Here is a 57,671-nt window from a genome sequence, read left to right as displayed (position 1 = left end):
TGATTTAATCATCTCACAGTGTTTAGGAACGTTCTATAAAAATGGGTAAATTTCTCAATCAAATATACCTCGGCATAATTGCGTCCGGAACCAGCTTTGTCCTTTTTAGCGGCTGTTTAAACACCGCTGAAAGCAGTTAAAAAATCTGCTTCCTCAGGAGTAAGCAGATTCTTTATGAAAGCAAATTTATTAAATATAAACACACCACTATTACTCGTGGTTATTAAGCCTAAATATATCCTTTTGAAGTTAATATGTCTGTGAGCTGGTCTACGCATTCTTCGATAGAATTAAGTTCTGTGTCTAAAGTAATTTCTGGATTTTCCGGTTCTTCATAGGGTGCACTGATCCCAGTAAAGTTTAGAATTTCCGCATTTCGCGCTTTTTTATAAAGACCTTTTGGATCACGCTTTTCACATGTTTCAACAGAACACTTCACATAAACCTCTATAAATTCCCCAACTTCCACAAGCTGACGGACAACTTGACGATCTTCTCGGTAAGGTGAAATAAAAGCAGTTAGAACAATTTGTCCATTTTCCACAAAAAGCTTAGATACCTCTCCAATTCGTCTTATATTTTCCTTTCGACTAGCTTCATCAAATCCTAAATCCTTATTTAAGCCATGGCGAACATTATCACCATCTAAGACAAATGCTTGATTGCCACGTTCAAAGAGTCGGCGTGCAAATGCATTCGCCACCGAAGATTTTCCAGATGCTGATAAACCAGTGAACCATAAAATAAAGCTTTGATGCTTGTTTTGTGTACGGCGCTCCTCTTTCGTAATGGAAGCTTCATGCCAAACGATATTTGAACTCACTTTAAAACCTCCTTACGCATTCCTTTAATCAATACATCCACAACCTCTTTACGGCTAAATTTACTAGGAGGCACTTCGCCATTACGTAACATTTCACGAACCTTAGTACCCGATAAAATGACATGAGCAGAGCTATCATGTGGACAAGTTTTCGTTGTTGCCATTCCCTCACATTTGTTGCAATAGAAGCTATGCTCAAATTTTAATGGAATAATTCCTAATTCATCTTCCGTAAATTGTTCAAAGATTTTTTGTGCATCGTATGTGCCATAGTAATCACCAACACCTGCATGGTCACGCCCAATGATAAAGTGTGTACAGCCATAATTTTTTCGTACAAGTGCATGGAAAATAGCTTCCTTTGGTCCTGCATAACGCATGGCAGCTGGAAACACCCCTAATTGTACACGATTTTCAGGATAATAATTTTTCAGCAAAACTTCGTAGCTCTCCATGCGAATTGCGGCTGAAACATCGTCTGATTTCGTTTCCCCAACTAGTGGATTTAAAAATAATCCATCAATTGTTTCAAGTGCAGCCTTTTGAATATATTCATGTGCTCGATGTACAGGATTCCGTGTTTGGAAGCCAACAATTGTTTTCCACCCATTTTCTTCAAAAATTTGACGTGTTTCAAACGGATCAAATGAATAGGCTGGGAACCTTTGCTCTAGTCGTTTTACTAATGTAATTTTTCCGCCCACATAAATATTTGGACGTTCATGCAACTTTTTAACACCTGGATGCTCTAAATCCTCCGTGCCGTATATTAACAATGCCTCTTTCTGCTTATTTGGCTCATAAATATCAGCAACTTCAATAACGCCATAAACAGCATCACCATATACTAATTTTGCCTCATCACCTGGCTGCAATGTTGCCGCTACATCCTCTGCTACAGGTAATGTAATCGGAATACTCCATACCACGCCAGACGCTAAGCGTGTATGTTCAACAACTGATTCATAATCTTCCTGCGTTAAAAATCCTTCAATTGGACTGTAGCCACCAATAGCAATTAGCTCTAAATCACTTAGTGAAATGGCATCAAGTTCAATTACTTTCTTTATAGGTGTTACATCCTCCTCTAGATTAATTGCTTGCACTAATAGTCCACCATGTGGTTGTAAACTCATCAAAATATCCTCCTAATTTTATTGAATTACTTAGTTTTATATGTTTTCGGGTATTAAATTCCTTCACCCGCATCGTATATTGAGCGCTCTTCTTCACGCATTGTTCGCATTAAGCTAATGACACCAAGCGTTCCAACAATAATACTGCCAATTAATATGATGGTATAGAAATCTTTTTCTAAGAATAGCTGTACTAAAAAATAAGAAATGGCTAAAGAAAAGATTGGCGAGACAATCCAAATACGGATTATCTTTTTCACAATATGCTTATGGAAAATTTGTTTTCCGTTATTGGCCATCCCCATTCCGATAATCGAAGAGGATGTTACTTGTGTTAATGGCACGGGAAGTCCAAAAATAGAGCTTACACCGACTAGGAGTGCACCTGTACTCGAGATCAGTACCCCTTCTGCCTTCTCAAAGCGCATAATTTTTTTACCGTTTGTTTCAAGCACTCGTTTTCCAAGAAGCATTGAGCCAAGCGCCACAAATGCCCCACCAAGCAATATGCCTGTTGTTACACTCATCATCCCTGCACCTACAAGAGGTCCAACTGCATTTGCTACGTTATTCATCCCTGCTGAAAATGCTTCGAAAAATCCAGCGAACACAAGGAGAATCGTTAATATTGGATGATCTTTTAGCAGGCCCTTAACTCGTAATTTATACAGCCACTTCCCAGAGACAAATGCAATGACAAACGCTACAATTGGAACTATTACCCAAAACGATAAGATAACAAGTAATGATTTAATGTATAACACTTTATAGGCAATTCCTACACCTACAACTGCTCCCACTGTCACTTCACTCGTTGATAATGGGATACCTAAAAGATTGGCGAAAAATAGTGAGCTCGTTGCAGAAATTAAAATAATAATGACAATCTTTACTGTAATGTACTCTTGCGGCATTATGCCGGAGCTGATTGTTTTTACTACCTCTCCACCTCCAAGAACTGCCCCAGAAAAAACACCCACTGAGCAAATGAGCAGTGCTTGCCAAGCCTTTTTAATGGCACCTGCACCGTAAGCAACTCCCATTGAGGCTGCGGCTCCACTAGCACCTATGTTCATCGCAAAAAATAAACTAATCGCTATTGCTACATATTCAAGCATGGCAAAACTCCTTTACTCATGTAATCCACACTCAGTTTTACCAGACCCTTGCCATCTGCCTGAACGCAAATCATCCATTGTAAATGCCGGTTTTGTACAGTGCTCGCAGCCGACGCTTGGATAGCCCCTGTCATGCAATGGATTGTACGGTAAACTATGCTTTGAGACATAGCGCCAGACATCCTTCCATGTCCAATGAATGAGTGGACAAATTTTAATGGATTTAAATTTATCGTCACGATTAATAAAGTTCGTATTTTGTCGAGTTGGTGATTGTTCACGACGCAAGCCTGATATCCAAGCCTTTGCGCTCGCTAATGATTCATGCAACGGCACAATCTTGCGAATTTCGCAGCATTTGTTTGGATTAGACTTCCATAATTCATCACTGTATTCAGCAGCTTGTTGTTCGAGTGTAAGTGCTGGTTTTTTCATAATAATGTTCAGCTTCGGATATTTTTCTTTTACTTTATCAATCGTTTCATATGTTTCCTTAAAATGAACATCTGTATCTAAAAAGACAATCGTAGCATCGGGCTTCACCTTTGAAATAAGGTCAATCATGACAATTCCCTCAATCCCAAAGCTACATGCATAGACGATATCTTCGCCATATTCAGCATAACTCCACTGTAAAACCTCCAGTGCTGCCTTGTAAGTTTCGTCTACCTGAAAATTCAATGTTGGCTCATGCCAAGTTGCATATGTTAACATATAATCCCCCTCATAACGAAAAAGGCGTTCCAACGAAAGACATATATAGACATGTCTTCGTTAAAACGCCTCTAGTTTGACTAGCCAGCTTATGCAATGATTGTTCACTAGTATTGGCTACCTCGTTCTACAATCATTTTTCTTATTACCAAATATATACTAAAGTACACCAAGTAGTCAACTAGGCTTTTTACAAAAAATTCATTTCAATGAGCCCAAATTTTTATACTGTATTCTTGCATATGATGATAATCAAAAGAAGTACTTTTAATTCCTTGTTGACTAATAGGAAATATATGTTTAATGTATAACTAAGCTTTGAATCAAACCAATATAAAAATGCTGATCAGAGGATCTGAAGGCCATCTACTTAAGACGATTATTATTCGTTCTTGTAGATGGTCTTTTGTATTTTCTATATCAAAAAGGAGCGTAATTTTATGAAAAAAAGGAAACATCTTTTCCAATCGTTAGTACTTATATCTGCATTAGCACTAACATTAACAGGCTGTGGTAGCAGCTCTTCTGAAAAAGATACAAGTGCTCAGGATACAAAAAAATCTGTGGAGCTACTAAATGTATCCTATGATCCAACACGTGAGCTTTACGAGGAATTCAACAAAGATTTTATAAAAAAATGGAAGGATGAAACCGGTCAAGATGTAACGATAAAACAATCACATGGGGGCTCCGGTAAACAGGGTCGAGCTGTAATTGATGGTCTTGAGGCAGATGTTGTTACACTAGCACTAGCTTATGATATTGATGAGATTGCACAAGCTCGAAGCCTATTAAATAAAGATTGGCAAACAGAATTTGAAAATAACTCTACACCTTATACATCTACTATTGTCTTTTTAGTACGCAAAGGCAATCCAAAGGGTATTAAAGACTGGGATGATTTAATAAAAGACGATTTATCTGTCATTACACCAAATCCTAAAACATCTGGTGGTGCACGGTGGAATTATTTAGCTGCTTGGGCCTATGCAGGGAAATTATATAAAAATGATGAGGCAAAAACAAAAAAATTTATGAAAGCTCTCTATAGCAATGTAGAAGTACTGGATTCTGGTGCACGCGGTGCTACAACAACATTTGTTGAACGTGAAATTGGTGACGTCCTAATTGCATGGGAAAATGAAGCATATTTATCGCTCCATGAATTGGGTGACGAGTTTGATATTATTACACCTTCTTTAAGTATTTTAGCTGAACCACCTGTGTCAATCGTTGACAAAATCGTTGATAAAAAAGGTACACGCGAAGTAGCGGAGGCTTATTTAAAGCATTTATATAGTGAGCGTGGTCAAGAAATTGCTGCAAAAAATTACTATCGACCACGAGATGAAAAAATTCTAGCAAAATATCAAGAGCAATTCCCAAAACTTGAACTCGTTTCAATCGATGATTTTGGTGGTTGGGCAGAAGCGCAAGCGAAGCATTTTAAAGATGGTGGTACATTCGATGAAATTTATGTACCTCAATAAGGAGGAATGTTATGAGTAGTTTAACTGTTAATAAAAAAACACGCCGCATTATTCCAGGTTTCCACCTTTCTCTGGGCTATACGATGTTATACGTTAGCTTACTAGTCTTATTGCCGCTATCGATGATTTTTATTCATACAATGTCCTTAAGCTGGGCAGAGTTTGTTAATATTGTGACCGCTCCTCGTGCTGTCGCTTCCTATAAGGTAAGTTTCAGTACTGCACTCGCTGCTGGTTTATTAAATGTTATTTTTGGCACAATCATTGCATGGGTGCTTGTACGCTACCGCTTTCCGTTTAAACGAATCATCGATGGACTTGTCGATTTACCATTTGCTTTGCCAACTGCTGTAGCAGGAATTGCCTTAACGTCACTCTATGCGCCAAACGGTTGGATTGGTCAATTTTTTAATTTTAAAATTGCCTTTACGCCACTCGGCATTATCATTGCCCTTACATTTATCGGGCTACCATTTGTCGTTCGTACTGTGCAGCCTGTCTTACAAAATATTAGTGCTGAGGTTGAGGAAGCCTCAGCAAGCCTTGGAGCAACTCGCCTACAAACCTTTCGTAAAGTGATTTTTCCAGAGCTTGCTCCTGCCATTTTAACAGGATTTTCATTAGCCTTTGCACGTGCACTAGGAGAGTATGGCTCCGTTGTTTTTATCGCCGGTAATATGCCGATGAAGACTGAAATTACACCCTTAATAATTATGACTAAGCTCGAGCAATATGACTATGCTGGTGCAACTGCTATTGCAGTGGTCATGCTGGTCACGTCCTTCATTCTATTGTTTAGCATTAATTTAATACAATGGTTGGCAAATCGTCGTTTTGTACATTAGGAGGTATTTATGGAACAATCTACATTTATTCAGCAAGTTGCTCCTGAAAAAAATAATGCAGCGACAAAGTCTGTTGCCTTACAAGAGCCACGTTTTGTCCGATATACGCTAACATTTATTGCACTAGCTTTTTTAGCATTTTTCATTGTGCTTCCACTAGTATCGATTTTTTTCACTGCCTTTCAAAAAGGAGTAGATGTATATGTAGCAGCTATCACACATCCAGATGCATTGGCAGCTATTAAGTTAACCTTAACTGTCGTCGCAATTGCCGTACCATTAAACGCAATCTTTGGAATTATGGCTGCTTGGGCTTTAACAAAGTTCAACTTTAAAGGGAAAAATCTACTTCTTACAATTGTGGATCTTCCTTTTGCAGTATCTCCCGTTATTGCTGGTTTAGTATTTATTTTGTTATTTGGCTCACAGGGATTATTTGGTGATTGGCTATTTGAACATGACATTAAAATTGTTTTTGCGCTACCTGGTATTGTCCTCGCTACTGTCTTTGTCACGTTGCCATTTGTTGCACGGGAGCTCATTCCTCTTATGCAGACACAAGGTACTTCCGAGGAGGAGGCATCCATTTCACTTGGTGCTAATGGTTTTAAAACGTTTTGGTATGTGACATTGCCGAATATCAAATGGGGCTTATTGTACGGCCTTATACTTTGTAATGCTCGGGCAATCGGTGAATTTGGGGCCGTTTCTGTTGTATCAGGGCATATTCGTGGAATGACAAATACAATGCCCCTTCATATTGAAATTTTATACAATGAGTACCAATTTGCAGCAGCCTTCGCCGTTGCTTCACTGATGAGCGTGATCGCCATTATTACACTTATCGTTAAAGATATTGTTGCTTGGAAATCAAAATCTGCTTAAAGGGGGTATTGTCAGCATGAGTATCCAAATTAAAAATGTATCCAAAAAATTCGGTTCCTTTCAAGCTTTAGAAGATGTTTCTCTTCATATTCAATCAGGAGAACTAGTTGCCCTTCTCGGCCCATCTGGTTCTGGCAAAACTTCGTTACTACGAGTTATTGCTGGGCTTGAAACATCCGATGTTGGGGAGATTTTATTTGACGGTCAATCGATGATCGATCGCCATCCAAAGGAGCGAAATGTAGGCTTTGTGTTCCAGCATTATGCACTTTTTCGCCATATGACCGTTTTTGATAATGTCGCTTACGGTCTTAAAGTACGTCCTCGTAAAACAAGACCATCTAAATTAGAAATAAAGAACAAAGTGATGGAACTTCTAAGACTCGTAAAACTGGAAAATTTCGCCGATCGCTATCCAACACAACTTTCAGGTGGGCAACGTCAGCGAGTTGCACTTGCTAGAGCTCTCGCCGTGGAACCCAAGGTGCTCTTATTAGATGAACCTTTTGGAGCACTGGATGCTAAAGTGCGCAAGGAATTGCGTCGTTGGCTTCGAAAGCTTCACGATGATTTTCATATTACAAGTATTTTTGTCACACACGATCAGGAAGAGGCACTCGATGTTGCAGACCGAATTGTCGTGATGAACAACGGCAAGATAGAGCAAATTGGTAGCCCAGACGACGTATACACAAATCCAAAAAGCCCTTTTGTTTATGACTTTTTAGGTAATGTGAATCTCTTTAAAGGACGATTACATAATGGTAAGCTCCTGCATGGTGAATTTGCGATTGATGTACCTGACGCACAGGTATACACAGAGGATCATGCAGTAGGATATGTACGTCCCCATGATATTCAAATTGAGAAAACAAATATATCTGGTACTGTCCCCGTCAAAGTAAGCCATATTCATTTGCTCGGACCTATCGTACAGGTTGAGCTACGTCGTGAAGATATAGATGAATTTTTAGAGGCAGAACTGACTAAAGAACAATTTACTAATCTTCAACTTATGGTTGGTGACCATGTATTTGTCAAACCAAAGCAATTAAAAGTCTTTATCCCCGAAGACTTTTCCATTTAAAAAAGACGTGTAGCAAATATCTTGCTACACGTCTCTTAGTGTTTGTGTCATATTGCAACATAAGCCCTGTAGCAGAGAAAATTTGCTACAGGGCTATTATTTTATTTATGATGAAAATCTCGTCCGTCGTACACAGCTGTTACATAACCTGCACGAATAACAAAATCCCCGAAATGCTCGCCATCTAGACGTTCCTTCGCATAGTGGAGCAGTATTGGACGAAGCTCCGCTAATATCTCCTCCTCACCTATATTTTCACGATATATTTTATTGAGACGATCACCAGTAAAACTTGCTCCTAAATACATATTATATTTCCCTGGACCTTTACCGATAAACCCAATCTCAGCCATTGCTGCACGCGAGCAACCATTCGGACAGCCTGACATGCGAATAACGATTTCTGTATCGTTTAAGCCTGCTTCTTCAATAATGGTTTCTATTCTTGTAATTAGAGAAGGCAGGTAACGCTCGGCTTCTGCCATAGCTAAACCACATGTTGGTAATGATACGCAAGCAATCGAATTTCGGCGCAATGCAGAATAATGCGCTCCATCTGTAAGGTTATATTGCTCAATGATAGCAGCAATTTTTTTCTTCTTTTGCGGCGTTACATTGCTAATCATTAAATTTTGGTTTGGCGTTAAACGGAAATCACCTGTATGCACTTTCGCAATTTCACGTAATCCTGTTAAAAGCTCATAATTTTCAAAGTCCTTAATACGTCCATTTTGAATAAATAATGTATAATGCCATTGACCTTCTGCCCCTTTAATCCAACCAAACTCATCACCTGTGCGATTAAAAGTAAATGGACGGGCCTCTTGGATAGTCCAACCTAGACGACGTGTTAGTTCTTCGTTAAACCACTCAAGTCCTCTGGCATCAATTGTATATTTAAAACGTGCATTTTTACGAACCGAACGATTCCCATAATCGCGCTGAATCGTAATAATTTTCTCCGCTGTTTCCAGTAGTTTATCAGGTGTGATAAAGCCAATTACTCGAGCAAGCTGCGGGTATGTTTCATGATCGCCATGTGTCATACCCATTCCTCCACCAACGGCTAAATTAAAGCCTACTAACCTACCCTCCTCTACAATTGCAATCAGCCCTATATCTTGTGAAAATACGTCCACATCATTACTTGGCGGAATCGCAATACCAATTTTAAATTTCCGTGGCAAATATTGCGCACCATATATAGGTTCAACTTCTTCATCCTGACTATCAACTACCTTTTCACCATCTAGCCATAGTTCATGGTAAGCTCGTGTTCTAGGTAATAAATGCTCACTTAATTTGGCAGACCAATTATAGATTTCCTCATGTAATGCGGATTGATTTGGATTCACATTACACATCACATTACGGTTGACATCTCCACAAGCTGCAAGAGAATCTAATAACACCTCATTGATTTCCTGCATATATTTTTTAACATTCCATTTTAATATGCCATGCACTTGGAATGCCTGACGTGTCGTTAATTTTAAGGAGCCATTACCATACTTTCTCGCCATTTCATCCATTACTAGCCATTGTGCTGAAGTTGCTGCTCCGCCCGGTGTACGTACACGCACCATAAATTGATAGGCAGGCTCAAGCTTTTGACGCTGGCGTTCATTCCGAAGATCACGGTCGTCTTGTAAGTAACTACCATGGAATTTCATTAGACGGTTATCATCCTCTGGGATACCTGAACTTAATGGATTGTTCATCGTACGCTCTAATGTTCCGCGTAGATAATTACTATCGCTTTTAATACGCTCTACATCACTAGGCTTCCCCTGTTGTGGAGGTAAAATAATTTTCCCTGTCATTTGTTATCGCTCCTTTAATCAAATATTCCTTGGCAGAATTGTAGCTGTCGCTACAGAAAGCATTGCCGAAGGAAGTTAATAAACGTCACGTTGATAGCGTTTCTGCTGTTTTAGTTCATTAACAAAGGCTTTAGCTTCCTCTGGCGTTTTTTGTCCCTGTTGTTCAATAACGCGACGGATTGTTGCATCAACATCAGCCGCCATCGACTCTTTATCGCCACAGATGTAAATGACAGCTCCTTGCTCTAGCCATTCATAAAAAGCAACAGCATTTTCCTCAATTTTATGTTGAACATATATTTTTCTATCAGTATCACGTGAGAAAGCGACATGCAATTGACTTAGTGTGCCTGAAGAAAGCCAACGTTGCCAATCTGTTTGATAAAGAAAGTCTGTGACAAAGTGTTGATCACCAAAGATTAGCCAAGCTTTCCCTCCGATTCCTAATTCCTCACGCTCCTCTAAAAATGCACGGTACGGAGCAACACCTGTTCCAGCACCAATCATAATAATCGGTGTATCCTCATGCTCTGGTAGTCTAAAGTTCGGATTTTTTTGAATATATACCGGTAATGTGTCACCAATTTGAATACGCTCTGCTACGCTTCCGGAGCAAACGCCAAGACGTTGACGTCCCTTCGTCTCATAGCTTACTTTCCCAATTGTTAAATGTACCTCTTCACTATTTGCTTTTTGACTACTAGCAATGGAATATAGGCGTGCTGGAATTTTACGTAGTAAATCTACAAATTTCTGCGCATCCCATATAAATGGTGCAAAGTCCTCCACAACGTCAAGCAAATCTCTCCCTTTTGCATAGTCCCTCCAAGAATTAGAGTCATCTAATAGCTTTGTAAATTCCTGATGGACCGTATAGGCACCAATTTTTTGTAACAATGGCTTAGATAACACTGTAATTTCTAGTTTTTTTTGCAATACATCCTTTAATGGCTGTGTTTCTTCAAAGACGTTTACTACAGTTTGTGGATCAAACTGTAACGCTGTGATTAAAGCATCAACTAGCTTTTCATCATTTTCCGGTTGAATACCGATACTATCTCCTGGTTCAAAATAAAAATTTGCACCTTCGATGGATAATTCAATGTGACGTGTTTCTTTATTTGATCCGCGACCGTTTAAATTAATGTTTTCAAGTACTTCTGCATAAAACGGATTTTTTCGAGAATATGTAGTGTCTCCTTGCGCTGTTTTATTTTGTGTAGTCGTTATATCACCTACATCCGTCTGTTGAAGCAACTTCTGCTGAACAGCTGAGAACCATTGTGCTGCAGTGTCATCATAATCTACATCACAATCTGTGCGAGGTACGATTTGACTTGCCCCTAATTTTGCAAACTGCTCATCAAAATCCTTTCCTGTTTTACAGAAAAATTCATAGGAGCTATCTCCTAAGGCTAGCACCGAATAATGAAGTTGCTCTAACTTTGGAGCTCGCTTGCTATGCAAAAATTCGTAGAACTGTATCGCTTGATCAGGTGGATCCCCTTCCCCATGGGTACTAACAATAAGTAAAAGATTTGTCACCTTTTTTAAATTATTTGGTTTAAACGTTGCTAACGACGAAATCGTTACGTCCACATCATTGTCTTTCAAGGCTGAGGCATATTTTTCAGCTAACCCCTGGCTATTACCTGTTTGTGAACCATATAAAATCGTTACTGTTTTGGCGATTATTTTTACTATCGGTGTTACTTCCTCAACAACTGGATTACTAGTTGCTAGTGGTGCACTTAAAAAACCGTTTAACCAAATCCTCTGTTCTCCTGTTAGTTGAGGGAGCAGCTCATTTAACAGCTTTACCTGCTCCTCATTAAATGGACTGTTTACTACTTGTAGTTTCAACCTTGCCACCTCACGTATTCGTATCATTTTCTTCTATTGATAATTTATCTGACAAAACGTTTGCTGAAAAAAGATCCATTATGCCTCGGTATAATTGCCGCTGACGCTAAGCTTTCGCGCAGATAAACAATGTGTCTGGAATCGGCTTTGTGCTTAAGCCTGCAAATGTTTTTAGTGCGAAAGCGAAGCGTCAGCAACACGTTTTTGTCTGTGCGAAAGCGAAGCGTCAGCAACAACACTAGGGCCGACACGATGTCGGTCACTCAGTCGTTGCCACAGGAAGTGGCGTTCGTAGACTGAGTTCCTCTGTTCAGCGGATGTTTGGACACCTGCTGAAAGAAATTAAAAATTATCGAAGTCGTATTTTTTCTTTCTTTTCTATTTGGACCACATAGGAATTTTGCACAATCAATGTAATCGATCCGTGGTTCACAGTATTTAAAATTTGGCGGACATTATCTAATGCAAGATTTACATTTTCAGTCCTTTTATCTACCATTACAAAACACCTTCCTTAGTAAGTTTTAATAATTGATAAATACGTTCCACTAAAACTTTCCTTACATTGTCGTCATAGCCTAAACTTTCACATAAAATAACATTCTTATTCTCATAATCTTGTAATCGCCTTGTTATGCTTTGGCGCAAAATCCCGGTAAACAACAAATACGGCACTATAAATACTTGATTGCCCCTTTTCTGCTCTTGTTGTAACCAATCTTCGAACGTAGGGCCCATGCCATAAAGAAAGCACGTGTCTACAGCTTCATAAGCGTATTTATCACGTAATCTTGTTGCAATTTTGGCTAAATCACTCTTTACTGCAGGATCACTACTCCCACGACCTATAAGTAAGACACTTGCACTGTTAGACGGGCACCTTGCTTCTAAAATTCTAGTCTGTAATGTATCAATTAATAATTCATGGACCCCAAGTGGTTCACCGTATGTAAATCGCACTTGTGGATGCTCTTCTTTTGCTTTATCAATCTCACTTGGAATATCGTGCTTTGCATGCTGAGCGGCAAGCAATAAAATAGGCACGATCGCTATAGCTGTAGCGCCCTGGTTAATACAACTTGCAATCCCTTCAGCAATTGTCGGAGTTGCAAGTTCTAAAAAACTAATTTCTTGAATCGGTATTTCAATCTCTTGTTGTACGCTCTTCAGAAAGGTAACGGCTTGCTCCACTCCCGCCTTTACTCTACTTCCATGAGCGATATATAAAATGGCTTGCATAAACCCACATCCTTACACAGAAACTTCTGCTAACTGTGGCTGCGGAATGTTTTGTTCAAACCATTGAAGTGTTTCCCTCAAAGTAACAACTTTTCCTACTACAATTATGCTTGGATTTTGAATATTTTCTCGCTGAACTAGTTCTTCAATATTAGATAAAGTCCCTGTGACTGTTTTTTGTTGAGAAAATGTACCCCAATGGATGAGCGCTATTGGTGTTTCCTTATCTCGCCCATACTTGAGCAGCTGCTGACGGATATAGGGAAGGTTACCGACCCCCATATAAATAGCAATCGTATCAATCCCTTTTACAAGACTTTCCCATTGGATTCCATCATCTTTGCCCTCTCTCATATGCCCAGTGACCATAGCAAAACTTGAGCCTAGGTCACGATGTGTAACAGGAATTCCCGCATATGCCGGTGCTGCTATCCCTGAAGTGATACCAGGCACTATTTCAAATGGAATATTATGCTGTGCTAGTACCTCTGCTTCCTCAGCTCCCCTTCCAAAAACGAATGGATCTCCTCCCTTTAATCTCGTTACAATCAATCCTTGCTGTGCATAGCTGACAAGTGCTTGATTAATTTGCTCTTGAATCATGGCGTGCTGCTGAGGTAGCTTACCGCAAAAGATAAGCTTAGCTTCTCGTTTAGCATAGGATAGTAGAGTCTTATTAATGAGTCTGTCATATAGGATGACATCAGCACATTCGATACACCTTAATCCTTTTACTGTGATAAGATCAACATCGCCAGGTCCAGCACCCACTATAAAAACTTTTCCCATTTGATTTCACTCCCTTTCGTCTTTTCTTAGAGATAAAAAAAGACTCAAATTATCCATGGGCAGAGCAATGCCTGTGAATAATAAGAGCCTCTAGTTTGCTAGTCAGCTACGTATTTAATTCTTACTAATACAATAAGAATAATAAATAATTTAGTATATTCTGTCAACACTTTATTTAATACCTAGAATATAATATTTATTTAACCTGTTAAAAAAAACCAGATGTCGCTTGCTGACATCTGGTTTTTTAAGATTTATTTTATTTGAATTAATATCTACGATGCCCTCCAAACGGTGGACCTGGTCGGAAAAATGGTGGACCTGGTCGGTAAAACGGTGGAAATGGGCGATAGAACGGCGAAAAAAATGGAGATGGGCCAAACTGTGATCCAAGAAAACTTCCTAAAAATCCCCCCAAAAACGGCCCGCCGATTGGCCAAAAGCCTCCTCCTGGATAACCTCCGAAGAATGTCATAAGCTTCCTCCCTTTTTTACTCTATCGTATGTAGGGAGATGCATATATCACACGTCCATCGCCTATTCTATTTTTCTTCTCCTAAACGTTGCACAAAGTTTGCTAGTGTACGGACCATTACACCTGTACCACCTTTTGGACCTAAGTCATGTACAGCCATCGCATCTGACGTTCCTGCAATATCTAAATGAATCCATGGTGTATCACCAACAAACTCACCAACAAAGCCTCCGCCAAAAATCATGTGACCATCACGACCAGGAGAATTATTCAAATCAGCGACGTCTGATTTACGAATTCGTTTCTTGTCATTTTCTGTTAAAGGCATACGCCACACAAATTCATCCGGCTCCTGTGCAGCTTCCATGAAAGCAGCAAAGAATTCATCGTCATTAGAAAGTGCACCTGTTTTATCCATACCAAGTGCAGTAATCACTCCACCTGTTAACGTTGCAACATCAATCAGGGAAGTAGCTCCTTGTTGTTTAGCATATGTAGTAGCGTCTGCCAATACTAAGCGTCCTTCCGCATCGGTATTTAACACTTCGACCGTCTTACCACTATATGTCGTGATGACATCATCTGGCTTAAATGCTGTTTCAGATACCATATTATCGGTAGAGCCAATAACAGCTAAGACATTTTTGTTAGGTCGTAATTCACCAATAATTTTCATGGCACCTAGCACAGCTGCAGCGCCACCCATATCGCCCTTCATGCCTACCATTGAATCTTTTGGCTTTAAGGAATAGCCACCTGTATCATACGTAACCCCTTTGCCGACAAGACCAATTGGATCATCAAAATCTTCAGTCGCTTTATATTTTAATGTTATTAAACGAGGTTCTTCATGGGAGCCTTGATTGACACATAAAATACCGCCCATTCCAAGCTCCTCTAATTGTGCTTTATCTAAAATTTCCACTTCAAAATTATACTCGACTGCAAGGGACTCTGCGTAATTTGCTAAGTCTGTCGCTGTCAGTAAGTTTGGTGGACAATTAATTAAGCTACGTGCTTCATTTACAGCATTTGCATAAATAGCGCCAACCTCAAAGCTTGCCACCACTTCATCTAAATCATTAGCAGACGTTACAAGATGAACCGCGTCAATACGTTTATCTACTTCATTTGATGTTGTTTTATAATGAGGAATTGCATAATAACCTAGACCAGTTCCTTCACCAGCTAAAAATGCAACATCTGTTACAGTAATCGATTCTGTCGTAAACGACTCAAGCCAAATGGAATATTCTTTAACCTTTAAGGCCCTTAGTTCCTTGCCAAGCAACCCAAATGCTGCACGAATATCGCCTTCTGTTAGGTCTTTACGGTCATCTAAACCAACAAATAAAATGCGTTTAAGATTTACGTGGCTCTTCAAGAATGGCAATTTCGTCATTTTTTTAAACGCAGTAGATACATCTCCTGCACTAATCCACGCATCAATGGATTCTCCATAAAATGAAGAAAAGCTTGCCCATTCCTGCATTTGTTCACGATGTTTAGGGACACCTACTACTAACACTTCAGTAGAAATCGTTTCAAATGTTTTTGCTTCTTTTACAATATGCATGTACATTCCTCCATTCAGTATTCTATTATACCTAAATTTCAGAAAACGCGTAATATTTGGCTTTTAGAAAATAATGAATGTTATAATAAAAGCAATTATAAGTGAAGGTTGTGATGATCATTAGTTTACTTCAAAATACCCCTTTACTCGTTGCCCTTTTTGCTGTTCTCTTCGCACAGTTTGTAAAAATCCCTATTCATTTTTTAATGACTCGAAAGATTGACTGGGGATTATTTACTTCCACCGGGGGTATGCCCAGTTCACACTCCGCTTCCGTAACAGGGCTAACAACCTCTATAGCCTATGAAACAGGATTAGATTCCCCAATTTTTGCCGTAGCCGCTATGTTTTCATTTATCGTCATGTATGATGCAAGTGGAGTACGTTTCCAGGCAGGTCAACATGCAGCAGTATTAAATCAACTACGAAAGGACTTTGAAACACTGCTTCATGATTTAAAAAAATGGCCGCAAATGGATGGCCAAGAAAAAATGGAGGAGCTAAAAACATTACTAGGTCATAAACGGAGCGAGGTATTTTTTGGAGCATTGACTGGAATCTTTATCGCCATCATCACATACCAGTTTATTTTGTAAAAATAGACACACCCTCATGCCGAGGCTGTGTTTTTTTATTTATCGGAACATTTTTGTGATTTATCGGAAACATTTCACGATTTATCGGAAAAATTCAATAAAAAAATCAGCAGATGCTTGGACATCTGCTGAAATAAGATCAAATATGCCGAGGCATATTTGCGTCCGGAATCGGCTTTGTGCTAGCACAAAGCACTCCTTTTCGAATCCATGACATCCGCCGGAGGCTTAATTTCTTTCAGCGGATGTTTACCCGCTGAAAGAAATTAAAACATTCGATAACCGCTTTTACGTAAATAAATCATGACAATTCCCGCTACAATTGAACCAGCAAAGCCACCCGATAAAATGGACACATCAACAAGGTGCAATGCTTGTAACTTATCTAAAAGTGCTGGAAATGCAGAACCTGGCTTGAAAATATAATCTAAAAAGCTTACATCATCGACAATAAAAATAACAACAATTGGATACACGATTGCCATTAACCATGTCATTCGCAGAAGCATATTCAATAAAAATCCAATACCAAAGAACATAACGAAAAATAATAAAATTGAAATGATTAACTGTACTAATGAAACTGGACCATCCATGTATGTATAACCTCCATTTTCCTCTCATTAGTTTACATGATTACTACAACGCTTTCAATGAACATATCCTTGATTTCGCTTGTTCGTCATATTTAGGAATCATCACCATAACGTGTAGTTGATTTCCGTTCCGACTGGGCGCTTTGCCGGGGGGCGTCCGTTGAGCCGCTAATCCCCAAGGAGTCGCCCAGTCGTAACGAAGATCCGCTTATATGTGGCATAAAATTAACATATGTCATCCATAACTCTTGATGATTAGCCAATAAAAAAACTATTGAAAACTAGTATACAACCAATTTTCAATAGTTTCTCGCTTTTCATTATGAAGCTGTTTGTGATAATAAAAACTTTGGTGACTTCCAAAGCTCTGCCCATTTTTTAATGGCAGCAATAACAATGATAAAGCCTAACATTAACATAATGACAGACAATATACCATTTAACATATTGTAACCAGCCGCCGCTGTATTCCAATACACATTTTTAATCATCCAAAAGCCTGCTACATTTACAGTGACATATAAATAGGCTAATGGGATAAAGCATGTTAAGGCATAGATTCGCTTATCTGCAACTTTTAATACGATTGTTACACCACATACTAAACCGATTGTTGCCATCAACTGATTCGAGACACCGAATAATACCCAAATTGAACTAATATCTCCTGAATACAATAAATAGCCCCACATGAAGCATGCAAGTGCACTTGCAAAGATTGTACCCGGAATCCAATTTGTACGCTTCAGTGGCTTGTATACATTGCCGCCAAAATCTTGGATTAAATAGCGCGCTACACGCGTCCCAGCATCAATAGCCGTTAAAATAAAGACCGCTTCAAACATGATCACGAATTGATAGAAATAAGAAGATAGTTCAGCAAACCAAGGAATCCCTGTGAAAATATCAGTCATCCCAACTGCAAGCGTTACTGCTCCTCCTGTACGTCCTTCTAAATCCATCCCAATACTTTCAGCTAAAGCATGTAAATGAACAGGCTCCATTCCTAATGTAGCAAAGACTGCTGGGGCTGAATTAATCGCAAAATAATCTGCAGGATGAAGGGCTGTTGCTGCAATTAAAGCCATTACACCTACTAAAGATTCTACGAGCATCGCACCAAAACCGACGATGCGAATATCTTCCCAGCGATCAATCATTTTCGGCGTTGTCCCAGAGCCTACAAAAGCATGGAAGCCAGAAATAGCCCCACAGGCAATTGTGATAGAGACGAATGGCCATACTGGTCCAGCAATTACTGGACCACCACCATGAATAAACTCCGTAATTGGCGGGAATTGAATAACTGGGTTAACGAAAAAGACCCCGATGATTAAAGCAATAAATACACCAATTTTCATGAAACTACTTAAATAATCACGCGGCGCTAATAAGAGCCAAACAGGTAATGCCGCTGCAAAGAATGCATAAATCGGTAAAATAATAGCTAAAGTATCACGGTCAAACGTTAAAAAATCGCCAAATACTGTTCCTTGAATCATCGGTCCAAGAAATACACCAATCATCAACAAAATAAAGCCAACTGTCGATGTAACTATTAAATTTCCTGTTTTACGGTAAGCAATACCAACAAGCATCGCTATTGGAATGGTAATCCCTACCGCAAAAGTTCCCCATGGATTTCGCTCTAACGCACCAAGGACAACCATCGATAGCCCGGCCATTGTAATTGTAATAATGAAAAGCATGGCAAGGCCTGTACAGAATCCTGCAATAGGTCCTAATTCCTTCTTCATGACCTCAGATAAAGACTTTCCACCATGGCGCATTGAAGCGAATAACACTACTGCATCATGTACCGCACCACCGATTACCGCACCAATTAACAGCCAAAGGAGCCCAGGCAAATAGCCAAATTGTGCAGCTAAAATAGGTCCGACTAACGGTCCAGCTGCTGCGATTGCAGCAAAGTGATGCCCAAATGTCACCCATTTATTCGTCGGAACATAGTCTTTACCATCCTCCATAGCGTGTGCTGGGGTGGGCGTATCATCTTTTATCTTAAGTACCCTCTTTGTGAAAAATATGCCATACAAACGATAGCTAATCATCAGTACACAAATAGAACCTATCACAATTGTAATAGCATTCATTTTATCACTCCTTTTACTTTTTTCACATCATAGCAAACGAATTGACCAATTATTCATAAAATTCACCAAAATGTAAGAATTCCAAGTTGAAAGGGTGTTTTCTACTGTTGAAATGCAGTTATTTTGATAGCTGAAATATCTTTCGTACATCTTTCATATAAAGCCTGCTGACAGGAATCGAATGCCTATTATGCAAAATCAAATTGTATTTTGAGCTGCTCCATGGCTCGAGCTCTTCAATATGCTCTAAATTGACGATAAATGCCCGATGGACCCGCACAAAGCCTTTTAAAGTAAGTTTATTCTCCAAAGCTGCTAATGACTCTGAAGCAAAATATCTCCCTTTCTCCGTGACAACAATTGTCTTACTTTCTTCAGATGTACAATATAAAATTTCCTGAATTTTAATAAGTAAAATCCGATCATTCACATAAACTGTTAATTTATCAAGCTTGTCCAATTGCATATCCTTTAATGTTTCCATCGTCTTAACCTGTGTTGTTCTTCTTTTAGCCACCAGCTTTTCAACAGCACTTTGTACACGCTCTGGCTCAAATGGTTTCAAAATATAATCAAAGGCATTCACTTCGAATGCTTGCAATGCATATTCATCATAAGCAGTAGCAAAAATAATTTCAGGTTTACGTATACTTAGTTGCAGCTGTTTTGCCAATTCAAGGCCATTGTTTACGCCTAGCTGTATATCTAAAAACACACAATCGATCTGCTCAAACTGTGGATCCAACAGTATTTCCTCCAGATCCTCCGATTCACCAATGATCTGAACTAACTTTGTTTGCTCCAATAAAAATCGCAATTCAGCCCTTGCTAACGGTTCATCATCTACAATATAGATATTTAACATTTCTCTACTCCCATCTTGTGGCTTTTAATGGCAGCTGTATCATAATTTTCGTGCCAACATCCAACGTACTTGAAATGTAAAAATCTGCATCAGTTCCATAAATTTCATGGATGCGCTGATAAATATTCCATAAGGCTGTCCCGGTACCTTGTTCGGATTGCATGATCATTTTGCCAAGCTGTTTAACCTGCTCATTTCTCATCCCGCAGCCATTATCCTCTGTTAATAGTAATAACTTATTATTGATTCGCTGCACCTTAACGTCAATCTTGCCTTCCTTACGATTTTTAAAGGCATGATAAATGGCATTTTCAACAAGTGGCTGTAAGGTAAATGGGGGGATTTGTACATCAAACAGTGATTCATCCAAGTGAAACTTCACATCATAGCGGTTTGGAAATCTTTTTTGTTCAATCGACAAATAAGCCTCTACATGGTCAATTTCATTTTTTAACGGAATCAGCATTTGTCGGGCTCCCTGCAAATTACTTCTGAAAAACGTACTAAGCTTTATCAATAAAGCTCTAGCCTCATCAGCATCCGTTCGGATCAGACTTGAAATAGTATTGAGACTATTAAATAAGAAATGAGGATGAACCTGTGCTTGTAGCGCTTTAATCTCGGCATCCTTTAATAACTTTCTTTGCTGCTCAATTTCAGCATATTCAAGCTGCGAGGAAAATAGTCGACTGAGACCTTCAGCTAGCTCCTTTTTCACCCCAGTCAATGAAGAAACATTAATAAAATATAGCTTTAAGGTACCTACCGTCTTATGCTGTACTTTTAATGGTAAGACAATCGCAGCACTTAGCGGACAATCTTCATGTGGACAATTGATTTCTTTTGCGGACGTCGCTGTAATAATACGTCCTTCTACTAACACTCGCTTCGTTAAAGCTGTTATTATTTCTTGATGAATGACGTGATGATCCTCACCTACTCCTACATGTGCTAATATTCCATTTGTATCTGTAATCGCGACTGCTTCAACCTTAATTTCTCTTTTAATAATCTCCGCAACCGTTCGGCATGATTCTTCATTTAACCCTTTACGAAAATGTTCGATTGTTTGTTGCGCAATTGAAAATGCTTGATGTGTTTGTAATGCTTTTGTACGTTCTTCCTCATCAATAAACGTTTTAATAATAATGAAAAATATTAAAATCCCAAGGGCATTCATAATAATCATTGGTAGAGCGATTAAAGAAACTAATTGCAAAGCTTGTCCAAAAGGCTTTGCTATTATTAAAATAACAATCATTTGTAAAGTTTCTGCACAAATTCCGATCATAACAGCCTTTTTATAGGAGAAGGTTTGACGTATTTTTAATTGCCTACTTAAACCACCTGTGATGAATCCTGCTAGTATAGTAGAAACACCACAGGCAACCGCTGTAAAACCGCCAAGGGTAATACGATGAATCCCTGCAATAATCCCCACACTAACGCCAACAAGTGGCCCACCAAAAATACCCGCAATTGCTACGCCAATTAGCCTCGTATTCGCAATTGCCTCCTCCGCATTTATAGTGCTATGTATCATTTGATTTAAAGGATAAATAGTACCACCTTCGATTTTTATCCCTGTATAGCTGCTCACTATACTTAGAGCACTAAAAATAATAATGAGCCAAACTTTTTCCTGAACCCCTTGATCCTGAAATAGCATGCCCCGAAAGAGGCGCCACCTTGACATTAAAAAGGCAAACACAATGATTAGTCCTACTCGCTCTAACATAAATAAAAATAGTTCCATCATAGGTCCCCTCCCCTGTCACTCTATTTTTTAAAGAACAATTTATAAGAGGAATAACCAAAGACATCTCCTGGATTTATACCTTCTATCCCCTCTAATTGGTGCTTTTCAAATTGGTTAGATGCCATTTCTTTTAACATCACTGATGTCATCTCATCTTGAGCTAGCTCCTTTGGAAACATCCATTTCGCCTCTAATAATTCTTTTTCCTGAAGACAAATCTTCTGTTGCTCATCTTTCATCCGACAATAAAATATCGCCATATTATCACTAATGTCACCACGAATCACACCCGTTCGAAAACCAATTAAGCCTGATACATAGCAATCAATACCCGTTTCTTCTTTTAATTCACGAACAACAGCCTCATCTACCGTTTCACCAGCATTGACAAAACCAGCCGGCAACGACCATCTTCCCTTTAATCCGCTATAGGCCTTTTTGACAACTAGCCATTGCCCTATCTCATTTACGGTTACCCCCGCAACGCCCAACCAAACTTTTCCTCTATCTTTTCTCATATCCTTCACCTCTATATCACTATTATAACGGCCTATTTTCTATATTTAGAAGTATTTATTCAGAATTTTTCGGTTACTCTATACTCTCGATAATAAAATACATACGTACACCAATTTTATAAATATGCCGCACCGATACAAATGACAGGACCATCACCATAACGTGTGCTTGATTTCGCCTTGGCGTAATTGCCGCTGAGCTTTGCTTTCGCTACCAAAAAAATTGCTAAAAGAAGTAAAAAAGCCTCTTCCATAACGGAGAGGCTTTTTTACTTTTTTCAAAGCAGTGTAGTATATTTGCTAAAACAGGGTACTTCGTTAGCACCACAGACTAGATCAACGAATATTATGCTTCCAATTGCTCCATATTCCAATTAAGCTTTAATATATTTTTTAAATTGTTTACTTGATCTGCTCCTATAGTATTAATTAGTTGCTGTTCAATATCAGCTTTATAACATTCGTTCTTTTCAAAACATTCTTGACCAAAATCAGTCATACGAATTGCTTTATGTTTTTTACTATGCTCGACATCAGTAACCTTCACTAATCCTTTTGCTTCCAAACTTTTTATAAATTTATGGGTTGCTTGTCTTGTAAATTCAACACCCTTAGCAACGTCTGAAATCATAAATTGTTTTTTATAAATTATCCCCAAAATACACCATTCAGAGTTAGAAATATAAATATTATGATGCTTATTCCACTTCTCTTCAGCAAGTCGTCGAAGTAGTTCGTGACGTTCGCTCAACAAGTCAATTACATCTCGATTCTGCAATTCGTCCTTCAACTGGTTCACCTTCATTCCATATTTTTCGTTACTAATATACAAAAAAACAACAGCAATCGTCAATCAAGTTGACAAAATTCTTATAATTGCTTACAATTAATTTAGTCAACTTAGTTGACAATATAGTTTGTTGGAGGGAATATACATGTACAATGTTGGCGATGTAGTCATTTATTCATCACATGGACTTTGTTCCATTAAAGATATTTGTGAACAAACCTTTAACGACATTACAAAAACATATTACGTTTTACAACCACTAAATGAACCACAATTAGTCATTCGTACCCCTATTGACAATTCAAAAAAACACCTTAGAGACATTATTAAAAAAGAAGAAGCACTCAATATTTTACATTCATTCACTTCACCTGGTGTAGAATGGATTGAACAAAACACTCATCGATCAAGATTTTATCTAGAAATATTTAAATCCGGTAATCGCCAAAAACAAGCAAACCTTTTAAACACATTGTTACGAAAAAAGATTGAATATAGTGCTAGCGAAAAAAAATTCCCTAACCAAGAAGAGAAATTACTGCAATCTTTACAAGAGAACATTTTTTCAGAGTTCTCCATAGCTCTTAATAAATCATCAGATGAAATTTATGATTATGTATTAACACAGCTTCACTAGCAGTGAGATATTGGTACATTAATAGGGCCACGATTAGAAATATCGTGGCCTTATTTTTTATTTAAAAAGAAATATAAAAAGGTTCTGCTCCATTTTCTAAAATACCGAAAAAATTGTTATCATTCTTGATTGTATAGGCTTCCCCTGTACCATTCATTTGAATGAATTTTTTATGTGAATCAATGAACATAGCATAGCCTGTGGCGAATGATTAGGTAATACTCATTACATTATTTTACCAGTTAACAGAATTCCAAATTTTTGAGAAAATAATTGTAATACATAAGAATTTCGAGGTATCAATTAATTGAAGAAAAGCATTTTTACAATCATTATATCTATGGTTGTTTTGGTAGGTATGATCATTTCATTATTTATTGCGTATAAGGATATTGGAAGTGTATTTGCAGCTAAGTTTATATTGTATTATTTAATTTTTCTTGTTTTATTCATTATTTATATAGTAACCGTAACAATAATAAATTTTAGAAAGCTAAATAAGAAGGATAAAAGAAAGAGGTTCTTTTTTATTATAATTAGTTTCATTCTAATTAGTTGTTGCAACTTTATTTTTTACTATGTAAAAGAACCATCAGAAATAAATTTTTACAATATTGTACTTACACCAGCATTTATATCATTCATTTTTGTATTAGCCGATTTACCATTCTCAACGAAAAAAAGAAATATTATTGAACTAACTGATCTTTCAGAGGACTTGCATTTATAATTAATTTTTAGATTTGCGAGTCCTTTTGTTATGCCCTAAAACGATTGCAGGCTCGTTGAACAATTAATCTCCCTCCGATGAAAAGTGATTTAAACCTTATCACTTTATCCTATGGGAAGGCTTAATCTCTTCTACTATACATTTGCTAATTAACTTCCAAATTACAATTTACTATGTTATTTTTATATAGACCGAATTTTCAGTTATATATAATTGCAATATATAAGGGGTGTTAGATTTGTTTATTGTCAATGTTGAAGGAGCCATAAGGAAAGATGATAAATGGTTCATTATTGAGAGCAATAAAAAAGAAGAACATGCCAGTGGATTACTTTCGCTTGTTGATGGAAAAGTAGAGATTGAAGGAAATTCATCAAATATATTAGAAAAAACTTTGAAAAGAGAAATTTTCAAAGAAATTGGCATTAAGATTAAAGAGAATTTGAAATATATACATAGCGCTTCATTTGTAACAGATAAAGGTGAAAACGTTGTTAATGTTATTTTCCTTTGTGAATATGAATCAGGTGATTTTTTTGTTAAACAGCCTGACGAAGTAGAAAAAATATTTTTGTTAGCAACGGAAGAAATACTTAACAACCCTCAAGCACCTGTATTTTTAAAAGAATATATCAAATATGCGGAATTAGTACTGTTCTAAAGTAGGTGCATAATGAAAGAAATAAAAGTAGCAGTCAAAGGTATTTTGATAAAAAATAATAAAATGTTAATTGTGAAGCGCTCTGCTTTTGATGAAACAGGGGCAGGTACATGGGAAAGCGTTGGTGGTGTTTTAGAGTTTGGAGAATCATTTGATGTCGCTTTAAAACGGGAATTTCTTGAAGAGGTTGGTTTAACTATTAGCGTAAGGACGCATCTTTTTTCTACGACCTTTTTAACTCATAAAACACGACAAATTGTACTTCTTACATTTCTTTGCGAATGTCAAAATGATGAAATATCTCTCTCGGATGAACATGAGCAATTTATGTGGGCTACTAAAGAAGAATTGATGGAATTATTACCCCACACAATAATTCATGATTACAAAAAACATAATGTTTTTGAGTTACTTTAAAGTACGCGTTCGTTGTTACCTATTATAGATGGATATTCCTTGCCCATTGCCATTTTACTTTAGTTGTTCGTTTCTTCTTTTTAAAGCCATATTAAAAAGCCTCCTCAATTCGTTATGTTTTCTCAACATACAAATCAAAAAGGCTTGGTATCAAATCCTAAATGCCTCATTTTAGGGTTGTGTTTACACATTTGAATTTTATACACAGCAATTTCTACTGTTATTTACAACTCTACTTCAACATTTAGACATTTACTTTTTAATCACAAATCTCAGGTGTACCTTCACGTTTTGCTGTTTTGAAAGACGTACCACAGCCACATGATGCGATAGCATTTGGATTATCGATCGTGAAGCCACCGCCCATTAGCGATTGTTTATAGTCAATTTTTGTCCCCATTATAATCGGCGCATCTTCACGGGAAACAAGAATTGTTAAACCATGTTGTATATCTTCAAAATCATCTTCTTTTTTCTCTTGATCAAAATGCATACCGTAAGATAGGCCACTGCATCCGCCACCATTAACAACTACACGTAAAAACGCACCTTGCTCTTCATTGTGCTCCATCATTTCATTAATATGAAAGACAGCCGCTTCAGTAATTTCAATTACTTGCTTTAAACTTGTCATCCCAATCACCTTCCTTCTTAATTATTATCATATCAATTTTGACTATTGTATGACAAATATTCAGCTCCAAGAGGATTTTTGGCACAACAACAAAAGATAGGATGACATTTGTTAATACGTATGCTTTGTAGTTAATCTTCGTTCCGACTGGGCGACTCCTCGGGGATCAGCGATAGAGGAACGAAATCAACCTCACATTATTGTGACAAAGCTGATATTAGTAAAAATTCTAATATTTTTCACATTAATAGTAATTTTTATTCATGTTTATAAAATAATCATTGGTATAATAGTTGTAATCACTCGATGAAAGAGGTATAAAATATGGAGATTTCACCTTATTACGAAAAAAAAATTCAATGTCTTCATTGCAAAAAAGAATTTCCAACATTAAAAGTACGCTCTAAATTCATTAAAGTAGATCATACAGAAACAGATTTTCATCCTATTTATGCAGACGGTGTAAATGCACTTTATTATAATGTATTTGTTTGTGAGCATTGCGGCTTTTCATTTACAGAAGACTTTTCAAAATATTTCGCCCCTGGCACGCAAGATGAAATTCGCATACAAATTACAGAAAAATGGGTACACCATGACTTTAAGGGAGAACGCACTGTATTCCAAGCGATACAAGCTTATAAATTAGCGTTCCTTTGCGGTACGATTAAAAAAGAGAAATTTGTTGCTATAGCTGGGCTTACATTACGTCTTGCATGGCTGTATCGTTCACTAAAAAACGAAGGCCAAGAGCAGCGTTTTATGACAATGGCCCGAGATTACTATATGGATTCTTATTCAAATGAGGATTACAGCTCTACTCAAATGTCAGATGTACGAATTATGTATATGATCGCTGAACTATCACGACGCATCGGTGATTTAGAAAATGCTACTCGCTTCTTCTCAAAGGTCATTGAGAAGCAAAGTGTTGGTGGAGAAGCGAAGATCATTGATATGGCTAAGGAACAATGGGCAATTATTCGAGAAGAAAAAGAACACGCTCGCCAAGTATAAGAAAAAAAGTTCTAGCGTGAATGAATCAGCTAGAACTTTTTTAGTCGTTTTAGAATACTTGCTCTACTTCAATAATACCTGGTACTTCTTCTAATAATGCGCGTTCGATACCAGCTTTAAGTGTGATTGTTGAACTTGGGCAACTACCACATGCACCTAATAAACGTAATTTTACAATGCCGTCTTCTACATCTACTAATTCACAGTCTCCACCGTCACGTAGTAAGAATGGGCGTAATTTATCTAATACCTCTTGAACTTGATCGTTAATTGTTGCTTCTGCCATTTGTCTCGACTCCTTTCCTTATAATGATTATAATGTTAGCAACAGAAAAAATCCAATATAGAATCACGAGGAGTGGAAATGCTATGAGTCAAACGAAACCACAGATTGAAATTTACGGAACAGAGGTTATTTGCGCTAGCTGTGTTAATGCACCATCTTCAAAAGATACATATGAATGGCTACAAGCAGCCATAGATCGAAAATATCCAAACCAAGGATATGATATTCGTTATATCGATATTGAAGGACCAATTGATAATGAGCGCGATCAAGATTATGCTGCACGCATTCAAGATGATGAATTTTTTTATCCGCTTGTCCTTATAAATAATGAAGTAGTCGGCGAAGGATATGTGCAACTAAAGCCTGTATTTACTGCACTTGAAAAGCTAGGTTTCACGCCAGATGAAACTGTTTAATCCTAGCACAACGTCGATTTTGGGCGCATTGTTTATGTGCGCGAAAGCGTAGCGACAGCGGCAGTAATGTCGAGGCATGATTGATAGAAAAATAAGGGATTGTTTCGAAATAAATTTCGAAGCAATCCCTTTTTAATTTAATCGTTTTGACGTTTGTAGTACCATAATAGTCCTGATTTCATTAAGCGTGCGATACGCCCTGTTACTGTTGTATCTGCTAAATAAACAAAGCCTTGTTTTTTACCAAGCGCTCCCATGAAACCTTTTAACTTGATATCAGGCATTTTTTCAGGTAAGTTTTCGCCATTCCAACGCATGCGAAGTACTTTTACGATTTGTTCTGCTTGTTCCTCTGCTAACTGTGCAGTTGGAGGTAATTCTGAAGCAGCACAGTCACCTACAATATATACATGCTCGTCATCAAGAAGATTGAAATATTGTGTTACAAGAGGACGACCTTGTTTATCTTTCTCAACTTCCAAATCACGAACAATTTTGACTGGCTGTACACCAGCAGTCCATACTACAGTATCGAGTGCAATTTCTTCATCATGATTGTAAATTTTACCTTGTTCGATTTTTGTAATATTTGAATTGGCAATCACTTCAACATCATTCTTTACGAACCAGTCTTTTACATATTTACTTAGCTTTTCTGGGAAGTCCTTTAGAATACGTGGACCACGGTCGAATAGCTTTATTTTTAAATCAGAACGACTTTCACGTAGCTCACTTGCAAGCTCAATACCACTTAAGCCCGCTCCTACAATTCCGACTGAAGAGCCTGCTGGTAAACCACAAAGTGCTTGGAATGTTGAACGTGATTTCGCCATTGTCTGAATGCTATATGTGTACTCCTCTGCACCTGGTACACCATGATATTTATCCTCACAGCCAAGACCTACAACTAAATCATCATATTCAATATGTTGTCCATCTTCTAGAATGACTACTTTTTCCGCACGATTAATTTCAACAACTTCTCCGTATACAGCCGTTAAACGTTCATGCTCCGGGAAGCATACACGAATTTCTTTATCTGTTGCAGTCCCTGCTGCTAATGCGTAAAATTCTGTTTTTAAACTATGGAAAGGGGCTCTGTCTACTATCACAACTTCTTTGTCTATTGGAAGGTTTGGTAATAGTCGAAGCATGACACGCATATTGCCGTAGCCGCCACCTAAAAGTACTAATTTTCCCATAATAGTCTCCTTTTATATCTCTTATATTAATTGTTCACAAAGTATCCACAAATGAGTATAACCGATTGTGAGAAGTTTCACAATATCATAATGCAATTTTGTGAAAGATTTCACAAAATAAATGATAACTTGCCTTTTTCGAACGGCTTTTGAATGATTACATCCCTTTCATCACTTTTGCAAAGATCGTTTAACACTGTAGCGAGTCATCATTTTGTATGCATCCAGCTTTAACACTGAATATCGCCTTTTATCTCACGGCCAACTCAAATTATTGACGAATGTTTTAAAAGCGAGTAGCATTACCTTGGTGAGGTGACACGTATGAATCCAATGGTTGAATTTTGTATAAGTAATTTAGCAAATGGCTCTCAAAAAACATATGAAGTACTAGAACGCGATCCAAACATCGACGTTTTGGAATATGGCTGCCTTAGTTACTGTACAAAATGTTCAGAATCATTTTATGCAATCGTCAATGGTGAATTAGTTGAAGCTGGTTCTCCTGAAGAGTTGACGAATGCCATTTATCAATTTATTGAAGAAAATCCGTTATGGTAATGAAGGCTTAATACCTCATTCATATAATGTTGAAACGCTTACTATTAAATTTGAACATATAAAAAGGATGTTATGCCAAAAAAATCGACATAAGCATCCTTTTTTTATGTTTGAACTTTTTATACGGATATTTGGACAGCAATTGAAAAGTAAATTTAAACCCGATTTCATCTCACACCTATAGAAAATGGGAGACTTCGGATGAAAGAAGTTAAATTAATGCTTCAACCACATAAGTAGGTTGCTGTTCCTTCTCAAGTACAACCTTTGAAGGTGTAACACCTGTATTTACATGGATTGTGTCACAGCCAAAACGAATCCCACACATAATATCTGTGTCGTAATTATCGCCAATCATCACCATTTCATCTTTCATAAAGCCATGCTCTGTCGCAATGACTTCAAGCATTGCAGGGGATGGTTTACCGATATAGAGTGGCTCAACGTCTGCAACCTCACCAACTAATCGGGCAAATGATCCATTACCAGGGAGGAATCCATGTTCTGTTGGGAATTTAATATCTTGATTCGTAGCTATAAACGTTGCCCCATTTTGCACAGCAATCGTTGCCTTCGCAAGTGCCATATAATCTAGATTTCGATCAATCCCCATAACAAATACCTCTGGCTCATCCTCGGTAGGTTCAATGCCTTCATTAAATAACGCTTTACGAATACCATCAGAACCTAACATGGCTACTTTTTTGCCAGGGAAATTCAAGGCTACATATTTCGCTGTAACTAATGCACTAGAGTAAATATGATCTAACGGTGCATTCACACCAATAGCGTTTAAAGCTTCCTGCAGCTGCTCTCTTGTCTTAGAAGAATTGTTTGTTACGTAAAATGGCTCAATTCCAGCTTGTTGTAACTGATGTATAAAAGTTATCGCAGAAGGAATTCCATCCTTCCCACGGTACACTGTCCCATCTAAATCAAAGCAATAGGCCTTGTAGGTTTTCATTGATGATCCTCTGGTAAAAATGCTGAAACAGGGCCAAGTTCATTTGTTAAGTAACTATTCACAGCTGGTGAGAATTGTTTTAATGCTGGTAAAGTAGCTGTTAATACATTCACAACTCCCTGAACATCAACATCTGTAAATTCACGAACAAGCATTTTACGTAAGCCAACTACTGCTTTTAATGGTTCTTCCATTTCAGTAGATACGACTTTTTCATCGATTAAAATATCAATAATATCCTCATAGCTTCCTGGATCACGCATAATGAAACCGTCAATCATTAAATTTCCAACATCCATCATTGACTCCATCACATTGTGACCAATTCGCTCGATTGCTAATTCCTTAATATCGTTTTCTAGCCAGCTATTTTCTGACTCTAAAATAGCTAATAGCCCATCTAAGTACTGTAAATTTTTTGTGATTTTATTACGATCTACAAAATACACAAGGAAAGCCCCCATTCAAATCTTTAAAAGTTGATAGTCATTTCTCTTCTATAGTACCATATCTATAGGACTGGAAGGAGATTAAAAGATGGAACGTTTTTTTTTATATGATGATGTAGAAGATACAAAAACACGCTTTGTTAGTTTTGCTGGGGAAAAGTTACGTTATGATTTAGCCATTTTGCAATCGGGTCGTTTCTTTGGGAAAGTGCTTGTCATGGACATCCAATTTGGACGCTTTGCAATAATCGGTCCAGATGATGTAGAAGAGCCTGGCTATCTTGAACATGTTTATAATCGTACAGAGGAAGAGACAGTGGAGCTAAGAGAATATTTACGTGAATTATTAAATTAACACCATTCAAATGCGTGTTTCACGAGAAGACAAGCTGAAATCTAGATGGTGTTTATGGAACACGAATTTCGAGGCTCCTCACAAAATGCTGGTGGATCATGCAAACAATTAAGAATTAAATACAAAAAAAATTCCGCTTTTCTGCAGACATAAGGATATACTTTATGCACTGTACTACAGAAAGAAGGCGGAATTTCTTTTGTAAGAATCTTATTGAGGAGTATTGTATCGTGCCCCTACTTTTCATTATTTATAGTAGCAGGATTATCCTTATTGTGAGGCTTGTCTTTGTTTTCATTGTCGTTTTGTTTTTTGGCTTGTTGATTTTGCCCAATTACTCCTAAATCATCCACACTAATATCAAAGCCAAATCCATATTCTTCTCGATCTAACGATTTTTTATTTTCTTTAGTCAAATTAATCACCTCCAATAAATAAATTATCCTTTTTCAAATGTTTTATACGCTTTTTCTTTCTATCTCAACAACACTAGCTTTAAGCTGTTGCATCCTTAATAATCCAATCAGCAGCACTAATTAAATCTGGAAAAACCGCATCTGCGAGCGGATCTTTTGCACCTAAAAACACTCCCTTAGTTCCTGCTCGTTTCCCTGCTATAATATCTGTATCCGTATCTCCAACCATGTAGGATTTTACCAAGTCTATATTATATTTTTCACCAAGGTCAACGATTAATTTACTATTAGGTTTACGGCACGCACAGCCAGACTTTGGTTTATGGGGACAATAGACGACTTCATGGATAGTGGCACCTTCTTTTTTCAATTCCTTTACCATATGCTCATGAATTTTTTGAAGCTTCGTTTCTTTCATATATCCCAATCCAACGCCGCCTTGATTGGTTACTACAAATATATAGTCAAAGTATTTATTCAATTTTTTTATTGCTTCCGGAACATGAGGTAGGAAATAAAGTTCATTAGGTTTGTTTACAAATTTAACGCGATCCGTTAATACTTCATTGATGACCCCATCACGGTCCAAAAATACAGCTTTTTTCATCTAAACAACACACACCTTTAATATAAAATAAGTAGGTTGCTATAAAAGCCAAGTATACAGGCTCATTTCCATAGCGTGAGGTTGATTTCCGTTCCGGCTGGGCGCTTTGCCGCTGACGCTTCGCTTTCGCGCAGAGCTTCCTGGGGGCGTCCGATGAGCCGCTTCGCTTCGCTGCAGGGTCTCGGGCCAACACTATGTTGGTCACGAAGGCGTTATCACAGGATGTGATGATTTTAGCCTTCGTTCCTCAATTGCTGATCCCCAAGGAGTCGCCCAGCCTCCACTCCAATCAACTTATCTCATTCTGAATATGTTTTATTAAGTGCCAACCCAACTTGGGAGAAAAGCCAAAAATAAAACAATTTATTGTATTCACTTTTATTATTACCATTTTTTAAAAACCTATCACTACAAAGTAAAAACCTGATGCAAATTGCATCAGGTTTTAAATGTTTATTCTGCTATTTGTTCATTCTCAGCAAGCTTTGTCACTTGACTATCTTCACTTACTACAGCTACTGGCTGCTGAGTAGATTTACCGGATTTGCGCAAGACGAAATAGGCACAGCCAAAATTACAATACTCGTATAGGTAATCTTGTAGTGTACTAATCTTTGTATCGAAAGTGGCTTTCTGATTTTTATCGTCAAAAAAGCCTTTTAAGCGCAATTGATTATAACCCCAGTCGCCCACAATATAATCATATCTAGCTAAAATATCCGAGTATCGCTCTTGGAACACTTCCTCTTCGAAAGCTTCTCGGTAATCTTTTATAAGCTCGTATTCATATCCTTCAATAGTAATCAAAGTGACACCACCTTCCATTTCAACATTTGTTTTTACAGTTCTGTTTGTAATTGACGTTCTTTTGTTGCTTCGTTTACTTGTTCATCAGCATGATAGCTACTACGTACAAGTGGGCCTGCTTCACAATGCTTAAATCCTTTTTCCATTGCGATTTTACGAAGTTTACCGAACTCTATTGGTGAATAATACTTTTTAACAGCTAAATGCTTTTTCGTCGGCTGTAAGTATTGACCAATTGTCATAATATCTACGTCAATTGCTCGTAAATCATCCATAACTTCTAAAATTTCTTCTTCTGTTTCACCTAAGCCTATCATTAAAGATGATTTCGTAGGGATGTCTGGCTGCATCTCTTTTGCCAAACGTAGAAACTCTAATGAGCGCTCATATTTTGCACGAGCACGTACTCTTGGCGTTAAGCGACGTACGGTTTCAATATTATGATTTAAAATATCTGGCTTCGCATCCATTAATAATTGAAGGTTTTCTTTCACGCCACCTAAATCGGACGGTAAAACTTCAACCGATGTAGCCGGACTTTTACGACGAATCGCACGCACAGTTTCAGCTAATACTTGCGCACCGCCATCCTTTAAATCATCACGCGCAACCATTGTAATAACAACGTGCTTCAAGTTCATAATAGCAACAGAATCTGCTACGCGTTCTGGCTCAGCTAAGTCTAATTCATTTGGTAAGCCTGTTTTAACAGCACAGAAACGGCAAGCACGTGTACAAACAGATCCAAGAATCATCATTGTTGCTGTACGGCGTTCACCCCAGCATTCATGAATATTAGGACAGCGTGCTTCCTCACATACAGTATGCAGATTTTTTTCTCGCATGAGCTTCTTTAGCCCTTTATATTCATCATTTGTGTTTAGTTTAATTTTTAGCCAATCTGGCTTTCTTAAGTATTCTTCTTTCTCTTTACTTGTAGGTTTACAAGATGTCATACGATATCGCCCCTATCAGAAATGTGCATTTTTTCTATTAACTATCTTCACTGTTGTCAATGTAACATAATATATGAACTCCAACAACTATCACAGTAACATTTCTATTCTTTAAAAGGCACAGGTATTTCAAGGGACGGCTGTGTTGCTGAATCACCACTTGAATAAACATTTGGCACTTGCCCCTTTGTTAAACCCATTGCCACCGGAATATCCTGAGAAACTGTAGCTGTTTTACTAGCAAAAGGGACAATAATTTGTACATTTACCTCTAAATGAATTCCTACCTGAACAAATGCACTATTAATACCATACTCCGTTATTGAAGAAGTAACTTCACTATGCACATTTCCAACTACGTGAAAGCGTACCGGAATTTTAGGTCCTAAATTCCCGAGTAAAGGAATATTGGCAGCCTGGCTAATAGGTACATAAAAAACAACTCCATTGCCTTCTTTTATCTTGTTAAAATCATATTCAACATTATCAAGATTTGGTAAGTTAGACAAGTCACCTTCCTCAGCCTGCTCTAAATTCATTTTTACTTGCTTTACCGTTTCGGCACGGACTCGATTAATTACTTCAGTATTAATTTTCAAATCCGAATTGTTGCCAGGGGAAACCTCTACAAGAACATCATTAATATCTAAAGCATTTGATGTGGCATTACTTACAACATAGGATGCAATCTTATTCGTTTGTATTTCAGCATATTCTAAGTAGGTTGGCATAAGCCGTTCATTCAGAAAATAGATAAATAAAAAAATACCAACAATAACGCTTACAATTAAAAGGGGTATACGATTCAACCGTTTTTTTCCCCTTTTGCTATAGTTACCATGCTGACTATATGATCGTAATTTCATCCTTTTTCGAGGGAAAAACAAAAAAATCTCCTCCTGTTCCATAACGTATGAACAGGAGAAGATTTTTATTCGATTTTCGATGGGACAACGTAATCCGCTTCAACACTTTCAATGATTACGTTTCGGTAGTCCACTAAATTAACTTCATATGTAGCTGCTAATATTTGATTTTGCTCCTCAAAAATACGAATCCACGGCATTGCTGGATCCAATGTATTTTGTCTTGATACGATACCTCGACGGCCGTCCGATAATTTTAAAATAACACCGTTAGGATAATGGACCACAGACATTTTCAATGCATTGACAACACGTGCATCGTATATAGTGCCAGAGCCTGCTTCTACAATTGCTAGGCCCTGAGAAGGTAGCATTTTTTCACGATATACCCGGCTTGTCGTCACTGCATCAAAGACGTCAGCAACACCAATAATTTTTGCAAACGGATGGATTTCAAAATCAACTAACCCCCGTGGATAGCCACTCCCATCAATCCGTTCGTGATGTTGGAAGGCACAATGTGCAACAATCAATGATATGGTATGTAAATTTCGTAACAAATCAAACCCATATCGAGTATGCTGCTTCATTGTTTCAAACTCGTCAAACGTTAGGCGCCCAGGTTTTGTCAAAATCTCTTTTGGTACCATAAGCTTCCCTATGTCATGTAACAAAGCGCCAATTCCAATTATACGTAAATCCTCTGCTGAGTAACCAAGCTCTTTAGCAATCGCAATCGAATAAAGAGTGACTTGAAAGGAGTGTTGATATAAATATTCATCAAATAAATATGCATCTGTTAGTATTGTTAAAATTTCATCATTGCCACTAACTACCGATAGTAACTCATCTACAATTGAGAGAATTGCCTTTGATTGTTGGTCAAGCACATAAGAGGCATTTACTGGACTTAAACCATCGATTGATTGGAAAGAATTTTTAATGGTTGAAATCGTTTTATTTCGAACAACAGTTGGGACTGTTTCCTCTACTTCAATACCCTCAGAAATTTTATCGTCAATATACAAATAATGAATATTTAATTGTTGAAGTCTTTGTATGATACGTTCATTAATGACAACATCTTTTTTTAAAAGAGGGTGTCCCGCCTCGTTCCAAATGGTTCTTGCTAAGACCATTCCTTCTTTTAATACATCGATTGAAATTAACCGCATGACCTTTTCCCCAATCCATTCTAAAAGCGTTTTATCTATTAGTGCTTAAAGAATCTTTGCCCATAATCTATCATAATATTTCGTAAAAATTCTGGTAGAATATATTTTTTCTTAGCATATTTAAAGCTTGGATAAAAATAACCAAACGTAAATAAATCAAGTGTGACTAATTTATAAATTCGATCGTTATCTGCAAGCTTCCCATTGATCAGTAATTGGCGATCTTCATTCATTGAAAAGCCATACGTTAACATCTTCCCAAAGATTACGCCTCTAAACCCTAATCCTTTAAGCTCAATATAAGGCCATTCTTCATTTTTAGATTGCTGGAAAATTTCTTTCATCTCAGCAACCGATAATTCAATCGTACATAAATTTATAGGATGTGGGAAAATTCTATGCAAATCAAGTGCCGTCACTGTTCCCTTAGGTAAACCATCTAAAAAAATACCCGCGTTAAATAACGCACAATCCGCTCCACTTTTCTCCAAAATAGCTCGCGCGAATAAATCGGATAATTGTGAATAATGGAACCATTCTTTGTTGTACGATTTTTCTGTAGTGAATACTGGCTTATCGAGTAATCGTTTGCCCTCATCTTCTAAAAACTGAACGATTTCATGTTCATTTTTAACCGTAGGCAAATCTTTATTATGAATTAAGAAATCCTCTTTTTCAACAATTTTCCTCATTTTTTTGTCATATTCTAACACAAGATGGCCCGTATATTGACCAAATTTCCCCCCACCAGTTAATAAAACGCCATTAATCAGCTTTCCATTCGGGAGAACATGATGTGTATGTGAGCCGAATATAACATCTATTTCTGGGCATTCCTCAGCTAAAAGCTCATCCTCTGTTATCCCTAAATGCGACAAACAAACTATAATATCTACTTCTTTACGAAGCTGATAGGCTAAGTGAATGAGTGAGTTTCGTGCCTCATCAATCTCCCAGTTTAATTCCTTATAATAAATTTCAAACATAGCCGTTGCTGCAATAACTGCAATCTTTGTGCCATAAGCAGTTGTTAATACAACATACGGTTTCATCCAAGCTGGATTTGTTCCATGTGAAGCATTTACATTAGCAACTACTACATCAAAAGCTGCTCCATCATATAAATGATACAGCTCCTCATGGGACAATGTTATACCTTCATTATTACCGATTGTCACAACATCGTAGCCCGCTTCATTTAATAACTTCACATTGCCCTTGCCAACTGTTGCTTCTGTATAAATATTTGAACGATCTAAATGATCGCCGACATCAAATAAATAGCTTGTCTCTCCCATGTTTGTAAGCTTTGTACGCATTTCTTTCACATGACTTTGCATTCGTGGCCAATATTTAAAATGACTATGCAAATCATTCGTATGAAAAACATGAATTTTTTCCAGCAATTAAGCCACCTCTTCTTTAAAATAGCTTCTATGTCTGTAGAAGAATTGCTATTAAATAATCAGACTTTAATATCATTATAAAGTTCATTTACAGATACTTCCAATCTATATTGGCTCATCATCAAAAGTTATGGATGACATTTGTTAAAAGTATTCCTTGTATATAAGTTAATCTTCGTTCCAACTGGGCGACTCCTTTGGGATCAGCAATCGAGAAACGAAGGCTAAAACCATCACGTCCTGTGAGAACCCAATATTACAATAATCCCTCGATAATAGAACGAATTCCTAATAATAATAAAATAACTCGAAGTGCTACTACAAGCGTATCTGATTTAATTCTTTTATTTAATGCTGCCCCTAGCTTTGCTCCAATATAAGCTCCTGGAATAACAGGAATCGTATAAAGCCAAGGCACATTTCCTAAATAAATATGACTCGCTGAATTAACAAGCGACGATAAAAATACTAGGAACATCGATGTTGCTACTGCTACATGTGGTGGGAATAAAAATAAAATAATCATGGCAGGCACAATCATCGAGCCTCCACCGATACCAAATAATCCTGAGGCAAAGCCAATACAAAACGTTAATACAATGGCAAACCAAATTGGATACCCATATACATAGGTATTTCCTTCTTGATCTTCGAACTCTCGTTGCATACCGTTTTTTACAAACCATTCTACTGGTTTCAATTTATCACGTACAAGTAATATCGTCGCTAAAATAATAAGTAAAATACCAAAATATAAATTAAATGATGGTAAATCTAGCCCCTTATTTACCCATGCGCCCAGCATTGTGCCCGGAATACTCCCTATAAAAAAAATCCAACCACTTTTGTAATCTACTGTTTTAGATTTCATATAACTTAGTGTAGAAGCAAGTCCAGTGAAAATCATCATGACAACAGATAATCCAACTACTTTTTGAGGAGTGATCTCTGGAATCATCCCTAGATTTAACCCGACGAATAATGTCGCTGGAACTAAGACAACTCCTCCGCCAAGCCCAACCAATGAGCCAATTACCCCAGATAATAATGCAATAATAACTAAAAGAAAAAATTCCATTATAGTTCCCCTTCAAACATGTTTAATTGTTTAGGCGCTAATCCTACATCACTAATCGCTAAAATTCCTTGGAACTCTTTTGCATTTTTAGCGGCATGAAGCCCTGAGTTATTATTAAATAATACATATAGATCCTGCACTTCTGATTGGAGATGTTTTATATGCTGTCCCATCTGCTGCAACTCTTCCCTATTATAATCATATAAAAAGCGAACTTTCCGCCAGTTTTCGGCATTCCCGGTATTGCGCCATCCATGAATATTACGTCCATGAATGCGTACAAGTGCCTTTTTCGCAGTAGCCGTAGGATAAAATGGTACTGAGCCTACACCAGCCTGCGGTTCATCACAAATCGTATGAATGAATTGATGCTCTCGTAAAAAGTCCATTGTTTGCTGCACTACATTGTCTGCATACCATGTTCGATTGCGAAACTCAATAGCTACATCAAAGCTTTTAAGCTGCTGCCTAATATACAATAAATATTGTACATTTTTAGTCTGACAGTCAAACCACGGCGGGAATTGTGCTAATACCATCGCTAGCTTCCCATGACGTTTAAATTCATTGGCACATTCGATAAAGGCATTAAACATGTCATTCTTCGATTCAAACGGTATGTCGCCACGTAAATGACCAGTCATTCCTTGATAAAGCTTCACAACAAAACGGAAATTTTCGGGTGTATCCTCACACCATTTCCGAACATTCTCTTTAGAAGGTATGGCATAAAAAGAGGTATCTACCTCTACCGTTAAAAAATGACCTGTATAATCGAATAATTTGTCCTTTGAGGCAGTCACTCCACTATACAGTGAAGGATGATCGCCCCAACCAGTTAATCCAACTATAATCATGTGACTCCCTCCTTCATGTACATTTATCATAGCATACACCTTCTAATTAAACGCATCTTAAAAAATCATAGCTCATAAATAAGGTAAAGATGGATATTACCACAAATTACCTTTACGATAAAATATAGGATTATCATCAAAACGTGGAGTTGATTTCCGTTCCGGCTGGGCGCTTTGTTGCTGACGCTTCGCTTTCGCACAGTTAAAACATTTGCCGCTGACGCTTCGCTTTCGCGCAGAGCAGAGCTTCCTGGGGGCGTCCGATGAGCCGCTTCACTCGCAAGGCTCGCTCCAGGGTCTCGGGCCAACAGATGTTTTTTGCGCGAAAGCGTAGTGCTAACGTAGCGGCAGCAGCAGAGGGTTTTGTTTGTGCGAAAGCGCAGCGACAGCGACAGCAACAGCACCGATGTTGGTCACGAAGGCGTTATCACAGGATGTGATGGTTTTAGCCTTCGTTCCTCTATATCGCTGATCCCCGAGGAGTCGCCCAGCCTCCACTCCAATCAACTTATACACATAATATACGTTTTATTAATTATCATTCTGAACGTGAAAGGATAGATGTAAATGATTACTGAACTGCAGAAAAATGAATTTTACAGGTGTAAAGCTTTGTTAAATGAGCACGGTCAATTAGAAGTAAAAGCTGTCGTAGCGGGAGTGAATCCTGGTCGAATATTTGTGGATCAAATCGATTCACCACAATCAGCACTTATTTGGTTAGGGAACAATGATGGATTTCTCTTTATAGGAAATGAAGATAATGAACAATTTAATAATCAAATTAACGACTTTATTGATCAGGTAATTGTACCAGAAGCGAAAAAAGTGGGATTGTATTACATCGAAGGCATTGGTAATCATCAAAAGTGGAATAAAACGATTGAAAAAATATTTAAACATCGGGGACTTGGTAGTTGGAAGCAAAGAGTACATAAGCTTCATAAAGAAAACTATAAAGCCAATAATGAGCCAGATATTAAAGAAGGCTATACTGTTTTAAAAATGGATAACGCTCTGTTTGAAGATAACACAATTAAAAACCCCGCATTTTTACACTCTAAAATATTATCGTTTTGGGCTTCAATTGAGTGTTTCTTGAATACAGGGATCGGATACTGTATCGTTTACGATCGTTACATTGTTAGTCTTTGTTTTTCAGGCTTTGTCGTTGAGAATACCCACTGTATTGACATTGAAACATTAGAAGCTCACCGAGGAAATAAATTAGCCCAAAAGTTAGCTCACTATTTTGTAAAAGATTGCTTAACGCAAAGTTCGGTTCCATATTGGGATTGTATGGACTCAAACAAACCATCCATCGCTGTAGCAGAAAATATAGGGTTTTCCAATGTTTTCAACTATGTAGGATACGAGTTTTCATTCAACTAATATGTTAGAAACCCCATTAAGTGAACCGTTTCCACTTAATGGGGTTTAATTGTAGTTATATTTTAATTAATAAAACTTCACTACATCTTCAAAAGGTAAAGAAGTTTTTTCTCCTGGTTGTTCATTTGGTTCACCAAATGGCATTTGAGCTACAAGACTCCATTCTGCAGGAATATCCCAAGTTTGTTTAACTTCCTCGTCAATAATTGGATTATAGTGCTGAAGAGATGCGCCAATTCCTTCAGTAGTTAAAGACATCCATGTTGCGTATTGTAACATTGCATTTCCTTGATGTGACCAGAATGGGAATTGCTCTTTATAAGAAGGCGCGTTTTCTTGCATTTGTTTGATTGTTGCTTGGTCTTCAAAGAACAAAATTGTTCCTACGCCATCTTTAAAGCCTTGTAAGCGCTCTTCAGTCGCTGCAAAATTTTCAGCTGGCACACGTGCACGTAATGTTTCTTTGACAATGTCCCAAAACTTTTCGTGTTCATTATCCATTAATACTACTACACGTCCACTTTGCATATTAAATGAAGACGGTGCATGTACACTGATTTTTAATAGCTCTTCAATTTTTTTTTTTGTAATTGCTGTGTTCTTTTTCACCTTACGGATTGAACGACGATTAATAATTGCTTCTTTTAAATTAGTTGTTGTTACTGACATTTGTATTTCCTCCAAATTTTAATAAGATTTATTTATCTACATAGACTTTTACAAGTAGCTTTATTTTATACACTACTGTTTAAATCATTTACATAACCTACTTTTTTAATTGCTGATCGATCACTTGTGCTAGTCTTTCTTTACTAGCTAATCCTTGGATTATTTCATCACCAATAATTAATGTAGGAACGGCAGTAATATTCGCCTCTTCATAAGCATGCTTTAAAGTTTCTTGATGAGCTTCCCGATATTTACCTGAACGTAAAGCTTCTTTGAATTCTCCTGTAGGTAAACCTACCGCATTCGCTAATTGAGTTAACACTTCTACATCCTCAATATTTTGTTCTTCTTGGAAAAACGCTGTGAAAATTCTATGATGAAATTCATTTCCCTTTCCATGCACCTTAGCAAATTGATATCCTTCAAAAGCTAAATTTGTATAAGGATGTGGGGATACACGCGGTAATCGCATATCAATCCCTAGCTTTTTAGCTGTAGGGAGAATATAGGAATCCCATGATCCTAATTTAGCCGGCTCCTTCCAAGGGTCAATTTTCGGATATGGTTCAGGTCTTAACTCAAATGGCATCCACTCTATTTCAATATTCTTTTCATTTGCAATTTCATCTAATGGCCCTTTCCCTAAAAAACAGAAAGGACAAATAAAATCCGAATATGCTTTTATTTTAAGCGTCACCCACTAAAACCTCTCTTTCTCTTTTAGTTGTAACCATTTTAGTTACAACTAAGTCAAATAAATAATGCATTCAAGAATGCATTTTTTGTGATTGTTGAATCTCACGGATTAAAGATGTAATTACTTGCGCCATAGTAATATTGGCTAATACTTGTTCCATAGCTTCTTGTGCTTGCACTAAAATCAGCTCTAACACAGCCTGTATATTGGCACCTATAGGACAATCAGGATTTGGATTTTCATGTAAATGAAATAACTGATCTTCTTCTACAACTTCTACTGAACGAAAAACCTCTAGCAAAGTGATGGCCTCTAGATCTTTGACCAAAGAAGCTCCACCTGTTCCCCGGCGCACTTGCACTATACCTGCCTTTTTAAGATAGGATACTATTTTCCTAATTACTACCGGATTTGTATTTACGCTCTCCGCCATAAATTCCGATGTACAAATGGTCGATGGATTTTGCTTGATGATTGATAAAATATGAACAGCGATTGTAAAACGACTGCTAATTTTGATCTTCATCACCTCCAGCTGTAACCATTATAGTTACAACTTGAAAATAAGTCAACTATTTTTGAAAAAAATATTATATATGACAAAACTATTTTATACGATGCTTGGGCACTTTTGAGACCGCCACATTCGCACTTCTCATGGAGATATAAGAGTACTAAGTAATAATCGAAGCTTCAAGACTACAAAATATTACTTTTATAGCGTTATAATTACTTAATAAGTAAAGGACCGTTCTCTAGCAGGTTCCCTTATTTCACTGTTTTTAAGTTCTGGAAGCTTAATATTCTAACATTTTAATAAAAAAGAAAATAAGTGAGGATACAAATGTTCATTATTATTGGTTTGAGTATCTTTTTTCTAATCATTCTCGTCACGCTATGGCTATTACCATTGAAGTATCAAAAAATTGAATGGATTGAAACGAACGCACAGATTATCGAAAGTGATTTCTCACACCTAACAGTTGCCAATGAAGTTACATATGCAAAAGGAGAATCACAACGTAGGGTGAAGCTGACAGTACAATTTACGTCATTCCAAAATAAACCTATCACCGTCACGAGCAAAGTATGGACGCATACGAAAAATCGTCCTTTTTTTGAGGAAGGACAATGGATAACGATTCTTTATAATAAAAGGAAGCCCAATCTGTTTAAACTCAAATATAAAATATAGAAGGTATCATTGGAAAAATGAATGGTGATAATTCTTTTAACACCGCAAAGAAAGCAAAAAAACACCCCGCCACAAACGTTGATGTGACGGGGTTTTACTTATATTATCCGATTGAACCTTCCATTTCAAACTTGATTAGGCGGTTCATTTCTACTGCGTATTCCATTGGTAATTCTTTTGTGAATGGCTCGATGAAGCCCATTACGATCATTTCTGTCGCTTCTTCTTCAGAAATACCACGAGACATTAAGTAGAATAATTGTTCCTCTGATACTTTTGAAACTTTCGCTTCATGCTCTAAAGAAACATTATCATTTAAGATTTCGTTGTATGGAATTGTATCTGAAGTAGATTGGTTGTCCATGATTAACGTATCACATTCGATGTTAGCACGTGCACCACTTGCTTTAGGGCCGAAACGAACTTGACCCATATATGTTACCTTACCACCCTGTTTGGCAATCGATTTAGAAACGATTGTTGAAGATGTGTTTGGTGCCATATGAATCATTTTCGCACCTGCGTGTTGGTGTTGACCTTTACCTGCTAATGCGATTGATAATGTCATACCACGAGCGCCTTCACCTTTAAGGATACAAGCTGGGTACTTCATTGTTAACTTAGAACCGATGTTACCGTCGATCCATTCCATTGTACCGTTTTCTTCAACAACTGTACGTTTTGTTACTAGGTTGTAAACGTTGTTTGCCCAGTTTTGAATCGTTGTATAACGGCAGTATGCATCTTTACGTACAACAATTTCTACTACTGCTGAGTGTAAAGAGTTTGTTGTGTAAACAGGAGCTGTACAACCTTCAACGTAGTGTACGTGCGCGCCTTCATCTACAATAATTAACGTACGTTCGAATTGACCCATGTTTTCGGAGTTAATACGGAAGTAAGCTTGTAATGGCGTTTCCACTTTTACACCTGGTGGTACATAGATGAATGATCCACCTGACCAAACTGCTGAGTTTAGTGCAGCAAATTTGTTGTCAGTGTAAGGAATCACTTTGCCCCAGTATTGTTTGAAAATATCTTCGTTTTCACGTAAAGCTGAGTCAGTATCTTTGAACACAATACCAAGATCTTCAAGGTCTTGTTTCATGTTGTGATAAACAACCTCAGATTCGTACTGAGCAGATACACCTGCAAGGTATTTTTGCTCTGCTTCTGGAATACCTAATTTATCAAAAGTAGCTTTAATTTCATCAGGTACTTCATCCCAAGATTTTTGTGTAGCTTCTGATGGTTTTACGTAATACGTAATTTCATCAAAATCTAAATCTCCTAGGTCGCCACCCCATTGCGGCATTGGTTTTGTATAGAAAGTTTCAAGTGCTTTTAAGCGGTACTCAAGCATCCACTCTGGCTCTTGTTTCATATTAGAAATTTCACGGACGATTTCTTCAGTTAAACCACGTTTTGAACGGAAAATTGATACGTCCTTGTCATGGAATCCGTATTTGTAATCGCCAATATCAGGCATTTTTTTAGCCATCTTTTCTCCTCCGTTCATAAATAATTGTTATTTTGTTTAATGCTCAATAACCTTACTTCAAGTGAAAGCACAATTAATGCTTTCACTTGAAATTAGGATTTATTTATTCCTTAACACCTTTTTCCATCGCTTTCCAAGCTAATGTTGCACATTTAATACGTGCAGGGAATTGAGAAACACCTTGTAGTGCCTCAACATCCTCAAGGTCATATTTATCGCTATAGTCTTCACCCATCATCATTTTAGAAAAAATATCAGCAAGATCTAATGCTTCATCAATTTTTTTCCCTTTGATGAGCTGCGTCATCATGGAAGCAGAAGACATCGAAATTGAACAGCCTTCACCGTCAAACTTCGCATCCTCGACAATACCGTCAGTCACTTTTAGCGTTAAGTGAATACGGTCTCCACAAGTCGGGTTGTTCATATCAATCGTTACAGCATCGTTTTCTATAGATCCTTTATTACGAGGATTTTTATAGTGATCCATAATGACTGAACGATATAGTTGATCTAAATTATTAAAAGACATCGCCAAAATACTCCTTCGCAGAACGTAACCCTGCCACTAGGCGGTCAATATCTTCTTCTGTGTTATACAGATAGAAGCTTGCACGCGCTGTCGCTACTTGTTGAAGACATTTCATTAGTGGCTGTGCGCAATGATGTCCTGCACGAACAGCAATACCGCTCATATCAAGAACCGTTGCCACATCATGTGGATGTACATCGTCTAGGTTAAACGTTACAAGGCCACAACGCTTCATCGGGTCACGTGGGCCAAAAATTTTAAGTCCGTCAATTGTTTCAAGCTGATCCATCGCATAGCCTGCAAGCTTATGCTCGTGCTCCGCAATTTTATCTAGCCCAATTTCAGTTAAGAAATCGATAGCAGCCCCTAAACCTATTGCACCTGCAATAATAGGAGTTCCACCTTCAAATTTCCACGGTAATTCTTTCCACGTCGACTCATGAAGTCCAACAAAGTCAATCATTTCGCCACCAAATTCAATTGGCTCCATCTTTTCAAGGTGTTCTTTTTTACCATATAGTACACCTATCCCAGTTGGTCCGCACATTTTATGACCTGAGAACCCTAAGAAATCTACATCCAAATCCTGTACATCGATTTTCATATGTGGTGCTGCTTGTGCAGCATCCGCTACCATTACCGCACCGTTAGCATGCGCAATTTGAGCGATTTCTTTAATTGGGTTAATCGTTCCAAGGACGTTTGACGCCATAGACACCGACACAATCTTTGTTTTAGGTGTAATTGTCGCACGAACCTTTTCTAGATTAAGTGTGCCATCTGCTTCGAGCTCAATATATTTCAGTGTTGCATTTTTTTCCTTTGCAAGCTGTTGCCAAGGAATAATATTGGAATGGTGTTCCATGTGGGTAATGACAATTTCATCACCATCAGCCACATTAGCACGACCATAACTTGCTGCTACTGTATTTAAAGCAGTTGTAGTACCGCGAGTAAAAATAATTTCTTGTGTTGAAGTAGCATTAATAAAATTACGAACCTTTTCACGTGCGCCCTCATACTTGTCAGTAGCACGATTACCCAATGTATGCACACCACGGTGAACATTGGAATTATCAAATTCATAATAATGCTTCATCGCTTCAATTACTTGAATAGGTTTTTGAGAAGTTGCTGCGCTATCAAGGTAAACAAGTTTATGACCGTTTACTTCCTGATTTAAAATCGGGAAATAGCTTTTAATGTCTTTATTCATCATTAGCGAACTTTCCTTTCAATAACCTCCGTCAGTTGCTTTTGAACGCCTTCGATTGGTAATTGCGTAACAACTGGCGCAAGGAATCCATGGATAACAAGGCGCTCTGCTTCTGCTTTCGAGATACCACGACTCATTAAGTAGTAAAGTTGCAGTGGATCAACTCGGCCAACAGATGCTGCGTGTCCTGCTGTTACATCGTCTTCATCGATTAATAGAATTGGATTTGCATCGCCACGAGCTTTTTCAGAAAGCATTAACACACGTGATTCTTGTTGTGCATCCGCTTTTGTCGCACCTTTTTCGATGTAGCCAATGCCGTTAAAGATTGATTGTGCCGCTTCTTTCATTACACCATGCTTTAAGATATGACCATTTGAGTTCTTACCCCAGTGACGAACTTCAGTAGTGAAGTTAAGTTTTTGTTCACCGCGACCAACAACGACTGTTTTTGTATCAGCATTAGAACCGTCACCGATTAGATGTGTAATGTTTTCAGAAATAGTATCTGAGTCATTCATTAAGCCAAGAGCCCAATCTACTTTCGCATCACGAGCTAGGCGTCCACGACGATTTACATAAGTAGTATATCCTTTCGCAAGTACATCAACCGCACCGTAAGTAACTTGTGCGTTGTCTTGAACTACTACTTCAGCAATAATATTTGCTTGACCTTTTGCTTCTTCAACTGTTGAAATATATGTTTCAACATATGTTACAGCTGAATTTGCTTCAGCTACAACTAACACGTGGTTATATAATGAAGCTTCTGCGTTATCGTTTAAGAAGATTACTTGAAGTGGCTGTTCAATAATTACATTTTTCGGTACATATACGAATACACCACCGTTAACAAGTGCCGCATGAAGCGCAGTTAATTTATGCTCATCAACTTTTACAGCTTCTGTCATGAAGTACTTTTTAACAAGGTCACCGTGTTCACGAACCGCCGTTAAAATATCTGTAAAAATAACACCTTTATCAGCTAATTCTTGTGATGTTTTAATGAAAGCTGGTGTATTATTGCGTTGAACATAAAGGTTTTCTTGTGCTTCAAGATCAATTAAGCTTTTTGCTTCTTCTGGTAAAGCATCAAGTGAAGCAAATCCTTCACTGTCGACTGTATGAGTTGGGAAATTTAAGAAATCCCATTTTGTAATATTTGTTCTGTCTGGTTTTGGCATATCTAAACCAGTTGCTTTGTCTAGTGCTGCCGCGCGAAGCTCAGTAAACCAAGCCGGTTCTCCCTTTGCTTCTGAGAACGAGCGCACGTCCTGTACTGTTACAGGCAAGTTAAGTTCCACTTTCATGCTAGTTCGTCCTCCCTCTTATGCTTCTTGTTCTTCTGTTTCTTCTTCGATACCTAATTCTTTTTTAATCCAGTCATAGCCTTCCGCTTCTAAACGTTGTGCTAACTCTTCGCCACCTGATTTAACAACACGGCCTTGCATCATTACGTGTACATGGTCTGGTGTAATGTAGTTAAGTAGACGTTGGTAGTGAGTGATCATTAAGCAGCCGAAGCCTTCTCCACGCATTGCATTGATTCCTTTTGAAACAACTTTAAGCGCGTCAATATCAAGACCAGAGTCAATTTCATCTAAAATTGCGAAAGTTGGTTTAATCATCATTAATTGAAGAATTTCGTTACGTTTTTTCTCACCGCCAGAGAAACCTTCATTTAAATAACGTTGTGCCATATCTTCATTCATTTCAAGGAATTCCATGTTTTTATCTAATTCACGGATGAATTTCATTAGAGAAATTTCATCGCCCTCTTCACGACGTGCATTGATAGCTGAACGTAAGAAATCAGCATTAGTTACACCAGCGATTTCAGAAGGATATTGCATAGCTAGGAATAAACCTGCTTGAGCACGCTCGTCCACTTCCATTTCAAGTACATTCTCGCCATCAAGCTCAACTGTACCAGAAGTTACTTCATATTTAGGGTGACCCATAATTGCAGAAGCTAGTGTAGATTTACCAGTTCCGTTTGGTCCCATGATTGCATGAATTTCATTTGTATTGATCGTAAGATTTACGCCTTTTAAAATCTCTTTCCCGTCGATTTCAACGTGAAGATCTTTAATAACTAAAGTTGACATAAAATACCTCCATAGTGTGTTCAGTGAATGGTGAACCATCCCTTAATTATCATCATTCTAATCTTAACTGAAAATCGTTCTCTATGCAAACCATTTCAATCACTTTCACTTTTCTTTGAAACAATCCTTAAAAACAAAGAGTTTGTAAGCATTTTCAAAATATCGCTTATCGTTATTGACAATGAGAATCGACTCCCCTTATTTTCAATAAAATAAATCTAATTGAGAATGGATTTCATCTAGCTACATAGTGGAAACCCCTTAGGAATCGCTAATTGTAGCGGTTTTGTGACAGAAATGTATAAAGAACAGTACCAATACTATAACCTTTTTTATTAGAATAGAATCAAATAAGGGAAAGAAATTTATAGAGTTCTAGTTAGTAAAAAAGGTTTACCATCAAAACGTGGAGGGATTTCCGTTCCGGCTGGGGACTTCGGGGCAGCAGGATCTTATTTGCGCGGCAGTGAAGTGCTAACGTTGCAGTAGCGGTAGTTGTTATTTCGCGACAGTGGCAGGTGTTGGTCACGAAGGCTTTATTACAGGGCGTGACGCATTTAGCATTCGTTCCTCTCCGCGCTTCAATGAAGCTACTGAGATATCCCGTCATTTAATTCGCACCGGTTAACATTTGTTTATTTTCAGTTATTTTCATCTTAATAGTATATAATTGAAGAATAATCAATCGTATTTTTCGATTAATAGAGGTGAATATCTAGTGGAGTTACGTCAATTACGATATTTTGTTGAAGTTGCAGAACGCGAACACATATCAGAGGCTGCCGAACATCTTCATGTTGCTCAATCTGCAATAAGCCGACAAATTGCTAATTTAGAAGATGAATTAGGCACACCACTTTTTGAACGTGTAGGACGCAATGTTAAATTAACACCGATTGGAAAAACATTTCTCGAGCACACCATTACTGCTTTAAAAGCCATCGATTTTGCCGCAAAGCAAGTTGAAGAATATTTAAACCCTGCTAAAGGTACAATAAAAATCGGCTTTCCAACAAGCTTAGCTAGCTATGTATTGCCAACTGTTATTTCTGCCTTTACGCGTGAATATCCAGATTTGCAATTCCAACTCCGTCAAGGTTCTTATCGTTTTTTAATCGATGCAGTCAAAAACCGCGAGTTAAATTTAGCTTTTTTAGGTCCACTTCCACCGAAGGACGAAACAATTCGTTCAACCATATTATTTACTGAAAATATCGCTGCATTACTGCCAGCAAAACATCCATTAGCCAAAAAAGAAAGTATTCAACTTGCTGATTTACGTAATGATTTATTTGTGTTATTCCCAGATGGCTATATTTTACATAAAGTAGCTATGGATGCCTGTCGCGCTGCCGGCTTCTTGCCAAAAGTCATCTCTGAGGGTGAAGACTTAGATGCACTAAAAGGTCTTGTCGCTGCGGGCATCGGGGTTAGCTTATTACCAGAAAGCTCCCTATATGATTCAGCTGCTCGCTTCACAGTAAAGGTACCGATTAAATCACCTACAATTCCAAGAACAGTCGGTATTATTTCACCTGTAAACCGCGAAATTGCTCCATCAGAAAAAATATTTTTAGACTTCGTTACCAATTTCTTTTCACGACTTTCTCAATTCCAATAAAAAAATCGCCGTATGTGGCGATTTTTTTGTAGGTTTAGGTGTTTCTTTCCGTCGCTCTGGCGATTCTATCCACGATTTTGGCTTCTCTATCCGCCACTTTGACGTTTCTATCCACGACTTTGGCTGTTCTATCCACGACTTCGGCTGTTCTATCCACGACTTCGACTGTGCCATCCGTCTCTCTAGCAATCCGATTCGTCACTCCTCTGATTGTTCGTTAATCCATTGTAACGTTTTCGAACTTAGACCTCCGGCACGCCATAAAACAATCTCATTGTAGCGTTTCTTTCGTACGTGTGCTGTCCATTTTTCAAGTGTTTCCTGATCGGCATACCAAACTTCATGCTTCACTTTTTGTTCATCTACATACGTGAAATATACAGCACCACTTGCTTTATCTCGTTGTTTAACCGCTTTCGTTTTGTTCAGTAATTCCTCTGCCTCTATCTCTGTTAATGCAACTGTTTTGCCTTGATTTACCCATTCAAATCCGCCAGTTGCAAAAGCAATCGCTAGTTTTTGATTGGACTTCTTAATTTTTTTTATTAAATCATTTAAAAATGAAAAGTCCGCCTTTGCACCTGGACCACTATGATATCCGTGCACATTATAAGCCATCACTGTATATTTAGGTCCATTTGGCAATTTAACATCAAACGGGAAGCTAGGCTCTAGTACGACATGTAATGAAATACCTTTTTTTGATAACTGTTTATAAAGTTCGTTTAGGAAACGGACATACCCAGGAAGGTCCTCTTTAGCAACCTTTTCATAATCAATTTCGATACCATTCACATTGTATTGGTCAACAACTTGCAAAATATTATCAATATGTCGCTGCCTTGATGACGCATTTTGAAACAATCGATTTAATAATTTGCTATCCTTCTGAACTGAAGGGGCGTTATCTGTAACAGTATCGTTAATTAACGTAAGTATCACTTGATGTGATTCATTAAATTGTTGCTGTGTTTGTTTCAACATTTCTATCGTATCTTCAGTTAATAATAATTGGTCACTCTCATTAAAATAAGCGCCAAAAACGCGAATGTCTTGTAAGCCCTGTTCTGAATTTCCCACATCCTCGATGGCAGATTTGATTTGCCATTCAGGTAACCAAATAGATAATTGAAGCTTTTCTTTGTTCTTCAATAGTTCTCTCGCCTTCACAGGTTCTTCTTTACTATTATTACAGGCCGTGATAATTAGTAGCGCTAGACAGATAAACAATAAAATTTTTTTCACTTGAATTTAGTTCTCCCCGCTTTAGAAGGTTTCAATAAAGAAATCCACAACGCTATTAATGAAAGTCATTGTTTTGTGCTTTACTTTATCGAAGTTCGTGTATTGGTTAGTAAAAAGTGTACGATCGTTACTATCTGTAATCAAAATATCTTCGATGAATGTATCATAAATATCATCTGCATACTGTTCATGCGAAGTTTCTTTTGTGCTGAACATCGCACCAAATCCAATTTGTGATCCTTGAATATCAGGATTTACTTGTATTGTTTTGGATAATACCTTATCTACATCTATCATAATTTTATCCTTATTAACAGCAATGTTAAATTCTCTTGTTTTTGTTAGGTTTCGTGGATATTCTTCCTTATCAATTCTAGAGCCTTTTTGCGTATCCTGATAATTGTATACAGTAGCCTTATTAAATGCATACTCTTCTTCATTCCACTTTATTTCATTTAACGGGAAACGCCCCTTCTCAACAACGCTTGATTCTGGTGTTTTCTCAGAAACAACAATCTCATTATCGATTAAAGCTACCCGAATATAGCTATCATTTTTTTCATCATAGTTTAAATAAATAGATTGTTGTCCAACGACATTCCCTTTAAAGGCAAAGTTTATATTATATTGCTCTGGAAGTGTTTCCTTCAATATTACCCGACCTTCACTAGCAGGTGCAGATGTTATAGTAATCGCATTATTTTCATATTCTGCTGCACCATTCATGACAGACCATTCTTTTGCTCGTTTAGGATCTCCGACTTCAAATTCTACATTTTGCTTACTAGCTTGGCGGATTTTCATCATCAAGTGATTGGTAGACCAATAGGGCGAAACTTGCAATCTACTTAAGTTATAAAGATTAGCATCCGCATCATTATATGCCCCTAGCTCCAAATTGAAATGCATTTTAAATTTATCTTTAATTTCTTTATTATTCGCACGTTCAACTAACGAATCCATATTATTATAAAGTGAGTTGGAATGCATAATCGCATACGCTTTAGGAACTTCTCCTAATTCCTCCTCATAAATATCTTGCATTAGCTTGTAATCTTTTTGGATACGTTTTTCCATTTCCTGTCGCGTTTCACTTGGAATCATATATTGATTGCGAATGAAGTCCATTAAATAATGATTATAATATTCGATAGTCGTTTTATTCGGCACATTATTTTCATCTATTACACCTAACGACTGTCCTTTATTATTAAAAATATTAATATATGTTAGACGGTACCCATTAGAGCCCAACTCCCAATACCCACTTTTCTCCATGAGTAATAAGTCTTTCGGCTTTAAAAATTTGTTGTCCCGTGTATCCATTTTATTGGCGTACGTAAATATCGTAGCTTTATAGTTTAGATCCTCCATGATGTTTTGAGCAAATATACTAGAATCTGTCCGTCCATCTTCAAATGATAAAAACAAAGCTTTTTCTGGCAACGGTTTGTCTTTCTGATAAAAATCTAAAATATCTTGCTGAGTAATTGTTTGATAACCCTGACTTTCAAGTAATGCTAGTTGTTTTTTTAAATTCTCTTTAGATACGTATTTAGGAGACTCGCCTCTGCTCACGCCAAAATATGATAATGCGATGAAACCATCTTTATTTTCTAGAGGAACCGTTTCCTCTACCCTTTTTTCTGTTAAAAACACTACACGTATTAAAATGATCGCTAAAAATATAACGATAATCGCTTGAACAATGGATCGTATTATTTTCCTTCGGTTTTTTTTTGCTGGATTTAATACAACATTTTTTTCACTCATTTCTTCTCACCCATTTTTCTATTTAGAATCGAAAATCGGGATTTTCGCAATTTTTGTTTTTCCAATTTCTTTTCTTTGGCGATGACATCTTGAGGTGTTTCTCTCGTACCCCATGTTGATTTCCAAAATGTAACCCATGCAACAGGCATTTGCCACAGCAAAATAAATTCATAGAAAAGTACAAAGATAAAGCCAAATGTCCATAACTTACTTTTTCGAAAGAAAAGATGGGCCAAACTCATTAGCATTGCCATCAATAACAAGCCCATTAAAAACGTAGTTGGAAAAACGCCATGCATAATTGGCACATAAAGTAGATTGTAAACAACAACAATAGGGGCTGCTATCGGTACGATTAAACCGATGATGAAGAAAAGAAACATAAAAGGTTCCTTCTTCCACATAAATAAAAATGCTCGTAACGATTCGCGTAGCCAAGATCGTTTCCATCTCATTTGTTGAGATAAAAAGACTTTTGAATCTGATGGAACAATTGTAGAACATACGGCATTATCCTGATATCCCGTTCGATGTGTTTTTAAAATATAATTTGTCATACTACGGTCATCACCGAATGTTGCGGGTTGTCCAAGAAATTTTTGGTTTAACCATGCTGTTTCATTCTTTAAAATAAGCTCTTTTCGATAACACGCTAATGGACCAGATAAACAAGTTACTGTATCAAACCAAGACTCAGCAGCTTTCATTATCCGGAAGGCTATATAATAGCGAACGGTTTGCAATTTTGTCAGAGCATTTGTAAATTTATTTTCAACCTCTGTTCTTCCAGCCACACCGCCCATTTTAGGATCTTGGAAAGGCTGCACTATATTTCGAATAGCATGAGGTTCTAAAAAACTATCTGAATCTACGAAAACGACTAAATCGTGTTTGGCTAGATGCACTCCGGCCACTAGAGCCTCTCGTTTCCCCCCATTTTGAGGTAGCTTATGGAAGCTTAAACGATTCTTTGTTTTAAATCGCTCACCCTCACTATGAATAAGTTCAATCATTTCTTTAGCTTTTTCCTCAGTTCTATCTGTTGAATAGTCATCTACAACAATAACTTCTAATTTGTCTACAGGATAATACTGATTAATACAGCTTAAAATTGTTCTATGAATCCACTCTTCTTCGTTAAACACTGGAATAATAATAGAAACGCCCGGTTCAAATTTAGGATTTATCGGGACATTCCTATAGAAAATACCGAATAAATATCGACTTAAAAGAAATGTTGCAGCAATAATACTATATAGATATAGGAATTTATTGAATCTGAAATAAATAACACTTTCAGCCCTCATTAATACCACAATAAGAGAAACAATCAATAGAAATAAACTTGCCACAAAGATTGATAGTCCCCAACGTTTTTTAGTCATATAGTCATTTAAAGGCTGTAGAAATTCACATGCATAATAGCATCTAGTTTCACCATCTACTTCTTTCGTAAAATGGCGAACAACTTTCGCTTTTACCTTTACCTTAGATTCATAGCCCTCCGGCATCGCACCACCAGGTATAGTAAATTTCATCGTAATAATTTCATCTATTTCAAAATTATTAGGACTATTTGAAAATATAAGGATACCTGTAACCGAAATATCCTCCGCATAATGTTTGTCACTAACCTTTTGCTTTACTCTTTTAATTTGTACTTCAAAATTAGTTTCATAGCGTAAACTTAACAGCTGTAAACGATATATTTCATTGACATCTGTAGGATCGATTTCTTCCTTTTGATACGAAGCACCTCGTCGATTAACGAGATTTCGTACATTTTCTGGGTCAGGAATATTCGATAAAATTCGTCGATCAGAGCGCGGTATCGTTAAAATCTCTTTTTTCTTATTCATGATTATCAATTCACTTTCTTATTTGAATCTTCTTCAATCCAAGTCGACATTTTTGCAAAGCTATACCCATCTTTTTGCAGCTTTTCAATGATTACTGGTAAAGCCTCGACTGTTTTTGTACCATCTAAAATGTGCATAACAATTACTTTTCCTGGACCAATCCTACTCATCACACGATTATAAATATCTGAAACGGTATATTCTAAATTCCAATCGAATGATGCAATATCGTACATAGCAATGGATTTGATACCTGTTGCGGCAATAATTTTCGCTGATTCTTCATTAATAGCACCTTTATTAGGTCTGAAATACAATAAAGGTTCTTCCTGTAAGGCATATGTTAACGCCTTATGCGCCTTCACGACATCCTCTTGGAGTTCCTCCGGTGTCATTGTCGTTACATCAAGGTGATTGTAGGAGTGGCTTGCAACCTCATGGCCTTTCTCAACAATTAATCGCGCTAGTTGCGGTTCCTTTTCCACACCTTTGCCGATTAAAAAGAATGTAGAGTGAACGTTATACTTATCAAGAACATCTAAAATTTCTTTAAGTCTCTCCTCACTCGCCCAATCATCAAAGGTTAAAGCAACTTCCTTTTTAGAAGTATTTTTACGGTAGTACATATTTGGTTTTACATTTTCATAATCCAGATTCACTTTAATAGCGTCATAGCCTTCTATTGACTCTAAGGGTTTTGCTATATATTGCTCATCTAATACGTCCGTTAATGTAGAGAAAGCATATCCTTGTTCTTTCCCCAATTGAGACAATAGTGGTACAACATCAATAATCGCAGGATTAATGTATGTGTTTAAATGAATGACTGATCCACTGTTGATAAAACGATGAATATAATCCGTTATCTCTTCGGCACTTTGCATATTTCGATCTTTCGGATTTATGGAAGATGCTACGACTCCCTTCATATTGAGCGTTTTAGTTGCTAAACGCATATTGTCAGTTGAGTCACCAGAACGACTTCGAACGTATTTTGGTGTATAACCTAGATGCTCTTCAAAAACTTGATTCGTTAAATAGATCTCTTTATAGGTTTCTTCATAATTTAAATCGGTCATATCAGGAAACGTCAGCGTACCATTTTCTACTTCATGACCTTTTGCTAAAATGTCCTTCACTAACTCAGGATCTTGTGCCACTCGCGTTCCTTCTACAAAAAATGTTGCCTTCATGTTACATTGGTCTAATACCTTTAATAGCTTCAGCATTGTTTCATTGTCAGCAAGCCCATTAAAGGTTAATGCTATCCTCGGACTAAGAATGCTTGCGTGACTATAAATTTCACTCATCGTCCCATCATGTTCCTTTACCTCAATTGTTGAATCAACTGGTTGAACCTGATTAGTTTGAGCAGACGATTGACATCCTGTTAAAAATAAAATGAATAATAGACTACATATTTTCAGTCGACTCACATTCACAGAATCCCTCCTATAATTTGTAGTATTTTTCATTCTCGAATAAGTGATGGGTATTACGTGTATCAAAAACTAAAGCAGCGTGCTGATCAATTAATGAATAATCAATTGTTGTATGATTCGTTAAAATGACTACAGCATCTGCTTTTTGAATGATTTCTTTTGTAAGTGAAACTGTGTTTAACATGTAATTACCAGTTGTAAACGTTTCAATAAATGGATCAATAACATTTAGCCCACATTGCTTGTCCATTAATTCGTCAATGACACGTAATGCTGGTGATTCTCTAAAATCATTAATATTTGGCTTATAGGAAACTCCAATCACTACAATTTCCGCATCACTTATCTCTTTTCCTTGCGCATTTAAATAAGTTTCAAGTCTTGCAACTACAAAGCTTGGCATGGAATTATTAATTTTATCAGCGGTCTCAATTAAAGTTGCAGCAATACCATGTTGCTGGCCAGCCCATAATAAATATTTAGGGTCCACCGGGATACAATGACCACCTACTCCTGGGCCAGGTGTAAATGGCATAAAACCATAAGGCTTTGTCGAAGCCGCTTCAATAACTTCCCACACATCTATATCCATCTTATGACAAATCTGACTTAATTCATTGACAAGAGCAATATTAATTTGCCTAAATGTGTTTTCTAGTAACTTTTCCATTTCGGCAACCTTTGGACTTGTTACAGCAAATACATTTGTATTGATTACTGATTCATAAAAAAGCTTAGAAACTTCTAAACAAGATGTTGTTATTCCACCAACTACTTTAGGCGTGTTGGAAACTGAAAAATTAAAATTTCCAGGGTCGAC

Annotated in this window: 61 protein-coding genes (1 of these 61 cut by a window edge); 15 read left to right on the top strand and 46 right to left on the bottom strand. The window is 37.4% G+C overall.

What is annotated here, in order from left to right:
- Positions 1-229: 229 nt before the first annotated feature.
- From cysC to B1B04_RS11080, 4 genes are read right to left on the bottom strand one after another with little or no spacing between them, the layout of a single operon-like run.
- Positions 230-823 carry an adenylyl-sulfate kinase gene (gene cysC, locus B1B04_RS11095; protein ID WP_079561529.1) on the bottom strand — a complete coding sequence of 198 codons (594 nt, stop codon included), beginning with the start codon at positions 821-823 and terminating at the stop codon, positions 230-232.
- A complete protein-coding gene (sat, locus tag B1B04_RS11090; RefSeq protein ID WP_079561528.1) occupies positions 820-1,959 on the bottom strand; it encodes a sulfate adenylyltransferase in 1,140 nt (379 codons plus the stop codon). Before sat ends, cysC begins: the two co-directional genes overlap by 4 nt.
- 53 nt (positions 1,960-2,012) lie before the next feature.
- The gene (locus tag B1B04_RS11085; RefSeq protein ID WP_079561527.1) at positions 2,013-3,077 is read right to left on the bottom strand and encodes an inorganic phosphate transporter; all 1,065 of its coding nucleotides are present in this window, start codon (positions 3,075-3,077) and stop codon (positions 2,013-2,015) included.
- Positions 3,078-3,089: 12 nt separating this feature from the next.
- Positions 3,090-3,791, bottom strand: a complete 702-nt coding sequence (locus B1B04_RS11080; RefSeq protein WP_079561526.1) for a phosphoadenylyl-sulfate reductase — start codon at positions 3,789-3,791, stop codon at positions 3,090-3,092.
- 440 nt (positions 3,792-4,231) lie between these two features.
- On the opposite strand from B1B04_RS11080, the gene B1B04_RS11075 reads away from it, so the two are divergent.
- From B1B04_RS11075 to B1B04_RS11060, 4 genes are read left to right on the top strand one after another with little or no spacing between them, the layout of a single operon-like run.
- Positions 4,232-5,281, top strand: coding sequence for a sulfate ABC transporter substrate-binding protein (locus tag B1B04_RS11075; RefSeq protein WP_079561525.1), 1,050 nt, complete (start codon positions 4,232-4,234; stop codon positions 5,279-5,281).
- A gap of 11 nt (positions 5,282-5,292) precedes the next feature.
- Positions 5,293-6,126 (top strand): sulfate ABC transporter permease subunit CysT, encoded by an 834-nt coding sequence (cysT, locus tag B1B04_RS11070; RefSeq protein WP_079561524.1) that lies wholly within the window; start codon positions 5,293-5,295, stop codon positions 6,124-6,126.
- A gap of 9 nt (positions 6,127-6,135) precedes the next feature.
- Positions 6,136-7,011 carry a sulfate ABC transporter permease subunit CysW gene (cysW, locus tag B1B04_RS11065; protein ID WP_079561523.1) on the top strand — a complete coding sequence of 292 codons (876 nt, stop codon included), beginning with the start codon at positions 6,136-6,138 and terminating at the stop codon, positions 7,009-7,011.
- Positions 7,012-7,027: 16 nt separating this feature from the next.
- On the top strand, positions 7,028-8,098 hold the full coding sequence (locus B1B04_RS11060; protein ID WP_079561522.1) for a sulfate/molybdate ABC transporter ATP-binding protein: 1,071 nt from the start codon (positions 7,028-7,030) through the stop codon (positions 8,096-8,098).
- A 101-nt stretch (positions 8,099-8,199) separates the two neighbouring features.
- On the opposite strand, the gene cysI is transcribed toward B1B04_RS11060, so the two are convergent.
- The 7 genes from cysI to B1B04_RS11025 form a co-directional block, all read right to left on the bottom strand.
- Positions 8,200-9,921: an assimilatory sulfite reductase (NADPH) hemoprotein subunit gene (gene cysI / locus B1B04_RS11055; protein ID WP_079561521.1), complete on the bottom strand. Its 1,722-nt coding sequence runs from the start codon at positions 9,919-9,921 to the stop codon at positions 8,200-8,202.
- A gap of 75 nt (positions 9,922-9,996) precedes the next feature.
- Positions 9,997-11,784, bottom strand: a complete 1,788-nt coding sequence (locus tag B1B04_RS11050) for an assimilatory sulfite reductase (NADPH) flavoprotein subunit (RefSeq protein WP_079561520.1) — start codon at positions 11,782-11,784, stop codon at positions 9,997-9,999.
- 349 nt (positions 11,785-12,133) lie between these two features.
- Entirely contained in the window at positions 12,134-12,283 is a 150-nt protein-coding gene (locus B1B04_RS11045) for a YezD family protein (protein WP_079561519.1), read from the bottom strand.
- On the bottom strand, positions 12,283-13,023 hold the full coding sequence (locus tag B1B04_RS11040) for a sirohydrochlorin chelatase (RefSeq protein ID WP_079561518.1): 741 nt from the start codon (positions 13,021-13,023) through the stop codon (positions 12,283-12,285). Before B1B04_RS11040 ends, B1B04_RS11045 begins: the two co-directional genes overlap by 1 nt.
- A gap of 12 nt (positions 13,024-13,035) precedes the next feature.
- Positions 13,036-13,812, bottom strand: coding sequence for a uroporphyrinogen-III C-methyltransferase (gene cobA / locus B1B04_RS11035; RefSeq protein ID WP_079561517.1), 777 nt, complete (start codon positions 13,810-13,812; stop codon positions 13,036-13,038).
- Positions 13,813-14,080: 268 nt separating this feature from the next.
- Positions 14,081-14,287, bottom strand: a complete 207-nt coding sequence (locus tag B1B04_RS11030; RefSeq protein WP_079561516.1) for a hypothetical protein — start codon at positions 14,285-14,287, stop codon at positions 14,081-14,083.
- Between the two features lie 67 nt (positions 14,288-14,354).
- Positions 14,355-15,863 carry a leucyl aminopeptidase gene (locus B1B04_RS11025; protein WP_079561515.1) on the bottom strand — a complete coding sequence of 503 codons (1,509 nt, stop codon included), beginning with the start codon at positions 15,861-15,863 and terminating at the stop codon, positions 14,355-14,357.
- A gap of 113 nt (positions 15,864-15,976) precedes the next feature.
- Here B1B04_RS11025 and B1B04_RS11020 point away from each other — a divergent pair, with 113 nt between their 5' ends.
- Complete coding sequence (locus B1B04_RS11020; RefSeq protein ID WP_079561514.1) at positions 15,977-16,459, top strand: divergent PAP2 family protein; 483 nt, start codon at positions 15,977-15,979, stop codon at positions 16,457-16,459.
- Positions 16,460-16,725: 266 nt separating this feature from the next.
- Here the strand turns inward: B1B04_RS11020 and B1B04_RS11015 are convergent, their stop codons facing one another.
- The 7 genes from B1B04_RS11015 to B1B04_RS10990 form a co-directional block, all read right to left on the bottom strand.
- Positions 16,726-17,055: a YuiB family protein gene (locus B1B04_RS11015; protein ID WP_079561513.1), complete on the bottom strand. Its 330-nt coding sequence runs from the start codon at positions 17,053-17,055 to the stop codon at positions 16,726-16,728.
- A gap of 320 nt (positions 17,056-17,375) precedes the next feature.
- A complete protein-coding gene (locus B1B04_RS11010; protein ID WP_079561512.1) occupies positions 17,376-19,169 on the bottom strand; it encodes a carbon starvation CstA family protein in 1,794 nt (597 codons plus the stop codon).
- Between the two features lie 118 nt (positions 19,170-19,287).
- On the bottom strand, positions 19,288-20,034 hold the full coding sequence (locus B1B04_RS11005; RefSeq protein WP_079561511.1) for a LytR/AlgR family response regulator transcription factor: 747 nt from the start codon (positions 20,032-20,034) through the stop codon (positions 19,288-19,290).
- Between the two features lie 4 nt (positions 20,035-20,038).
- The gene (locus B1B04_RS11000) at positions 20,039-21,790 is read right to left on the bottom strand and encodes a sensor histidine kinase (protein WP_079561510.1); all 1,752 of its coding nucleotides are present in this window, start codon (positions 21,788-21,790) and stop codon (positions 20,039-20,041) included.
- 23 nt (positions 21,791-21,813) lie between these two features.
- Entirely contained in the window at positions 21,814-22,311 is a 498-nt protein-coding gene (locus B1B04_RS10995; RefSeq protein WP_079561509.1) for an NUDIX hydrolase, read from the bottom strand.
- 116 nt (positions 22,312-22,427) lie between these two features.
- Entirely contained in the window at positions 22,428-22,565 is a 138-nt protein-coding gene (locus tag B1B04_RS25655; protein WP_170938962.1) for a hypothetical protein, read from the bottom strand.
- A gap of 92 nt (positions 22,566-22,657) precedes the next feature.
- Complete coding sequence (locus B1B04_RS10990) at positions 22,658-23,110, bottom strand: MarR family winged helix-turn-helix transcriptional regulator (RefSeq protein ID WP_346426990.1); 453 nt, start codon at positions 23,108-23,110, stop codon at positions 22,658-22,660.
- Between the two features lie 136 nt (positions 23,111-23,246).
- Here B1B04_RS10990 and B1B04_RS10985 point away from each other — a divergent pair, with 136 nt between their 5' ends.
- The 3 genes from B1B04_RS10985 (at position 23,247) to B1B04_RS10970 (ending at position 25,546) form a co-directional block, all read left to right on the top strand.
- Complete coding sequence (locus tag B1B04_RS10985; RefSeq protein WP_079561508.1) at positions 23,247-23,738, top strand: CarD family transcriptional regulator; 492 nt, start codon at positions 23,247-23,249, stop codon at positions 23,736-23,738.
- Between the two features lie 968 nt (positions 23,739-24,706).
- Positions 24,707-25,129 carry an NUDIX domain-containing protein gene (locus tag B1B04_RS10975; protein ID WP_079561506.1) on the top strand — a complete coding sequence of 141 codons (423 nt, stop codon included), beginning with the start codon at positions 24,707-24,709 and terminating at the stop codon, positions 25,127-25,129.
- Between the two features lie 12 nt (positions 25,130-25,141).
- Positions 25,142-25,546 (top strand): NUDIX hydrolase, encoded by a 405-nt coding sequence (locus tag B1B04_RS10970; RefSeq protein WP_079561505.1) that lies wholly within the window; start codon positions 25,142-25,144, stop codon positions 25,544-25,546.
- A gap of 259 nt (positions 25,547-25,805) precedes the next feature.
- On the opposite strand, the gene B1B04_RS10965 is transcribed toward B1B04_RS10970, so the two are convergent.
- Positions 25,806-26,180, bottom strand: a complete 375-nt coding sequence (locus tag B1B04_RS10965; RefSeq protein WP_079561504.1) for a HesB/IscA family protein — start codon at positions 26,178-26,180, stop codon at positions 25,806-25,808.
- 324 nt (positions 26,181-26,504) lie between these two features.
- On the opposite strand from B1B04_RS10965, the gene B1B04_RS10960 reads away from it, so the two are divergent.
- Positions 26,505-27,197: a DUF2225 domain-containing protein gene (locus B1B04_RS10960; protein WP_079561503.1), complete on the top strand. Its 693-nt coding sequence runs from the start codon at positions 26,505-26,507 to the stop codon at positions 27,195-27,197.
- A 49-nt stretch (positions 27,198-27,246) separates the two neighbouring features.
- On the opposite strand, the gene B1B04_RS10955 is transcribed toward B1B04_RS10960, so the two are convergent.
- Positions 27,247-27,483 (bottom strand): NifU family protein, encoded by a 237-nt coding sequence (locus tag B1B04_RS10955; RefSeq protein WP_010857481.1) that lies wholly within the window; start codon positions 27,481-27,483, stop codon positions 27,247-27,249.
- Positions 27,484-27,566: 83 nt separating this feature from the next.
- Here B1B04_RS10955 and B1B04_RS10950 point away from each other — a divergent pair, with 83 nt between their 5' ends.
- A complete protein-coding gene (locus tag B1B04_RS10950; RefSeq protein WP_079561502.1) occupies positions 27,567-27,902 on the top strand; it encodes a YuzD family protein in 336 nt (111 codons plus the stop codon).
- 137 nt (positions 27,903-28,039) lie between these two features.
- Here the strand turns inward: B1B04_RS10950 and B1B04_RS10945 are convergent, their stop codons facing one another.
- Positions 28,040-29,104, bottom strand: a complete 1,065-nt coding sequence (locus tag B1B04_RS10945; RefSeq protein WP_079561501.1) for an NAD(P)/FAD-dependent oxidoreductase — start codon at positions 29,102-29,104, stop codon at positions 28,040-28,042.
- 324 nt (positions 29,105-29,428) lie between these two features.
- Between B1B04_RS10945 and B1B04_RS10940 the strand changes: the two genes are divergently transcribed.
- A complete protein-coding gene (locus B1B04_RS10940; protein ID WP_079561500.1) occupies positions 29,429-29,665 on the top strand; it encodes a YuzB family protein in 237 nt (78 codons plus the stop codon).
- Between the two features lie 211 nt (positions 29,666-29,876).
- Here B1B04_RS10940 and B1B04_RS10935 read toward each other — a convergent pair whose 3' ends face one another.
- Entirely contained in the window at positions 29,877-30,629 is a 753-nt protein-coding gene (locus B1B04_RS10935; protein ID WP_079561499.1) for a TIGR01457 family HAD-type hydrolase, read from the bottom strand.
- Entirely contained in the window at positions 30,626-31,078 is a 453-nt protein-coding gene (locus B1B04_RS10930; RefSeq protein ID WP_079561498.1) for a DUF86 domain-containing protein, read from the bottom strand. The genes B1B04_RS10935 and B1B04_RS10930 overlap by 4 nt, the downstream gene beginning before the upstream one ends.
- An 88-nt stretch (positions 31,079-31,166) precedes the next feature.
- Between B1B04_RS10930 and B1B04_RS10925 the strand changes: the two genes are divergently transcribed.
- Positions 31,167-31,433, top strand: coding sequence for a DUF3055 domain-containing protein (locus B1B04_RS10925; RefSeq protein ID WP_079561497.1), 267 nt, complete (start codon positions 31,167-31,169; stop codon positions 31,431-31,433).
- A gap of 236 nt (positions 31,434-31,669) precedes the next feature.
- On the opposite strand, the gene B1B04_RS10920 is transcribed toward B1B04_RS10925, so the two are convergent.
- The 9 genes from B1B04_RS10920 to B1B04_RS10880 form a co-directional block, all read right to left on the bottom strand.
- Positions 31,670-31,864, bottom strand: coding sequence for a hypothetical protein (locus tag B1B04_RS10920; RefSeq protein ID WP_079561496.1), 195 nt, complete (start codon positions 31,862-31,864; stop codon positions 31,670-31,672).
- Between the two features lie 64 nt (positions 31,865-31,928).
- Positions 31,929-32,456 (bottom strand): D-glycero-alpha-D-manno-heptose-1,7-bisphosphate 7-phosphatase, encoded by a 528-nt coding sequence (locus tag B1B04_RS10915; RefSeq protein ID WP_079561495.1) that lies wholly within the window; start codon positions 32,454-32,456, stop codon positions 31,929-31,931.
- A gap of 453 nt (positions 32,457-32,909) precedes the next feature.
- A complete protein-coding gene (locus B1B04_RS10910) occupies positions 32,910-33,263 on the bottom strand; it encodes a YutD family protein (RefSeq protein ID WP_079561494.1) in 354 nt (117 codons plus the stop codon).
- A gap of 32 nt (positions 33,264-33,295) precedes the next feature.
- The gene (gene lipA, locus B1B04_RS10905; RefSeq protein WP_079561493.1) at positions 33,296-34,219 is read right to left on the bottom strand and encodes a lipoyl synthase; all 924 of its coding nucleotides are present in this window, start codon (positions 34,217-34,219) and stop codon (positions 33,296-33,298) included.
- Between the two features lie 104 nt (positions 34,220-34,323).
- Positions 34,324-35,127 carry a sporulation protein YunB gene (gene yunB, locus B1B04_RS10900; protein WP_079561492.1) on the bottom strand — a complete coding sequence of 268 codons (804 nt, stop codon included), beginning with the start codon at positions 35,125-35,127 and terminating at the stop codon, positions 34,324-34,326.
- Positions 35,128-35,150: 23 nt separating this feature from the next.
- Positions 35,151-36,260 (bottom strand): HD-GYP domain-containing protein, encoded by a 1,110-nt coding sequence (locus B1B04_RS10895; protein ID WP_079561491.1) that lies wholly within the window; start codon positions 36,258-36,260, stop codon positions 35,151-35,153.
- Between the two features lie 38 nt (positions 36,261-36,298).
- Positions 36,299-37,666 (bottom strand): bifunctional metallophosphatase/5'-nucleotidase, encoded by a 1,368-nt coding sequence (locus B1B04_RS10890; RefSeq protein WP_079561490.1) that lies wholly within the window; start codon positions 37,664-37,666, stop codon positions 36,299-36,301.
- 256 nt (positions 37,667-37,922) lie between these two features.
- Positions 37,923-38,744, bottom strand: a complete 822-nt coding sequence (locus tag B1B04_RS10885) for a sulfite exporter TauE/SafE family protein (RefSeq protein ID WP_079561489.1) — start codon at positions 38,742-38,744, stop codon at positions 37,923-37,925.
- Entirely contained in the window at positions 38,744-39,601 is an 858-nt protein-coding gene (locus B1B04_RS10880; RefSeq protein WP_079561488.1) for a DUF72 domain-containing protein, read from the bottom strand. Before B1B04_RS10880 ends, B1B04_RS10885 begins: the two co-directional genes overlap by 1 nt.
- A gap of 567 nt (positions 39,602-40,168) precedes the next feature.
- On the opposite strand from B1B04_RS10880, the gene B1B04_RS10875 reads away from it, so the two are divergent.
- Positions 40,169-40,993 (top strand): GNAT family N-acetyltransferase, encoded by an 825-nt coding sequence (locus B1B04_RS10875; RefSeq protein WP_079561487.1) that lies wholly within the window; start codon positions 40,169-40,171, stop codon positions 40,991-40,993.
- Positions 40,994-41,059: 66 nt separating this feature from the next.
- Here the strand turns inward: B1B04_RS10875 and B1B04_RS10870 are convergent, their stop codons facing one another.
- The 3 genes from B1B04_RS10870 to B1B04_RS10860 all read right to left on the bottom strand — a co-directional run bounded on the left by B1B04_RS10870 (position 41,060) and on the right by B1B04_RS10860 (position 42,879).
- Positions 41,060-41,662: a nitroreductase family protein gene (locus B1B04_RS10870; RefSeq protein ID WP_079561486.1), complete on the bottom strand. Its 603-nt coding sequence runs from the start codon at positions 41,660-41,662 to the stop codon at positions 41,060-41,062.
- Between the two features lie 97 nt (positions 41,663-41,759).
- On the bottom strand, positions 41,760-42,359 hold the full coding sequence (locus B1B04_RS10865; RefSeq protein ID WP_079561485.1) for a DsbA family oxidoreductase: 600 nt from the start codon (positions 42,357-42,359) through the stop codon (positions 41,760-41,762).
- 70 nt (positions 42,360-42,429) lie between these two features.
- The gene (locus B1B04_RS10860) at positions 42,430-42,879 is read right to left on the bottom strand and encodes an Rrf2 family transcriptional regulator (protein WP_079561560.1); all 450 of its coding nucleotides are present in this window, start codon (positions 42,877-42,879) and stop codon (positions 42,430-42,432) included.
- A 324-nt stretch (positions 42,880-43,203) separates the two neighbouring features.
- Between B1B04_RS10860 and B1B04_RS10855 the strand changes: the two genes are divergently transcribed.
- Positions 43,204-43,554 carry a DUF3592 domain-containing protein gene (locus B1B04_RS10855; RefSeq protein ID WP_079561484.1) on the top strand — a complete coding sequence of 117 codons (351 nt, stop codon included), beginning with the start codon at positions 43,204-43,206 and terminating at the stop codon, positions 43,552-43,554.
- Positions 43,555-43,657: 103 nt separating this feature from the next.
- Here B1B04_RS10855 and sufB read toward each other — a convergent pair whose 3' ends face one another.
- From sufB to sufC, 5 genes are all read right to left on the bottom strand, one after another.
- Entirely contained in the window at positions 43,658-45,055 is a 1,398-nt protein-coding gene (sufB, locus tag B1B04_RS10850; RefSeq protein ID WP_031417705.1) for a Fe-S cluster assembly protein SufB, read from the bottom strand.
- 103 nt (positions 45,056-45,158) lie between these two features.
- On the bottom strand, positions 45,159-45,587 hold the full coding sequence (sufU, locus tag B1B04_RS10845) for a Fe-S cluster assembly sulfur transfer protein SufU (RefSeq protein ID WP_079561483.1): 429 nt from the start codon (positions 45,585-45,587) through the stop codon (positions 45,159-45,161).
- Positions 45,577-46,806, bottom strand: coding sequence for a cysteine desulfurase (locus B1B04_RS10840; protein WP_079561482.1), 1,230 nt, complete (start codon positions 46,804-46,806; stop codon positions 45,577-45,579). The genes sufU and B1B04_RS10840 overlap by 11 nt, the downstream gene beginning before the upstream one ends.
- On the bottom strand, positions 46,806-48,113 hold the full coding sequence (sufD, locus tag B1B04_RS10835; RefSeq protein WP_079561481.1) for a Fe-S cluster assembly protein SufD: 1,308 nt from the start codon (positions 48,111-48,113) through the stop codon (positions 46,806-46,808). Before sufD ends, B1B04_RS10840 begins: the two co-directional genes overlap by 1 nt.
- Positions 48,114-48,131: 18 nt before the next feature.
- Complete coding sequence (gene sufC, locus B1B04_RS10830) at positions 48,132-48,911, bottom strand: Fe-S cluster assembly ATPase SufC (protein WP_068985348.1); 780 nt, start codon at positions 48,909-48,911, stop codon at positions 48,132-48,134.
- Positions 48,912-49,629: 718 nt separating this feature from the next.
- Here sufC and gltC point away from each other — a divergent pair.
- On the top strand, positions 49,630-50,532 hold the full coding sequence (gene gltC, locus B1B04_RS10825) for a glutamate biosynthesis transcriptional regulator GltC (protein WP_079561480.1): 903 nt from the start codon (positions 49,630-49,632) through the stop codon (positions 50,530-50,532).
- On the opposite strand, the gene B1B04_RS25650 is transcribed toward gltC, so the two are convergent.
- The 6 genes in view from B1B04_RS25650 to B1B04_RS10795 are tightly spaced (at most 21 nt apart) and all read right to left on the bottom strand, a layout consistent with a single transcriptional unit that may run on beyond the window.
- Positions 50,509-50,721, bottom strand: coding sequence for a hypothetical protein (locus B1B04_RS25650; protein ID WP_079561479.1), 213 nt, complete (start codon positions 50,719-50,721; stop codon positions 50,509-50,511). The two genes, gltC and B1B04_RS25650, sit on opposite strands and share 24 nt — an antisense overlap.
- Before the next feature lie 9 nt (positions 50,722-50,730).
- On the bottom strand, positions 50,731-51,777 hold the full coding sequence (locus tag B1B04_RS10815) for a glycosyl hydrolase family 18 protein (RefSeq protein WP_079561478.1): 1,047 nt from the start codon (positions 51,775-51,777) through the stop codon (positions 50,731-50,733).
- Positions 51,778-51,798: 21 nt separating this feature from the next.
- Positions 51,799-53,550 (bottom strand): polysaccharide deacetylase family protein, encoded by a 1,752-nt coding sequence (locus B1B04_RS10810; RefSeq protein WP_079561477.1) that lies wholly within the window; start codon positions 53,548-53,550, stop codon positions 51,799-51,801.
- On the bottom strand, positions 53,547-55,409 hold the full coding sequence (locus tag B1B04_RS10805; RefSeq protein WP_079561476.1) for a glycosyltransferase family 2 protein: 1,863 nt from the start codon (positions 55,407-55,409) through the stop codon (positions 53,547-53,549). Before B1B04_RS10805 ends, B1B04_RS10810 begins: the two co-directional genes overlap by 4 nt.
- Before the next feature lie 5 nt (positions 55,410-55,414).
- A complete protein-coding gene (locus tag B1B04_RS10800; protein ID WP_240518272.1) occupies positions 55,415-56,851 on the bottom strand; it encodes a polysaccharide deacetylase family protein in 1,437 nt (478 codons plus the stop codon).
- Between the two features lie 10 nt (positions 56,852-56,861).
- Positions 56,862-57,671 carry the 3' portion of a nucleotide sugar dehydrogenase gene (locus tag B1B04_RS10795; protein WP_079561474.1) on the bottom strand. It continues 516 nt past the right edge of the window, so only the last 810 of its 1,326 coding nucleotides appear in the window; its start codon lies beyond the right edge, outside the window; it ends in the stop codon at positions 56,862-56,864.

Origin of the sequence: Lysinibacillus sp. KCTC 33748, from assembly GCF_002237755.1 — a bacterium.
Taxonomy (GTDB): Bacteria; Bacillota; Bacilli; order Bacillales_A; family Planococcaceae; genus Lysinibacillus.
The sequence above is the reverse complement of the archived record's forward strand: the minus strand, read 5'-3'. Positions and strand labels throughout refer to the sequence as shown.

Coding starts and splice junctions, on each gene's coding strand:
- B1B04_RS10925 (WP_079561497.1), top strand. CDS start 31,167: ATGGAACGTTTTTTTTTATATGATGATGTAGAAGATACAAAAACACGC.
- sufB (WP_031417705.1), bottom strand. CDS start 45,055: ATGGCTAAAAAAATGCCTGATATTGGCGATTACAAATACGGATTCCAT.
- B1B04_RS11015 (WP_079561513.1), bottom strand. CDS start 17,055: ATGGATGGTCCAGTTTCATTAGTACAGTTAATCATTTCAATTTTATTA.
- B1B04_RS10915 (WP_079561495.1), bottom strand. CDS start 32,456: ATGAAAAAAGCTGTATTTTTGGACCGTGATGGGGTCATCAATGAAGTA.
- B1B04_RS10875 (WP_079561487.1), top strand. CDS start 40,169: ATGATTACTGAACTGCAGAAAAATGAATTTTACAGGTGTAAAGCTTTG.
- B1B04_RS11075 (WP_079561525.1), top strand. CDS start 4,232: ATGAAAAAAAGGAAACATCTTTTCCAATCGTTAGTACTTATATCTGCA.
- B1B04_RS11010 (WP_079561512.1), bottom strand. CDS start 19,169: ATGAATGCTATTACAATTGTGATAGGTTCTATTTGTGTACTGATGATT.
- B1B04_RS11030 (WP_079561516.1), bottom strand. CDS start 14,287: ATGACATTCTTCGGAGGTTATCCAGGAGGAGGCTTTTGGCCAATCGGC.
- B1B04_RS10885 (WP_079561489.1), bottom strand. CDS start 38,744: ATGGAATTTTTTCTTTTAGTTATTATTGCATTATTATCTGGGGTAATT.
- sufD (WP_079561481.1), bottom strand. CDS start 48,113: ATGAAAGTGGAACTTAACTTGCCTGTAACAGTACAGGACGTGCGCTCG.
- B1B04_RS25655 (WP_170938962.1), bottom strand. CDS start 22,565: ATGGAAGAGGCTTTTTTACTTCTTTTAGCAATTTTTTTGGTAGCGAAA.
- B1B04_RS10985 (WP_079561508.1), top strand. CDS start 23,247: ATGTACAATGTTGGCGATGTAGTCATTTATTCATCACATGGACTTTGT.
- sufU (WP_079561483.1), bottom strand. CDS start 45,587: ATGTCTTTTAATAATTTAGATCAACTATATCGTTCAGTCATTATGGAT.
- B1B04_RS11080 (WP_079561526.1), bottom strand. CDS start 3,791: ATGTTAACATATGCAACTTGGCATGAGCCAACATTGAATTTTCAGGTA.
- lipA (WP_079561493.1), bottom strand. CDS start 34,219: ATGACATCTTGTAAACCTACAAGTAAAGAGAAAGAAGAATACTTAAGA.
- B1B04_RS11025 (WP_079561515.1), bottom strand. CDS start 15,863: ATGCATATTGTAAAAGAAGCAAAAACATTTGAAACGATTTCTACTGAA.
- B1B04_RS10950 (WP_079561502.1), top strand. CDS start 27,567: ATGAGTCAAACGAAACCACAGATTGAAATTTACGGAACAGAGGTTATT.
- B1B04_RS10805 (WP_079561476.1), bottom strand. CDS start 55,409: ATGAATAAGAAAAAAGAGATTTTAACGATACCGCGCTCTGATCGACGA.
- B1B04_RS10810 (WP_079561477.1), bottom strand. CDS start 53,550: ATGAGTGAAAAAAATGTTGTATTAAATCCAGCAAAAAAAAACCGAAGG.
- B1B04_RS10955 (WP_010857481.1), bottom strand. CDS start 27,483: ATGGCAGAAGCAACAATTAACGATCAAGTTCAAGAGGTATTAGATAAA.
- B1B04_RS10855 (WP_079561484.1), top strand. CDS start 43,204: ATGTTCATTATTATTGGTTTGAGTATCTTTTTTCTAATCATTCTCGTC.
- sat (WP_079561528.1), bottom strand. CDS start 1,959: ATGAGTTTACAACCACATGGTGGACTATTAGTGCAAGCAATTAATCTA.
- yunB (WP_079561492.1), bottom strand. CDS start 35,127: ATGGAACAGGAGGAGATTTTTTTGTTTTTCCCTCGAAAAAGGATGAAA.
- B1B04_RS11040 (WP_079561518.1), bottom strand. CDS start 13,023: ATGCAAGCCATTTTATATATCGCTCATGGAAGTAGAGTAAAGGCGGGA.
- B1B04_RS10935 (WP_079561499.1), bottom strand. CDS start 30,629: ATGAAAACCTACAAGGCCTATTGCTTTGATTTAGATGGGACAGTGTAC.
- B1B04_RS10880 (WP_079561488.1), bottom strand. CDS start 39,601: ATGATTATAGTTGGATTAACTGGTTGGGGCGATCATCCTTCACTGTAT.
- B1B04_RS11045 (WP_079561519.1), bottom strand. CDS start 12,283: ATGGTAGATAAAAGGACTGAAAATGTAAATCTTGCATTAGATAATGTC.
- B1B04_RS10970 (WP_079561505.1), top strand. CDS start 25,142: ATGAAAGAAATAAAAGTAGCAGTCAAAGGTATTTTGATAAAAAATAAT.
- B1B04_RS10995 (WP_079561509.1), bottom strand. CDS start 22,311: ATGAGAAAAGATAGAGGAAAAGTTTGGTTGGGCGTTGCGGGGGTAACC.
- B1B04_RS10960 (WP_079561503.1), top strand. CDS start 26,505: ATGGAGATTTCACCTTATTACGAAAAAAAAATTCAATGTCTTCATTGC.
- B1B04_RS11060 (WP_079561522.1), top strand. CDS start 7,028: ATGAGTATCCAAATTAAAAATGTATCCAAAAAATTCGGTTCCTTTCAA.
- B1B04_RS10870 (WP_079561486.1), bottom strand. CDS start 41,662: ATGTCAGTAACAACAACTAATTTAAAAGAAGCAATTATTAATCGTCGT.
- B1B04_RS10840 (WP_079561482.1), bottom strand. CDS start 46,806: ATGATGAATAAAGACATTAAAAGCTATTTCCCGATTTTAAATCAGGAA.
- B1B04_RS11005 (WP_079561511.1), bottom strand. CDS start 20,034: ATGTTAAATATCTATATTGTAGATGATGAACCGTTAGCAAGGGCTGAA.
- B1B04_RS10940 (WP_079561500.1), top strand. CDS start 29,429: ATGAATCCAATGGTTGAATTTTGTATAAGTAATTTAGCAAATGGCTCT.
- B1B04_RS11000 (WP_079561510.1), bottom strand. CDS start 21,790: ATGGAACTATTTTTATTTATGTTAGAGCGAGTAGGACTAATCATTGTG.
- B1B04_RS10895 (WP_079561491.1), bottom strand. CDS start 36,260: ATGCGGTTAATTTCAATCGATGTATTAAAAGAAGGAATGGTCTTAGCA.
- cysT (WP_079561524.1), top strand. CDS start 5,293: ATGAGTAGTTTAACTGTTAATAAAAAAACACGCCGCATTATTCCAGGT.
- B1B04_RS11020 (WP_079561514.1), top strand. CDS start 15,977: ATGATCATTAGTTTACTTCAAAATACCCCTTTACTCGTTGCCCTTTTT.
- sufC (WP_068985348.1), bottom strand. CDS start 48,911: ATGTCAACTTTAGTTATTAAAGATCTTCACGTTGAAATCGACGGGAAA.
- cysW (WP_079561523.1), top strand. CDS start 6,136: ATGGAACAATCTACATTTATTCAGCAAGTTGCTCCTGAAAAAAATAAT.
- B1B04_RS11085 (WP_079561527.1), bottom strand. CDS start 3,077: ATGCTTGAATATGTAGCAATAGCGATTAGTTTATTTTTTGCGATGAAC.
- cysI (WP_079561521.1), bottom strand. CDS start 9,921: ATGACAGGGAAAATTATTTTACCTCCACAACAGGGGAAGCCTAGTGAT.
- cobA (WP_079561517.1), bottom strand. CDS start 13,812: ATGGGAAAAGTTTTTATAGTGGGTGCTGGACCTGGCGATGTTGATCTT.
- B1B04_RS10965 (WP_079561504.1), bottom strand. CDS start 26,180: ATGACAAGTTTAAAGCAAGTAATTGAAATTACTGAAGCGGCTGTCTTT.
- B1B04_RS10945 (WP_079561501.1), bottom strand. CDS start 29,104: ATGGGAAAATTAGTACTTTTAGGTGGCGGCTACGGCAATATGCGTGTC.